Raw genomic sequence first — 54,899 nt, forward strand, 5'->3', positions numbered from 1 at the left:
GGGGGGGGTGGTGGGCCTCCTCTCCCCCCTCCCCCCTCCCCCCCCCCCCCCCCCCCCCCCCCCCCCCCCCCCCCCCCCCCCCCCCCCCCCCCCCCCCCCCCCCCCCCCCCCCCCCCCGCGTCGTTAGTCCCGGTATCCGATGACGGCCATCATCCCGGATTCGCCGTGGTACAGGTTGTGGCAGTGGACCATCCACCGACCGGGGTTGACCGCGTCGAAGTCGACTTCGAGGGTCTGATCCGGCAGGACGATCGCGGTGTCCTTGCGCAGACCGGTGTCGGCGAGCCCGAACGTGTGCCCGTGCAGGTGCATCGGGTGCCACATCCGGCCGTTGTTCACAAAGCGCAGCCGCACCCGCTCGCCCTCCTCGATGGCGTACGGGTTGTCCAGGTCGTGCGGCGTGCCGTTGATGGCCCAGTCGTAGTCGTCCATCGAACCGGTGAGTTCGAGGTCGATGGTCCGGTCGGGCTCGCGCGCTTCCATTGCGACGCTGTCTGCGGGTGCGAGCTCGTCGTAGGCGAGCACGTGGCCGGTCAGCTCCGCGGGCGCGAAGTCAGCGGCCGGAGCCTCGCCGCTGCCGGTGCGCACCAGTGCCCGTCCGCGCATCTGCTTGCCTTCGGCTTCGGCGACGAGCGCGAAGACGCCGTCTCCCAAGGTGACGACCGCGTCGTAGCGCTCGCCCATGCCGATGAGAATCGCGTCGGCCTCGACCGGCTCGCACGGGAAGCCATCGGTGTGGGTGACGGTGAGCCGGTGCCCGGCGAGGGCGACCCGGAACGCCGTGTCGCCCCCTGCGTTGATGAAGCGGATGCGAACGCGCGCACCTGGTTCGGCCTCGAACACCTCGGGGTCGGCAGGGAGGCGGCCATTGACCAGGTAGTGCGGGTAGTAGACGTCTCCGGCGTCGCCGCCGAGGAGGTCGGATTCGGCGCCCATGAGCATGTGGCCGTCGGTCATGAGGCCCATGTCCATGCCGCCGTGGTCCATCATCATGCCCGCCTGCAGTTGGTCGAGGACGTCGTCGGGGGTGCCGGTGACACCGTCCATCCAGTCGTCGAGGACCACGGTCCATTCCAGGTCCCAGTCGACGGCCTCGTCGGGGTCGTCGACGATGAGCGGTGCGTACAGGCCCCGGTCGAGCTGGGTGCCGGAGTGCGGGTGGAACCAGTAGGTGCCCGGGTCGGAGGCGGTGAACTGGTAGGTGAACGACGCGCCCGGCGCTATGGCCTCTTGGGTGACGTCGGGGACGCCGTCGGCGTCGCAACGGAGCTGGAGGCCATGCCAGTGGACGGTGGTCGCCTCGGGCAGGTCGTTGACGAGGACCGCTTTGACCTGCTCGCCCTTGGCGACGCGGATCGGAGCGCCCGGGATCTGGCCGCCGTAGGACCAGGTCGGGACGACCAGGCCGCCGAGGTCCACCTCGGAGGCGATCGCATTGAGCTGGAACTCCCGGACGGCACCGGGATTGCGGGCCGCTTCGGCTTCGGCGACCCGCTCGGAGTCGGCTTCGACGAACGACGGTTTCGGCTGCTCGTCGTTCGAGCAGGCGGCGAGGGCGGCGAAGGGCAGCGCGACGGCGCCGCCGCGCAGCATGGAACGGCGTGTGAACGCACGCATGATGATCGGCCTTTCGGATGGCTTTGCTGTGGACGGTGATTCAGGCGTTTATCCCCGTGCGGGGGCCGAATCTAGATCCGCAGCACCGCGATCCGATTGAATTGGACTCCGGTGGACCGCAATCGCGGCGGAGGCAGCCAGCGCTGCGCGGGTACGCGCCTGATCCGTTCCGGGGCCGCGATGAGCCGGTCCCACAGGCGCGACCATGCGGCCGAGCGGAAGAACTCGATGGCGAGCCGGGCGAGGATCGCACCGCAGACCATGAGGCCAAGTGCTGATAGCAACGCCGACAGGCCGGAGTCGTCCTCGACAGGGTCCGAGTCGGCCTCCATGGCGTGCCCGTGATGGGCGCTCAGATCCGTCACGACGATCTGGCCGTGGTCGCTGTGCCCTGTGTGCCCGAAGGAGTGCATCGCGATGACGCCGAGCATCAGCACGGCAATGAGCCCGATGCGGGTCAGCTTCCGTGGCACAGCTTCATCCTACGTTGTTTCGGCAGCTCATCGGTCTGGTCGTCTCCCAGTTCGACACCACGAGCGCTTACTCGCGATTGAGGTACGACCCGGCAAGGTGCTCGTCCCAGGACAGGTCCCAGGTCGTGAACCCGTCGCCTTGCGGGAGGGCCCGCCCGGTGTTGGTCACGATGACCGGATCGCCCCAGCGGACGAAGTTGAAGATCCATTCGCCCATCTCGTCGGTGACGTTGATGCAGCCGTGCGAGCCGTTCTCCTTGCCGAGCCGCGCCTCGGCCCAGGGCGCGCCGTGCAGGTACTGGCCGCTGAAGGTCAGCCGCATCGCCCACTTGACGTCGAGGTCGTAGCCGTAGAGGTCCGAGACGAATCGAGACTCCTCCTCGCGGCTCATGATGGTCATGGTCCCCTCGTAGGAGCGGGCGTCGTTGCCGTCGATCTCGTCGGCGCCTAGGGAGATCGGCATCGTCTGCACGACTTCGCCGTCGAGGAAGGCGCGCAATTCCTTGGTGGTGTTGTCGGCCTCCAGCAGCCGGGCCTCGGCGTCGGTCGTGAAGGTCGTCCCCTGGTCGAACTCGCCGTACCGGCCGTTGCCGAGCGGCAGTCCGCCCAGGCCGAGCCGCACCGTCACTGCGGTGTTCGGCTGCCAGTACTCCTTGGGCCGGTACTCGAGGGCGCGCCCGGTGACCCAGTGCCAGGACCCCTCCTGCGCCGGTACGGCAGTGACGAACAGGCGCCGTTCGACGGCGGCCCGGTTCTCCTCGGGAACCTCGAAGCCGGCTTCGAAGCGGAAGGCGAGGACCGCGGCCTGGCCGACGACGGAGTCGCCGCCGGGCAGGTAGTTCTCGATGGCGACCCGGTCGGCCGGGGAGGCGATGGTGGTGAAGGTCGTCTCGGCCGTGACCGGGTTCCCGGCCTCGTCCTCGGCGGTGACCGTCGCGGTGTAGGCCGTCTCCCACGCCAGGGGCCCGGCCGGGACCCAGGTGGTGCCGTCGGGGTGCATGGCGCCTTCGACGGGATTGCCGGCGGCGTCGCTGAGCTTCACCTCGGTCACGGAGCCGGCCTCGACGGTCCAGCCGATCTCGGTGGCCGCAGTCGCGTCGGTCGCCCCGTCGGCCGGCGTGACGGTGAGCTGTGCAGGACTGACGGCCCCTTCAGCCGGGGCCCCTTCGCTTTCGGAGGTCGTCTCGACGGTGCCGCTCTCGTTCGAGCAGGCGGCCAAACCGGCCATGGAGATTCCGGCGGCGCCGGCGGCAAGCGCGCTGCGCCTGGTCAGTAGCGAACGTCCATGCATCATGTCTACTATTCTACATAGTAGCTCTTGAATTGTGGCCGCCGCTGGCGTCGTGTCGCCGGAGGCATATGTCGGTGAAGGTAGTGCAGATGCAACAACCGGTGCGCCAAGTCGTCGAATCACCCATACCGGACGGGGTCTGGGAGATCGTCGAGCCGCTCATCCCGCCCGCTCGAAAGCGGGCGCAGGGCGGCGGCAGGGCCAAGATCGACGACCGGGCCGTGCTCGCCGCGATCGCATTCGTGCTGACGCGCGGCTGCGCCTGGCGGTGCCTGCCTCCCGGATCCGCCGTCTCCCACCAGACCGTGCACAGGCGCTTCGCCGAGTGGTCCCGGATCGACCTGTGGTCGAGGATCCACCGGGCGGCACTCGACCGGCCCGGTACCGCGGACCAGATCGAATGGGCGAGGGCGATCGCGAAGCTGGCGGCCGACCGGCATCGTCCGACCGACCCGGCAACCCTGAATCCGATGGGCAGCAATGTGACCGATCAATCCCACCGAGGAGCGCCATGACCTCCATGCCGACACCCGCTTCCCCCGCCCCCATGCGTCCGAGACCGCGAGCGCGCGGTCTCGGCCCCGGGGCGGTCTGGGCGGTGCTCGCCGCCGCCACGGCCTACGTGCTGGCGTTCAACCCCACCGACTCGACCTCTGATCCCACCGGCCCGTGCCTGTTCCACCTGGCCTTCGGGATCAACGGGCCCTTCTGCGGCGGGACCCGCATGTACTGGTACCTCGTCCACGGCGATCTCGTCGAGGCGTTCCGCCACCATCCGGTCGCGCTGATCGGTGTGCCGTTCGCGCTGTACGCCCTGATCTGGTGGACGGCCGTGGAGTGGTTCGGGCGCCGCCCTCCCGCCCTGCGCCTCCCGCGAGCCGCCTACGTCGCCTACGCGGGGGTGTTCCTCCTGTTCGGACTGGTGCTCCGCAACCTTCCCGAAGGACCGTTCACGTGGTTCAACATTCCCTATCTCGGATGATCAGCGAACGCTCAAGTGCACGTGGTTGGTGTGGTCGGAGTTCGGTTCGCCGGTGCCGAGGTTGTACGCCCTCCAGCCGGTGGCGGGCTGCCAGATCTGCTTGTACCAGATGACGTACTGGACCCCGAGCGCGTCGGCGTTCTCGACCAGCCACGCCGCCAGGTTGTCCCCGTAGGTGAAATCGTCGCCGGAGGCCACGCCGCCGAAGCCGCCCGCCTGCGCGGCGAGGTCGCAGGCGCGGCCTTTGCCGTGCTCGCCGGAGTACTCGACGCGGAAGCACTTGACGTAGCGGGTGAACCCGGCGAGCTGGATCTGTTCCAGCGCATGGAGCGTGCGCGGCGTCAGGCACCCGCTGGTCGTGGGGTCGCTCTCGGAGCAGGACTCGAAGGGCAGTGTGCCGTCCGAGTCCCGCGGCGCCGGCTCGGCAGCGGGGAAGTCTCCCGCCGAGGGGCCGACGGCGCTGTCGCCGCCGGAGGCGGCCATCTCGCGGGCGGCCTCGTCCCTGGCGGCCTCCATGTCCTCGGCGAGTTCCTCCTGCTCGGCGATGTTGTCCTCGAGCGTCGCCCTCGTGGCCTCGATCTCGGCGAGCCGGTCCGTCAGCTCCGCGAGGCGGTCGGCGCGCGACTCGCCCAGGAACTGGAGCGCGGTCATCGCGTCCAACGCGTCGTTCGGGTTGCCGGAGGCCATGAGCGCGGCGGTCGACTGCATGTCGGAGGCGGTGTAAGCGATGTAGGCGTATTCGCCCAGTTCCTCGTGCAGTACCGCGACCTCGACCTCGGAGTCTCCGAGCTCTTGCTCGAGATCCTCTTGTTGCTGCTCCAGGGCGGCGAGTTCGTCCCGTGCGTTCAGGTAGTCCTCGATGGCGCCGCTCAGTGAATCGGAGGCGCCCTCCTCCTGTGCTGAGGATTGCGCGGCGGGAGCGGCGACGAGGAACGCAGCGGCGAGAACCACGACCGGGAGGGAGGAGCGGATCCGCTTGGCGGCGTGTGCCGTAGCGGCGTTCGCGGTAGAGGTCAAGACGGGGTCCTAACGAATAGTCGGTTCGACAGGGGTCTGCGACACCAACTATCTACTATCATGAATAGTAGTTCTCATCCACCGGTGAGGGATAAGGTTCATACCGAACAGGGAGGTGCCGATGCGCAGGCTAGGCGAGCTTGAGGCCGCGATCATGGAGGTGCTGTGGTCCGCTTCCGATCCGGCCACGGTCCGCGAGGTGCTCGGCGAGCTTGACCGCGACCCCGAGCCGGCCTACACGACCGTCATGACGGTCCTGGACAACCTGCACCGCAAGGGCAATGTGACCCGCGAGCGCGCCGGGCGGGCCTGGGTGTACCGGCCCGCGCAGTCCCGCGAGGAGTTCGACGCCGAGGCCATGGTCGCCGTGCTCGGTTCCTCCTCCGACCGCAACGCCACGCTGCTGCGCTTCATCGGCAAGATCAGTCCCGACGAGATCGCCCGCCTGCGCGAGATCCTCGATGCCCCCGAGGGGCGCCGATGACAGCGGCGCTGATCCTCCTCGCGTACGCGGCGCTGCTCGCCGTCCTCGGCCCGCGGCTGCTGGATCGGGCCCGATGGGCCGTCGCCTCACCGCGGCTGGCCATCGCCACCTGGTTCGCTCTAGCCGTCTCCTTCGTGCTGGCGCTGGTGCTCGCGGGGGCGGCGATCGTGGTGCCGACCGAGGCGTTCGCGGGAGGCGCGGCTGGGGCCGTCGGGGACTGCGTCCTGGCCCTGCAGGAGCTGCACGGCGAGGTCGGAGGCGCGGTCATCGCGGTGATCGCCGCCGCCCTGACCTGGGCGGTCCCGCTGTGGGTGGCCGCCGCCGGCGCCATGGTGGCGCGGTCCACGGGTGTCGAGCGCTCCCGGCTGCGCCGCGCGCTGGCGAACACCCCCCGGAACCGCGACCTCGGTGCGGTCGTGATCGAGTCGCCGTGTCCCGCCGCGTACTGCATCCCCGGCAAGGAGGGCCTGATCGCCATCACCTCCGGCGCGCTCGCGCTGCTCGACCGGCCCCAACTGGACGCCGTCCTGGCGCACGAACGCGCCCATCTCACCGGGCACCACCACCTGCTCGTCGCACTGGCCCATACCGGGCATCGCGCCTTCGGGCTCCTGCCGCTGTTCGCCCGGCTGCCCGAGCGCATCGGCCACCTGGTCGAGCTCGCCGCCGACGACGCCGCCGCACGGAGCGCGACACGCAGCACCCTCGCGCGCAGCCTCCTGAACGTCGCCGTGGCACAGACACCGGTCGAGGCGCTGGCCGCCAGCGGCGGCGACACCGTCGCCCGCATCGAGCGGCTGCTCGACGCGCCGTCCACTCCCGGCCCGGCGGGTGTCGGCACGATCCTCGGCGGCAACGCCGCCGCCGTGGTCACTCCGGTCCTGATCCTCGCCACTCCGATCCTCACGGCCGTCAGCTTCGCCTGCTGCCAGGTCTGACACCTCGTCCGGGCCACAGACTGGCAGCGCTCGCATTTATCTACTATCCTGCTTAGTAGACAAGGGCTGGATCGAGATGAGGTGCGATGTTCGAACCGCTGCGGGCGAGCCGGATCCAGGGCGAGACCGGCCGGACCGAGATAACCCTGGTCACCGAGCCCCGCTCCGACTTCTGCGACCGGGCTAAAGAGGTCCTCCACTACCTCTCGGCCGAGTTCGAGCTCACCGTCACCGAGATTCCCCTCGCCAGCGACGAGGGTCGAGCACTCGCGATTCAACACGCCATCCTGGCCGCGCCCGGCCTGCTCGTCGACGGCGTGCTGTTCAGCTACGGCAAAGTGGACGAAGATCGGCTCCGCATGACGCTCGCGTCCATCCGGCCGATCGGCGGCTGAGATGGAGTACATGCTGTACCTCCTGCCGATGATCGCCTTCGTCGTCGCGCTGGTGTTGTTGACGCGCACGGCCGGCCGCCGCAAGACGCCTGGCGGCGACGGCCGCGCTGTCCACCCCGACCATTGGGCCGAGATCGCCGCGCTGCGAGCCGAGGTCGAGCAGCGGGAACGCGAGGCGCAGGAGCGGTGACGAGACCGGCGAGTCGACGCGCGGTACTGGCCGCTGCCGGAGCCGCAATGGTCCCGGCCGCGTGTGCCGCCCCCGATCCCCGCACCGACACGCAGCGCGCTGCGGACGCCGCCGGGGAGGGCACCCTGGAGTTCATCGAGGTGCCCGACCGCGCGGAGCCGGTCGAGATCACCGGGGAGCTCCTCGACGGCTCTGACTTCGACCTCGCCGACTGGGCGGGGAGCGTCATCGTGATCAACTTCTGGGGATCCTGGTGCGCCCCCTGCCGCGAGGAGGCCCCCGAGCTGGTCGCCGCCTACGAGTCGCGTCAAGCCGAAGGCGTCGAGTTCCTCGGGGTCGACCTGCGCGACGAGGTCGACGCGGCCGCGGCATTCCACGAGCGGTACGGCATCGAGTACCCCAGCCTCTTCGACCCGGCCGGCGAGACCATCCTCGCCTTCACCGACATCCCGCCCAACGTCGTTCCGGCCACCGTCATCCTCGACCGCGAGCTCCGGACGGCGACCGTGTTCCGAAAGACCATCACGCAGCGCGAGCTCGAGTCCTTCATCGACGAAGTCCTCGCCGAGGCGACCTAGCGTGGCCGGGACCTTCGCCGAGATCGCGCAGACCGGGCCCCTGCTCGCGGCCGTCGGCGTCGCCGCGCTCGCCGGACTGGTGAGCTTCTTCGCTCCTTGCATGCTCCCGCTCGTACCGGGATACGTCTCGTATGTGACCGGCCTGGCCGGGGCCGACCTCGACGCCGTTCACGACCGCCGCTCCGGAAACACGGCGGTCAAGATCCGCGGCAGCGTGCAGGTGCGAGTCCTGGCAGGCGCCGGGCTGTTCGTCCTCGGCTTCACAGCGGTCTTCACCACGATCGCTTACGCGGTAGGGGAACTCGGGCGAGCACTGCTGGTCAACGCCCGCCTGATCGAGGTCGTCGTCGGTGTCCTGATCATCGTCCTGGGCCTGGCGTTCCTCGGCCTGGTTCCCGGGCTCGACCGCACCGCGCGCATCCGCAAGCTGCCCGCCGTCGGTCTGGCGGGAGCGCCCGTGCTGGGGGCGACGTTCGCACTGTCGTGGACGCCGTGCCTGTCGCCGACGCTCACGGCGGTGCTCGGCCTGGCCGCCGTCGAAGGCTCGGCGAACCGCGGCGCGGTCCTCGCCGCGGCCTACTCGCTGGGGATGGGGCTGCCGTTCATCGCGTTCGCCCTGGGGCTGCGATGGATGATCGGCGCGGTCGGCTTCATCCGACGACATGGCCGCTGGATCACCTGGGCCGGAGGGATCCTGCTCATCGCTGTGGGCATCGCCCTGGCGACCGGTGTCTGGACCTTCTTCATCAACTGGCTGCGCGTGGCCGTCGGCCCCGGCCAGATCGGGATCTAGGGGGTGAGGGTCACGGTGCCGAACCGCCGCCGCATCGCGTTCTGGCTGGTCGCCCTCACTGCGCTGCTCGCCTTCAGCCATCTGTTCGGGTCGACCGGCGACCCCCATGCGGTGATCTCGCCGGACCACCACACCGAGGAAGCCGACGAGCACCCGTCGTCCCACGACGACGAGGCGCCCACCTGCGGAAAGGCGTCGCCGCCGACCCTGAACCTCCTCCCGCCCCTCGAACTCGCACCGCATACCGCACTTCTCCGCGACGCCACCGCGGTCCCGGCCGTCCACTGCCGAGCCGCCGCGGGTGACCGGCCACCGCCGGACCTCGTCGCCGTCCTCCAGGTCAACCGGGTCTAGAGACCGAAACCCGCAAGCGCCGCCCCGGACCGATCCGGGCACCCGCGCAACGGGCACCTCTCCGACCCTCTTCCCTTCCCGGGCCCTGCCTCGATGCCGGTCCGGGCGACCTGAGACGAAAGGCAGCAATCGCCATGTGCGGATTCGTAGTCCGAATCGGAGTCGACACCGACCCCGGTGAGCCGGGCCTCGCCGACCTGCTCCAACTGATCCACCACCGCGGCCCCGACGAGACCGCGGTCGACCCCGCCGAGTCGCCGGTCCGGATGGGTTTCAAGCGCCTCTCCATCATCGACGTCGCCGACTCCCATCAGCCGATGCGCTACGACGACGGCAACCTCTCCATCGTCTTCAACGGCGAGATCTACAACTACCTCGAACTGCGCGACGAACTCGTCCGCAACCACGGCGCGGTCTTCGCCACCCGCGGTGACACCGAGGTCGTCCTGGCCGGGTTCCGGCACTGGGGGCTGGACCTTCTCCAGCGGCTGCGCGGCATGTTCGCCTTCGTGGTCTACGACCGCGACGCGGACTTCGTCTTCGCAGCCAGGGACCCCTTCGGCATCAAGCCGCTGTACTGGACCGAACACCGCGGTGCGGTATGGCTGGCCAGCGAGAAGAAGGCCCTGCCCGGGATCGACAGCCCCGACCTCGTCGACACCGACGCCCTGGGCCACTACGCCACCTTCCAGTACCCGCCCGAACCCGCCACACTGCACCGAGGCGTCCACCGGTTCGAGGCCGGCCATTTCGCGCTGTTCCGGCCGGGCACCGATCCGCGTCCGCAGCGGTACTTCCAGCCGATGTTCCGCCCCGCTCGCGTCGACGACGCCGAGCGGCTGCACGCCGAGATCGCCGAGGCCCTAAGCGAGTCGGTGCGGATCCACATGCGCTCGGACGTGCCGGTCGGGGCGCTGCTGTCCAGCGGCATCGACTCCACCACCATCGTCGCGCTCGCCCGCGAACACAACCCCGACCTCCTCACCTTCACCGCCGCGTTCACCGATCCGGGCCTGTACGACGAACTGGAGGTGGCCTCGCAGACCGCGACCGCGCTCGGGGTGAAGAACATTCCCGCGCCGGTCTCGGTCGAGGACGTGATCGCGGCGTTGCCGACGATCGTCTGGCACCTCGACGACCCGGTCGCCGACCCGGCGATCGTCCCGCTGTACTTCGTCGCCAAGACCGCCGCCGAACACGTGACCGTCGCCCTCGGCGGTGAAGGCGCCGACGAGCTCTTCGGCGGCTACACCATCTACCGGGAGCCGCAATCCCTGCGTCCGGTCACCGCCCTGCCCGAAGGCGCCAGGCACCTGCTGCGCCGCGCCTCCCGGGCCCTGCCCGACGGCGTCAAGGGCAAGAGCTTCCTCGAGAGGGGCACCGCCGAACTCGAGGACCGCTTCATCGGCAACGCCAAGATCTTCACCGGCCAGGCCAAGACCGAGCTGCTGCGCCACCCCGCACCCGACTACCGCGACGTCACCTCGCGGTTCTGGCAGGAGTCGGCCCACCTGGATCCGACCACCCGCATGCAGTACCTCGACCTCCACACCTGGATGCGGGGCGACATCCTCGTCAAGGCCGACCGGATGTCCATGGCCCACAGCCTCGAACTGCGCGTGCCCTTCCTCGACAAAGGGGTCTGGGACGTCGCCTCCCGGATCCCGGTCGAACACCGACTCTCGGGAACGCAGACGAAAGTGGCGCTGCGCAGGGCCGTCGCGAAGCTCGTCCCGCCCCCCATCGTCGAGCGACCCAAGATGGGTTTCCCCACCCCGCACCGGCAATGGCTGGCCGGGCCGATGTTCGAATGGGCCGATCAGGTGTTCGCCAAATCCGGCTGCGGGCACCTGCTCGACCTCGAATACGCGCGCCGCCTCCTGCGCGAGCACCGCGAGGGCCACGACCAGGCCCGCAAGATCTGGACGGTCATGGTCTTCTGCCTCTGGTACGACCAGATCGGAAGCCGCTCCGCGCCGTAATCGCCCGCCGCGCTCAGTCACGATCAGCCGCATCTCTAGAATCGTCACTGCCGCACAGGAACGGCCTCCAGCAGCGCGTCGGCGAGCGCGGTCATCTCATCGGCCGCGCGCTGCTCGTCGACCTGCGTCTCGTCCCACGCTCCGAAGATCGCCAGGCTGTAGCGGTAGTCGGTGCCGACCATGCCGGTCGAGACCAGGAAGCGGTCGGGCTTGCAGCAGCCCCAGCCCTGCTTGACCGCCGAGGCGAGCCCGTCCGCGGCCGCCGGAATGCCGAAGGTCTGGTCGAACCCGTCCGCGCCCAGCTCCTCGATGGCGGCCAGCGAGTCGAAGATGATCTGGCGTTCGCGGTCCGGCTGATCGGCACGGAGGTACTCGTAGATGCGAACCACGTCCGATGCGGAGATCAGCGTGTCGCCCCACCGTCCCCAGTCGGGAGACGGTTCGGTGTACCGCAGGTCCATCACGAGCGCCTGCTGCTCGACCACGGCGGGTCCGTTCAGTCGCCCCCACAGTTCCGAGGCGATGGTGTCGTCGCTCTTGGCGAGCATCTCCGTCACCTCGGCGACATCGGCCTCCGCTTCGAGGGCGGCCACCGCGATCAGCAGTTTGACGACCGACTGGGAGTAATGGACCTGGTCCGCGCCGAATGTGATCAGCGGTCGGCCCTCGATGGAGTCGTAGAGCGAGAAGCTGAACTCGCCCGTCAGTCCCAGTTCCCGGATGAGCTCCTCGCCGACGGATTCGGGGCGGAGTAGTCCGGCCCGGAACTCGGATGCGGCCGGTACGTTCCCGCCGACCGCCGTCCGGGATGGTGTCGTGAGCGCATTCCCGACGATCACCGACGTGGTCAGGATCGCGAGGGTCGCCAGCGCAGCGATCAGCGGGTGGGTGACGATGAACCTGCGGACCATTGGTGTCCTTTTCGGAATGAGTGCGTTGCGGTCTCCGCTGTCGCAGGCGCGTGCGCTGGGAGTTCGCAACTCGGCCGATCGCGGGCACCGCGACGAGACCTGATCGGTCGGCGACCGGCCCCGCATCGCCTCGCGCCCCAGACGGGCGGGAAGGCTCGCACACTACTACGATGCTTAGTATAGTGGTGGCCGGGCTTGGCACACTTCAGGTCGGGTTCGGCCGGACACCGGAACTTCAGCCCCCTTCGCGTGCTCATGCCCCAGGTCCCCATCCGCCGAACACCCGCGTCGCACCCCGACCTCCCCGAAGGAGCACCCTGCTCATGAAGTCGTCGACTGCTCGTCGCAAATGGACCTCTGTCGCCGTGATCGGCGGCCTCCTCGTCTCCGCGGTGGGCTCGGCCCCCGCGTGGGCCCAGCGGGACACCGAGGAGATCAACGACGAGATCGAGGAGACCGACCAGGACCTGACCGCGGCGGTCGAGGAGTACAACCGACTGGCGCAGGAAGCGGAGGACAACCGCGACATGATCGCGCAGACTCAGGAGTCCCTGGAGGCGGCCGAGGCCGACTTGGACTCCCTGCGCGGGCAGCTCGCCGACTACATCACCGCAACGTACGTGGACCAGGGGATCGGCGACGCCGCGCTGCTGCTCGAATCGGGCTCGCCCGACGCGTTCGTCGAGCGCCTCGACCGACTCAATTCCGCGAACCTCTACAACTTCGACCTTATGGACGAGCTCAAGACCGCCTCTGAGGAGTACACCCTCCAGCTTGATCTCCTGAACGACCTCCAGACCGACCTCGACGAGCAGGAGGCCGACCTGGAGCAGCAGCAGGACGAACTCAATGCCCGGATGGGCGATCTCGAAGAGGAATGGCAGGCCGCCGCGGGCGACGCGATCACCGACTACGACCTGCCCTACATGACCGACGACGAGTACGCGGTCGTCTCATACGCGCTCGATCAGGTCGGCAAGCCGTACGTGTGGGGATCGGCCGGGCCGGACTCATACGACTGCTCGGGCCTCATCCTGCGCTCCTACGCGCAGATCGGGATCGAGCTGCCGCACAACGCCGCCGCCCAGTACAACGAGACGCCGAAGATCAGCCGCGACGAGCTGCAGCCGGGAGACCTGGTGTTCTACAACGACCTCTCCCACATGGGCATGTACATCGGCAACGGATTGATCGTGCACGCCCCGAACTCCCGCACGGTCGTCAAGGTCGTCGAACTCGACCACGGCAACGTCTGGTACGGCACGACCACCGTCCTCCACTAGCGTTCCGTGACCCCGCCGTGGACCGTGGTGCGTGTTACAGTCGCGGATGCCGTCGGCCCCGTTCGCGGCAGAGTTCCCGTCGATGATGCGAGGTGTCCACTGGACCGCAGGCGATTCGCGCTCTGGCTGGTGGCAATCGCCGCACTCCTCACGCTCGGTCACCTGCTCGGTCCGCAAAGCGACCTGCACACGATGTCCCTGCATGACCACGAAGTCGAACAGGACCACGCGGACGCGCCCTCGCACGACCACGGGGCACACACATGCGGCCTCGCAACGCTCCCCGACACCAGTGCCGACGCACCTGCCGACGGCGCAACCGACCCGCTCATCGCAGACTGCGCGAATCCGGCTGCGCCGGTTGCGGACACCGTCGACGCCAGGGACCGATCCCCCACCGATCTCGTATCCGAACTTCAGGTCAACAGGGTCTAGGAGCGGCAGCCCGCAACGGGCGGCCTTCATCACCTCCGACCCTCTGGCAGTGCTGCGCGCTGCCGAACGACCTGAAGCGAGGGACCATCCATGAACCAACCCCAAGACGCCCGCGTGCCGTTCGACCGGCAGGCGCCGCGCGGACGCGCCCACGGGCGTGAGCCGTCCCCCGAGATCGACGACCGCTACCCGCCCCGGCGACCCTCCCGGCGCTATGGCACCGAGGGCATCGAACGGCGGTCTGCATTCGACCTCCCCGAAACGCAAGCGGGGAGTGCACCGACGGCCGGGTACTACTCCGCTGTCACTCCCCAGCGGACCATTCCACGTGCAGGTCGCGCGGCGGGCCTCGCTCCCGCTGAACGGCGGGGTGGCGGTCCGGCCGAGTCGTGGGCCGATCCGTACCCGGACCAGCGGCGCGGCGGTGCCCCTGCGGCCGACCGCGTGCCGACCGGGCGCGAAGCGGACGACGACTGGGACACGCACGTCTTCTCCCTCCTCACCGACCGGGCTTCCACCACGGCCGCCGCCGACCGCCGCGACCGGGCGCCGTCCTCGTCTCGGACTTCGTTCCTCGATGGCCCGAACGACACCGAGGAACCTCACGACATCGCCGGGGGCCGTACCGAGGCCAGACTCGCACGCCAGGTCGCCGCGATCGCCAGCCTGGCAGCCGGTGTCGTCCATGTCTTCGCCACTCCGACCCACTGGGCGGAGTGGCTCCTGGCCGGGATGTTCTTCGCCGCCACCGCAGCGTTCCAACTGCTTTGGGGGCTGCTGGCCCTCCGGTTCGGGAACACCTTCATCAAGGTGGCGGGGCTGCTGGCCAACCTCGGCTTCCTCGGGCTCTGGGTGGTCAGCCGCATGTGGGGAGTGCCGTTCGGCCCGCACGCCGGCGTACCGGAGGCATTCGGTGCGGCCGACCTGATCGCCGCTGCAATGGAAGTCGCCATCGTCGTCGGGCTGCTGTGGTCACTCCTGCCGCGCGAGCGCCACGGCGTCCTCACCTCGGGAGGGTATCGAGCGGTCGTCGTGCTCTCCTTCGTCGCGCTCGGCGCGATGGCAGTTCCGGGAGCCACTGCCGCACTTGAACACAGCCACTCGCATGATGCCGAGACTGCCGACATGGAGGACGACGGCCACGACCACGAGCACGGCACCGACGAGTCGACCGACATGGAATCCCCGGCGGACACGACGAGCGCCGACCCCGAAACCGAGGAGTCCGAGCCGGCCGAGGACCATACCCACGCCCCAGGCGAAGAACACGACTGAGCCGAACGCCCACCGTCAGTGGGGCCCGAACTCGTGCATGGAGTGGCTGTGTTCCTTCGAGCAGGCGCAACGAGGGCGCCACCGGGGTCGATGCGGCGGTCTCGACGGACCCTGACCGGTCAGTCCTTGCAGGTGTCGTCGGTGCAGCAGTCGTCCGTCTTCGCGGTGCCCGCCGCGGGTGCGCAGTCGTCGCAATGCTCGCCCTTCCAGGCTTCGATGCCCTCGCGGACGGCGACGGCGGCGATGACCAAAGCGGCGACGGGGTCGGCCCAAGACCAGCCGAGCGTGGCGTTCAGCACCAGGCCGATCAGCAGGATCGCCGACAGGTAGGTGCAGAGCAGTGTTTGGACCGAGTCGGCGACGACGGTGGCGGAACCGAGCTCGCGGCCGGTGCGGCGTTTGGCCCAGACCAGCAGCGGCATGACTACCACCGAGACGGCGGCGATGCCGATGCCGACCGGGGACGGCTCGGACTCGCCCCGGCCCAGGAGGGACCGGATGGCGTCGAAGGCGACCCAGGCGGCCAGGGCGAAGAACGAGGCGGCGATGAGCTTGAGCGCCAGTCGCTCGCGCGATTCGGGCAAGCGGGAGCGGAACTGCCAGATCACGATCAACGCGCTCGAGACCTCGACGAACGAATCGAGGCCGAACCCGATGAGGGCGGTCGAGGACGCGGCGGCGCCGGCGGCGATCGCGACGACGCCCTCGACGGTGTTGTAGCCGGCGGTGGCGTAAGCGAGGCGGCGGGAGCGGGCGTTCAGGACCTGGCGGCGCTCGGGGTCAGGAGCGCTCATGCCGCGGCCCCGGCGGGGTGGAGGACGGCGGGGTGGCCGGTCGCGGTGAGCATGCTGTCAGCGGCTTCGAGCAGATCGAGCAGCTCGGTGCGGGCGAGGCTGTAGTAGACCTGGCGGCCCTCGTTGCGGCCGACGACCAGCCCGCAGTCCTTCAGGCAGCCGACGTGGGCCGAGACGGTGGACTGGGCCAGACCCAGCTCGGCGACCAGGTCGGCGACCCGCAGTTCGATGCGGGCCTCGTGGTCGGCGAGGCGGCGGACGATCGCCAACCGGGTGGGGTCGGACAGGGAGTGGAACAGTGCCGCGGCCGGGGGGAGTCCGGCCTTGATCTCGTCGGTGAGGCAGATACCCCGCCCATCTTTCATCGTCATATGACGATGATATCGCCAAGTTCCGATGTTGTCGAGATCCGAACTCTTCGAGCCCGACGCCGCTTATCGGACCCTGGATGACCTGCCAGGAGCTATCCCTCCGGCGTCCCAGCGGTGGCCTTTGTCTCCCAGGTGGTGCCGCCGTCGGTGGAGCGGTAGAGGTCGGCGTTGTAGGTGCCGGCCCAGAGGACGTCGGGATCGGCCGGGTCGACGGCCAGGTGGCCCACGGCGTCCTCGGCATCGTCCAAGACCCAACCGGTGTCCCGCCAGGTCTGCCCATCGTCGTCGCTGAGGATCAGACCGGTGCCCGCGCCGTAAGCGACGACCCGCCCACCGGAGGGCGCAACGGTCACGGCCGTCACCGGGCCGCCCGCATAGAGATGCTCCCAGGCCGCGCCGCCGTCATCGCTCTTGAACAGGCCGTTCGGCGTTGCGGCCCAGACGGTCTGGGGGTCGACCGGGTCGGCGGCCAGCGAGTAGACCCCGCCGGTTTCCATGACGGCGGCGGCATCGACGCGGTTCCAACTGGTGCCGCTGTCGAAACTGGTGTAGACGCCGGCTTCGCCGTGGCCGTTGAAGCCGAAGACGCTGCCTTCGGCCCCGACGCTCATGGCGTGGAAGTCGACCTCGCCGGACAGGGCGGTCACCTCCCAGTTGGCGCCGGAGTCGGTGGAGGTCATGAATCCCAACGGGTTGGGCAGGTCGGAGCCGGGGGCCGGGTGCCCGGAGCTGAACATGACGCCGGCCTCGGTTGGGTGGGCGGAGAAGCCCATGAAGTCATGGAGTGTCTCGCTCGCGTAGCTCCACTCGTCGCCGTCGATCGCGATCAGACCCTCGTGGGTCGACACGTAGACCGTTCCCTCATCCCAAGCCGCGATTGCCAGCCCGTGCAGGTGTTGGAAGCCCTCGACGTCGCCGCCGGGCTCGGCGGTCTCCGGTTCGGCCGTACATCCGGCGACGGCCAGGGCGACCGCACCGATCAAGACCGGGAGACTGCGTGCGAGGCGCGGGCATCGAACACTCATGGATCACTCCGTAGCGGGCTAGTTGTGCTGTCCGGGCGGGGCGGGCGGCGACCGTCACGGGTGTGCGACCCATTCCCAGTGAATACTATCGACGATAGTAGTTTGGGGTCGTGTTTGTTCTCCGAACGGGCCCCCTAGCTCGGGCTGCACTGGCCGCAGCGGCAGCACCGCTGGCCGCACTCGCCATCGCGGCACCAGCCAGCGCGCACAACCAATTCGTCGGATCCATGCCCGAAACGGGAGCGACGGTCACCGATTCGGAGCCGACGATCACCCTCGAATTCTCCGAGACCATCGACGAGCGCTTCACCAAAATCGCCGTCCTCGGACCGGACGGGCAGACGGTCGAGATCGGCGAACCCGCCGCCTTCGGCGGCACCGTATCCGCCGAAGCCCGGTTCACCGTCTCCGGCGAACACACGATCGGCTACCGGGTCATGTCCGACGACGGCCACCCGGTCGAGGACGAGATCACCTTCACCGTGGAACTCCCCGCCGAACCGGACGGGCCCACACCGGCCCTCGACGAAGCAGAACCCCCGGCCACGCAGGCCGAGACCGGCGAAGAGGACGGCGCTGCATGGGTCCCGACCGCACTGGTCATCGGCGGCATCGCCCTGGTCGGCGCCCTCGCTCTGTTCCTGCCGAGGCGGCGATGAGCCCCTCGCCGATCGCGTCGCGGCGCCGCTGGCCTCTGGCCGTCGCCGCGCTCGCCGTCGCAGCGGGGGCCGGAGCGCTCGTGCTGCAGTTGAGTGGTGCCGCTGACGTCGCCCCCGTGGCCGGCATCCCCACCCGCGACCAGACCGCGGTGTGGGCCGTCGGCCTCCTCCGCGTCGCGGTCGACGTCCTCGCCGTAGCGACCGTGGGCCTGCTGCTGGCCGCGGCCTTCCTCACCCTCGGCCGGGCCGACGACAGCGGCCGCCTCGTCTCGCCTCACGGCTACCGGTGGCTGCGCGCCGCCTCGGTCACCGCCGCACTGTGGAGCCTCGCCGCACTGATCGCCCTCCCGGTCACCCTCGCGGACGCCTTCGCCACGGACGTCGGCCAGCAGATGCGCCTGTCGGCCATCGTCAGCTTCGCCACCACCGTCGACATCGGCCGCGCCTGGCTCGCCGTCGCCGTCATCGCCGCCGTCTGCGCGGCCGTCGCCCGCTCGGCCATCACCACATCCGGCGCGGCGATCGCCCTCTCCCTGGCGTTCAGCGCGATCCTCCCGCTCCTGCTGGTCGGCCACAACTCCTCGGCCGGCAACCACCAGCAGGCGGTCAACGCACAGATCCTCCACGTGGGCGGCGCCGCCTTGTGGGCCGGTGGTCTCCTCGCGATCCTCCTGGCCCGCAAGCTATCTGCGGAAACACTGGCGATCGCCGTCTCCCGCTACAGCCGCCTCGCCCTGATCGGTTTCATGCTCGTCGCCATCTCCGGACTGTTCAACACCCTCACCCGCCTCACCTCGCCGGTCCAACTCTTCACCGACACCTACGGGCGGATCATGCTCGTCAAGGCCGCCGGACTCGCGGTCCTGGTCGGCATCGGCTGGGCCCACCGCCGAAGCACCATCCCCGCACTCGCAGCCGGGAGGCGGAGCCCATTCGTCCGCCTCGCCATCGTCGAGACCGTGCTGTTCGCCGCCGTCGTCGGCATTTCAGCCGCCCTCACCCGCACGCCGCCCGCACCAGGTGACATGCCTTCCGACTCCTTCGCCAAGTCACTGCTCGGCTTCAACATGCCCCCGCCGCTCACACTCGGCACCGCGCTCGGCCGGTGGTACATCGATCCCTGGTGGGCGGCTCTCGCACTGACCGCCGCCGGACTCTACCTCGCCGCCGTCCGCGGCCTCCGCCGCGAAGGCGAAGCCTGGCCGGTCGGGCGGACCGCCGCCATGCTGGCCGGATGCGCTCTGGTCCTCGCGGCCACCTCCTCATCCCTCGCTCTCTACGGACCGGTGCTGTTCTCCGGACACGTCGCCCAGCACCTCGCCCTCGCCGCCTTGGCGCCCCTGTGCCTCGTGATCGGCGACCCGATCCGCCTGGCCCGCAAGGTGCTTCGCCCAAGCTCGACGCCGGGGATGCGCAGTGCGCGCGAATGGCTCGACGTGTGGGCCTCAAGCGCCCCGGCCCGGGTACTGCGACAGCCGAGTGCCGCGACGGCGCTCTATGCGCTGGTGCTGTTCGGCATGTACACCCCGGCGCTCCTGGAATCGCAGTTGCGGTCCCACGGCTTCCACCTGGCCGCCACCGCTCTGTTCCTCACCGCCGGATTCGTCTTCTTCCGAACCGTGCTCGACCCGACATTGACCGCACCGGCAGTCCGATCGACCATCCTGGCCCTGCTCGCGATCGGCTACGCCGCCTTCGGTGCATGGCTCGTACTCGGCGACGCCCGACTCGCCCCAGACTGGTTCGAAGACCTCGGTCGTACCTGGGGACCCGACCTCGCCGCAGACCACCGAATCGGCGGCATCCTGGTCTGGTCCCTCGGCGGACTCAGCGTCCTCGGCGCAGCGGCGACCCTGTGGTCCAAGCGAAATGGTCGCGCGCGTGACAACACCAAACTGCTATGACAATTCACAGAGGCGGCTGCTATAGCTGGCGCTGCCAGCAGACGTCCGCCAATCGCAGATGAGTTGTCGGTGAGCCTGCGGGGCACTGGTGTCGTGACCGTAAGCGTCGCAGTCCCGCTTTCCTCCTGAGGGTCGCGCTCTGAGTGTCTCACCAGTTCATGGATAGATTGATCCCGACATTCCTTATATAGGCAGGGTGCGTGCTGTTTTCCGCGCCGAGTGAGCGAGGGTGCGCGCACCCGACAACCGGGAGAAAGCCGCAGCTGGAGTTCTGAGAAGCTGGAACCGGAGTGAGGTCGAGAAACCGAGAACGAACCTGCAGTTTTGAACGACATCGGTCAAGCTCTGGTAGATCTTCGCGCCGGAACGCTTGACGAGCGGCTCGTTTCGTATCTCGCAGTCGACGGGCGCGAATAAATCCGCGCAGCTGCCGCAGTGCTTCTTAGTCGTTCTAGCCTCTTGGACGCAGTCAATATCAACCGCTTGTCCAAGGACGACTCCGCTCTAGTGCGGCGCAGCCTCGCATTTGCCCTGGCGTCAGCCGACGACGCCGATATGGAGAACATCAGCGATGCGCTTGCCGAACTCCAGGCGGATTCCCGCAGAAGCATGCGCCGTGCACTGAACCCGTTGTAGATCAATTTTCAGGAAGTCGGATTGAAGTCCGGTCAGGCATGTCTTGGAACCATTCTGCGATGCTTTCTCTTACGCGTCGACGCCAGCGAGTCACCTGGTCTGGGCTGAGTCCGTGGGCTTCGGCGTAGTCGTTGACGCTCTGGCCGTCGAGGAAGGTGTCTTGGATCATTCTCTCGTCGTTCTTGTCGATGGCGCCGTCGCGGACGGCCCGGGCGAGGACGAAGTCGACGTGGCCGTCGGGCTTGCGGGGCGGACGGGATTCGTAGACGACTGAGGTCATCCCTTTCTGATAGCGGCCCAGCTCCTTGGCGTATCGACGGGCCTCGGTGTGGGCGCTGTTGCACAGACGCCTGACGATGCGCGGTGCGACGAGGTCGACGTCGGGCAGCGCGGTGGTGAACCCTTCGATGGCTGCTGACTCGATGTCGGCGCGCTCGGCGTAGCTGGGTGCGAACCAGGCCGCCTTCCGGACTGCGTTCCGCAGGCCCGGCAGGGCCAGGGCCGCGCAGATGAACGTCCACGGCGCGGGTTCGTTCCGGGCTCGCCTGACCAACTCGGCCCACAGGACATCTTTGGCCTCGAGCGTGGTGTCGCGGTCGCTCAGGAAGGCCGCGATCTCGAGTAGGTCCATCTTGCGATCGGGGAAGACCTGCAGGTTCGAGGTGCTGACGTTGTCCTGGTCGTTGGCGAGTGCGGCGAACGCGTCGGCGACGACTTCAAGCGGTGTCATGTCTGTGCGCATGATTTGCTCCTGGTTGCTTGTTCGAGGCTGGTTGCCTCGGTGTTCTCCCAGGTAGCGCGCGCACCCGAGGGTGCGTCCAGTGCCTCGCGCACCCGACGCCTGGAGTGCGCGCACCTCCCGCTGCGCACCCTGACCCGGGCCTGTGCACCCTCTCCGCGAACCCCGCGCCCGCCGCGCTGACCCGTCATTCCACCGTCCTGGGGGTGCGCGCACCCTCCGGCTGGTGCTTTCCGACTGGTCGCGCTGTTTCGCCTGGTCGGGTGCGTGGCAGGTGCGCGCACCTCCGCGGAAATGCCCGCGCACCCTGCCGTACCTAGGTGAGTCGGTCGGACAGATGGCTGGCTCGGGTCCCGCCAGGCGGGTGCGGTCCAGGCTTCCTGTTCGCACCTGACCTGAGGAGGTGGTGTCTCACCGAGCACCGACCCCCGCCGGCGGGCCCGGTCGGCCCGGCCAATCCCCGGGCCGACCTCACGACTCGATCGCGCCTGGGGGGTGCGGGACGTGGGAACGGCTCACCGAACATCGAGGGCTCGTCTGGCCCGATGGCTGCCGCCGTTGGCGGCGGTCGGTGTGGGCGCCGGAGTGCTTGTCCTGTCGACGCCGGGCGCGGTTTTGGCGGACACCGAGGACATCGTCCGGGTGCTCGACAATCTCAGGCTGTGGATTGTCGGCATTGCCGGGACGGTGGTCGCGGTCATGCTCACGCTCGCAGGTCTGCGATACCTGCTCGCCAATGACCCGGGTGAAACCGAGAAAGCGAAAACGCTCCTGAGAGGCGCGGCGATCGGCTTCGCGATCGTCATTCTCGCCATCCCGCTGGTGGAAATCCTCAAGGGCATTCTGGGGGCGGAGTAATGGACTTCCTCTCCGACATGTTCACCGAACTGTGCGAGCTGATCTATCGATCGGTGGCCGACATCCTGTCGTGGATTCTCGCGCTGCTCGGAGAGTGGGATTGGGTCGCCCTGTCCGACGAGATCTATTACGCCGCGATCCCGTTCGTCCCGCAATTCCAGGTCGTCGTCGCCGCTTCCTATGGCTTGGTGATCGTCGTCGGCGGCTTCATCATCATGTCGCAGGAATCGCTGCAAACTCGTTATTCGATCCGGGAGATCGCGCCACGGCTCATCGTCGGTTTCCTGCTCTCCGGTCTCGCCGTGACGATCTGCTACGAGGCATTCAAGCTCAATTGGGGCATCGTCAGCGCGTTCCTCGATACCCCGGCCGGTTGGGTGCCCGAGGCGAACGCCGAGACCCAGGCTTTCGAGGACGAATTCGGCATGCTCGGATGGTCGGAAGTGGAGATGACGGCTGCCGATTATCTGCTGGCGACGGTGTACAAACTCGTGTGCATTGTTGCGGTCGCGATCCTCCTGGTCACCACGATCCTGCGGAACATCGCCTGGTTCTTTGTCGTCGCCCTCGCACCTGCCGCTTTGGCCTGCCATGGCCTGCCGGTGACGGAGCGGTTCGCCGTCTATTGGTGGCGGATGCTCGGCGCCTGCCTGGCGTCGTCGATCGGCCAGTCGATCCTGATCTGGATCTACCTGCAGATGACCGGATCGCTCTATTTCGGGATGATCAACGACATTGTCCCGATGGACGGGGTCTACGCGATCGTCCTGGTTTGGATGATGTGGCGGCTGCATATCGAGTGCTTCAAGATCGCGCGAGGCCGACCCATTTCGATCCCGGGTTCGCGCATGCTCGCCGCCTTCGTCATGTCGAAAGCCGCCACTGCCGGGCACGGCCGCAAACGCGATATCTCGGTCCCCGACACCGTGTGGGGCCGCAAAATGCAGGCGCCGTGGCACAAGCGCGGGCAGGACGGCAACACGGCGCCGGACCGATTCCCTGATCTGCCTCCTGAGCCCGAGGGCTTCAACGAGTGGGCCGGTTTCCGTGCCGGGGCCAATGCCCGGCACGCGGCGGAGGCCGGCGCCGCAGACAGGTCGCCGTCACCGCTGCAGGACGCCGCACCCGTTCACGCCGAGGGAGGCCAGCCTGTCCGCGTCCGGCCGGTGACCTACCCCGAAGGCGGGCATGGGCCGGTCCCGGTAGACCCGCGCAAGGGCCCGGAGGCGACCTCGCCGCTGGCCGATGCCGCGCCTGCGGAGGTGCCGATCGAGTCGATTCCCGACGGGACGTTGCTGCGGATCCGTCCGCCCGAGGAGCCCTCGACGGTCCGGGTGCGCGAGGACCAGGTGGTGCCTTTGGCGCAGCGGCGTACCGAGGCCACCGACGCCAACCGCGAACGCGAGGCCGACGCCATAGCCGCAGCGAACAAGCAGCAGGCCCAAGCGCGCCAGGAGCAAGCCGAACGGCGCCAGCAGGCGGCCAAGGACCAGGCCGAACTGCGCCGGAAGGCGACGGCGGCGATGGCTGCAATGGCCGCCCGTAACGGCAAGGGCGCAACCGTCCATGAGGTGCCTCCGGCGCGCGAGGTCCACACGTTCCCGCCGCCGCAGCCCGCACCGAAACCCGAAGGAGGCAAGTGATGGACCGCGGAGTCTACGTTCCGGCCGATCTCGATCTGCCCGACCGGATCTTGTTCAACTTGACCGCCCGCCAGGTCGCGGTCGTCGCCCCGGCAGCGGTGGCGCTGTGGATGCTGTGGCAGTCCCTGGCCGGCCAGGTCCACCCGATCTGGCTGCTGCTGGCCTCGGCGCCGATCGCCGCCGCTGCCCTCGCGCTCGCCCTCGCCCGCCGCGACGGCACCACCCTCGACCGCCTCGTGTGGGCCGCCGTGCGCGCCCCGCGGGCCCCGCTCGCGGCCGCATCGCCCGACGAGACCGCCCTCCGGGCCGCCGGCAAGGCCACCGGCCGAGGGCGCCTGAGCCGGGTGCGACCGGTACCGCCACCGGTCGAAGGCGTCGCACCCGACGGCGTCCTCGACCTCGGCCCCGCCGGGTGCGCTGTCGCGCTGGCGTGCGGGACGGTGACGTTCGACCTGCGCTCGAGTGCCGAGCAGGCCACGTTGTGCGAGGCGTTCGGCCGGCTGCTGCACGCCATCGAGGGTCACCTCCAGGTGTGCGTCGCCCAGCGCCCGGTCGACCTCACCGGCTACCTCACCGGCCTCGACGCGCGTGCGCAGGACCTGGGTGAGGGCCCGCTCCGCGCCGCCGCCGCGGCACACCGGGCCTGGCTCGCGAGTCTGACCGCCGGCCGCGAACTGCTCGCCCGCGAGATCACCGTGGTCGTCTCCGGGCCCGACGCCGAAGCCGCCTCCCGGGCGGCAGGCCAGGTCGAGGCGTTCTGCGCCCAGATCGGCGCGACCTGCCAGCGACTGGACCGCGCCACGTTGGCCGAGCGGATCCGGTTCGGCCTCGACCCCTTCGGCACCGCGAACGCGGCATTCGGGAGCTGGTCACGATGAGCGCCTTCCGCAACCGCCTCGGCCGCGGGACCCGTCCCAGTCTGGAAGCCGACCTGTGGCCCGACACTGCGGTTTTCGAGATGCGCCGGTTCCGTTCGGGGGATTCGTGGGGTGCGGTCCTGCTGGTGTGCGGCTACCCGGCGACCCTGTCGTGGGGGTGGGCCGCGCAGCTGACCGTGCCCGGCGCACGCGTGAACGTCGCCGTCCATCTCGACGGGGTCCCGGCCCCGGTCGCGGCCATGCAACTGCAGCGGCGCCGAGCGCGGCTGGAGTCGCAGCGGCGCTACCAGTCCGTGCGCGGGCGACTGGACGACCCGGCGGTGGAGGCTGCGGCCGCCGACGCCGCCGACCTGGCCGCGCAAGTGGCGCGCGGGCATGCGCAACTGCACCGCCAAGCGGTCTACCTCACCGCCTTCGCCGAGTCGCCGGCCGAGCTCGACCTGGTGTGCGCGAGGATCCGCTCCCGCGCTGCCGCGGCCATGATCGACGTCCGCCCGGCCACGGCCCGGCAGCTGCCCGGAGCGGTCGCGGGCGTGCCGTTCGGGACCGACCCGGTCGGCGCCCGCCGGACCGTCGACACCGCGGCCGCAGCCGCGAGCTTCCCGTTCGCCTCACCGGACCTGGACGGCCCTGTCGCCGACACGGCTGTCCTGTATGGAGTGAACCTGTTTTCGGGGACGCCGGTGCTGTGGGACCGGTGGGCGTCGATGGACAACCACAACAGCGTGCTCATCGCCCGAAGCGGGGCGGGCAAGAGCTACCTGACGAAGGTCTCGATCCTGCGGGAGCTCTACCAGGGCGTCCGGGTGGTCGTGGTTGACCCCGAATCCGAATACCTGGACCTTGCCGCGCACGTCGGCGGCACCGTCCATCGGCCCGGCAGCTCTGGTGCGCGCCTGGACCCCCTGGCGATGCCGGCCGATGGTGAGGCCGACGAGTTCGCCCGCCGCCGCCTGTTCGTCGGCACCGTGGTGGAGACGCTGCTGGGCGAGAAGCTCAGCGGCGCCGAAGCCGCAGTGCTCCAGCGCTCGGTCGCGGCCTGTTACGAGGCGGCAGGGATCGGCGAGGACCGGGCCACGTGGGCCCGACAAGCCCCGTCAATGGCCGATGTCGCTGCCGTCCTCGCCACCGACCCGGCCGGGGCCGATCTCGCCGCCCGTCTCGACCCGTGGGTCGGACCCGGCACGGTCTTCGACACCAGCGACATCGCTGTCGCACCGGCAGGAGTGCGTTCGCCGCTGGAGGTGTGGGATCTGGCAGCGGTGCCAGCGGAGCTCGCCCCGGTGGTCAATCTGCTGGCGCTCGATGACATCTGGCGCGGTCTGCGCCCGGGCGGTCCCCGGACGCTGGTCGTCGTCGATGAAGGGTGGCTGACCCTCAAGAGCGAGCAGGGCGCGGCCTGGCTCTCGCGCTTGGCGAAGAGCGCACGAAAGCGCAACGCGGGCTTGGCGTTGATCACACAGGACGCCGAGGACATGACCGGGTCCGAACTGGGCCGCACGGTCATCCACAATGCCGCCACGCAGATCATCATGCGCCAAGCAGCGCAAGCGATTGATGCCATCGCCGACGCCTTCAAACTCACCGCTGCGGAGACCGCGCTCATCGGCTCGGCTCGGCTCGGCGAAGGCCTGCTCCTCGGCGGCGGCGCGCACGTCGCGTTCCGGGTGATCGCCAGCCCCGAAGAACATCGCCTCGCCCTGACGGGCCTGTCAGCGGGGAGCCGGTCATGAAGCGGCTGTTGCTCATCGGCGTCCTCCTCGCGGCCGTCGCCGCCGGGTGCGGGCTCCTCGTTCTCGGCACAGCACAGCACGACCGTCACCTCGCGATCGGCGCAGGCGGCGGCTTCTGCGCCGCGAGCGAAGCGGACCTCGAGGCCGTCGCCGGCGCGCTCGGGGACGGCTACGGGACGACTCAGGCGGAGCATGCGGTCACGATCGTGCAGACCGCCGCCGCACGCGACCTGCCCGAACAGGCCGCCGTCGTCGCGCTCGCCACCGCGATGCAGGAGTCGGGAATCAGAGTCCTCGCCAACCCCGCTGTCCCGGCAAGCTACGACTTCCCGCACGACGGCGAAGGCTTCGACCACGACTCCGTAGGCATCTATCAACAGCGGCCCCATTGGGGCCCTGTCGAAGTGCTCATGGACCCTGCCGGTTCGGCCGGGTTGTTCTTCGACGCGCTGGAGCGCATCGACGGCTGGGAAGACCTGCCGGTCACCGTTGCCGCCCAAGAAGTCCAGGTTTCCGCGTTCCCGGATGCGTACGCCGACGACGAAGCCGGCGCACGAGCCGCCGTCGAGGCGGCCAGCGCCTGCGAGTGGATCCACCCCGTCGCCGGGTACGGGGTCGTTTCAGCATGGCGCAGCGCCGAGCGCCCGACCCACAACGGTGTCGACCTCGGCGCCCCGCGCGGTGAGCCGATTCTCGCCGCCAGCGCCGGCGAGGTCGTCACCGTGGTGTGCAACGCCCGCACGCCGGCCGGGCGGCAGTACTCATGCGATGTCGACGGCAGCCCGGACATGATGGGCTGCGGCTGGTATGTCGAGATCGCCCACGCCGAATCGATCCTGACCCGCTACTGCCACATGGGGCAGCGTCCCGAGGTGAGCGTCGGCGACACAGTCGAGCCCGGCGACCTCCTCGGCTACGTCGGCTCCTCCGGACGCTCCAGCGGCCCCCACCTGCACCTCGAGGTGCACCGGTCCCACAGCCCGAACTTCGATACGGCCCTCTCGCCGACCGTCTTCTTCGAGGCGAAGGGCGTGACGCTATGACCGAGCGACTGACCGATGCCTTTGCCGGGCTGGGGATCTCGTCGGCACTGCTGCTCTCGATCGCGGTCATGGCTGCAGCAGTGGCGCTGTCGGCGGGGATCCTGCGCGCCGGTGCGCGCCGCAATACTGCCGCGGCGTGGCGGGAAGGCGCCCGGTACGTGGTCATCGAGGCCCCGCCCGAAGTCGAACCGAAGTCGGCGGTGCTGGCGTGGAACCACCTGACCGCCATCGAGCACGGTCGGTGGCGGCGCTGGTGGTCGGGCCAGCCGCACCTGATCTTCGAGTACTGGTTCACCGGGGCCCGGCTGACGGTGCGGATCTGGGTGCCCGGCACCGTGGCGACGAGCCAGGTGGTGCACGCGGTCGACGCGGCCTGGCCCGGCGCGGTCTGCACCGTCGTCGATGCTGAGCCGCCCCTGCCGACCGGGGACCGAGTCCACATCGAGGGCGGCACCTTCCGGCCGGCGAAGCAGAGCGTGGGCGCTCTGCCGCTCGTAGCAGGGATCGAGGCCGGTGAGGTGCTGCGCGGCCTGGTCGCCGCCGGCACCTCCAATCGGGCCGATGACGTCCGCATCGTGCAGGTCGTCGCCCGCCCGGCCGACAGGGCCCAGGTGCGACGGGCGGCCAAGACCGCCGCCGGACCGAAAGCCGGAGGCTCCCTCCTGGGGGAGGTCCTCGACCTGATGACCCCCGGCACCGGACACCACCCCAAGACCGGGAAGGCACTGAGCGAACCGGGATGGGTCACCCAGCGCCGCAAGCAGGTCGCCGACCGCCTCGCCTCAGGCGCGCTGTGGACGATGCAGGTTCGCTACGCCGCCGCCACCACTGCCGGAAAGCCAGCCGCGGTCGCCGCGGCCCGGGATCTCGCCGCCGGGACGGCCGCCGTGCTCGGCGGCGCATGGCGGCGCAAGAAGCACCGCCACATCGCCGCGGCGGTGAACGGGTGGTCCGGTGGGTCCGGCGTGCTGGTCTCGGCCGCCGAGATCGCCGCCGTCGCGCACATGCCGGCCGATGCCGTCATGCCCGCGCTCGCCCGCGCCGGGGCCCGACCGATCGCACCCGCGCCCGAAGTGACCTCGGGGGGCCGGGGCACGAAAACCCTGGGGATCGCGGCGGTCTCCGGCCGCAAGGTCGGCCTCGCCGCTGCGGACGGGCGCTACCACGCGCACCTGATCGGCGCGACCGGCTCGGGCAAGAGCACCTTGATGGTGAACATGATCTTGCAGGACATCCGCGACAAGCGCGCCGTGGTGGTCCTGGATCCGCACGGCGACCTCGTGCGCGACGTCCTCGACCGCCTCGACCCGCAGACTGTGGCCGGGAGGGTGGTCCTCATCGACCCGGCCTCCGATGCCCCGCCGCCGGGTCTGCCGCCGGTCGTGCGCGCCCCCGACGCCGAGATCGCCATCGACTACCTCGTCGGCATCTGGCGCATGCTCTGGCCCGACCACTGGGGCCCCCGCGCCGACGACATCGCCAAGCAGGCCCTGCGCACCCAGGCCCAACTCCAGCAGCGCGACCTCGCCGGGCTCTCGGCGCTGCCGATCATCCTCGGCGACAAGGAAGAACGCGCACCCCTGGTGACGAACATCAGGGACGACGAGGTCCTGCGCGGGTTCTGGAAGTGGTTCGACGCCTTGCCCATCGGCGTCCAGACCCAGGCGTCGGGGCCGGTGCTCTCGCGCCTGCGCACGCTCCTGTCGCGGCGGTTCATCCGCGACACCATCGGGGACCCGCTCGAGCAGTACTGCATCGACCTGCCCCGGGCTCTGGACAATGGCGGGATCATCCTGGCCCGGCTTCCCAAGGGCGAATTGGGCAACGACGCCGCGAAGTTCCTCGGCTCCAACATCGCCGCGCAAGTCTGGCAGGCCGTCCTGCCCCGCCAGTCGCAATCGATGGAGGCCCGCAAAGACTGCGTCCTATACGCGGACGAGGGCCACAACTGGCTCCAGTTCCCCCAGATCCTCTCTGACATGTTCGCCGAAGCCAGGAAACTGAAGCTGTCGTTCGTGTTCGCCCACCAGCACCTCGGGCAGCTCCCGCGCGAGCTTGCCGAGACCCTGGATGCGAACGCCCGCACCAAGATCATCTTCTCGACCTCGCCCAAAGACGCGAAACTCCTTGCCGCGCACACCCTCCCGCACCTGGACGACCACGACCTGGTCCATCTCGGTGCCTACACCGCCGCCTGCCGCACCATTGCCGCCGGCGCGCCCCTGCCGGCCTTCACGCTCCAGACCCTGCCGCCGTCCGCACCGATCGGGCAGGCCGACACGATCCGCGCCGGTGCCGCCCGGCACCGCGCCTTTACCTGGGAGAGCGCATGAACACCAGCCGCCGCCGCAGCCGCACCGACGCCGAAGCCTTGACCGGACTCGCCGCCCGACTTACCCCCAGGGACTACGCGCTCCTCGACTTCCTGGCCCGCCACCGCATCGCCACCGCCGCCACCATCGCGGCGATCTTCTTCACCAACCGCCGTCGCGCCGCCCTGCGCATACAGACCCTCACCGATCTGGGCCTGCTCACCCGCTCAAAAGTCCCCGGTTCCGGCGCCTACCGCTACACACTCGCCTGGGCCGGCGCCGCGATCCATGCCCTGCGCACCGGAACGGTGCCGCCCAGCCGCGCCGAGGCCGCCTGGGCCGCCCAGCGCCTTTTCCACTCCGCGCACCGCCCGCACAAGGAAGCCGTCAACGGCTTCATCGCCCACCTCCACCTCGACGCCCGCGCCCTCGGCGGCGTCCGGGTGACCGAATGGCTCAACGAGGCCGAGGCCAGCGCCGAAATCATCGGCGCCCGCCCCGACGCGGCAGGAACCATCGCCTGGGACGACGGCCGCGCCCTGCGATTCTGGCTCGAGCTCGACCGCGATACCGAACCGGTCAGCGCCCTCGTCGCCAAGATCGCCCGCTACCAGACCGGCCGCCTGGCGGGCGCTCTCGGCGACCGCGTCCTCCTCTTCGGACTGCCCCACGCGGCCCGCCTAGCGGCGCTTGAACGAGCGCGCCCCGCCTCCAGCGACTTGACGGTCGCCGCCACCGTCACCCGAGGCATCCCCCAGACCGGTGACCTCTCCGGCGGCGACAACGGGCTCCTGGCCGACGACCTATGGCGCGTGCTGGGCGGTGCGTCGACGAGCCTGGCGTCGCTGGCACGTTGAACCAGGCCACCAAGACCTGGTCCAGATGCAGGGGTCCACATCAAGGGCGCCAACAGCACAGCCAAGGACCCGTCCACCCACTTGCCCCCGCGCACCCTGCGTTCGCGCACGTCACGCCCGCAATTCCGGCCGATCCATCAGGGTGAATATATAGTCATATACCCGCAGGGCCCCGTCCCCGAATTCGGATTCGCAGTCCCGTAATCCGATACCCCAGCCCTGCTCGGTTTGCTCTCCCACTCCCTTTCCCTCGCTTCGGTACCCGGGGCGTGTCGGTGGCGCCGTCCGCTACCGATGCCAGAGCGCGAAGCCCACCCCAGCCACCGCAGGCAGCAGCAGCAGCCAGCCTGTGCCGTTCGTGAACCACGAAACCAGCAGGAACACCGCACCGAGGACCAGAAAGGCGCCACCAGCCCCGAACCCGAGCGCTCGACGCAGATAAATACGAGCGAACATCGCCCGTGCAGCGAGATGCTCGGCAGGGCCAGGCGCTGGTTCCCGCCGCGACGACATCGTGCGATTCACAGCCTCATCCGGGCACGGAGATGCTCGGCCCGCCGTCGCAGATGGATGGCTGAGCGTTAGTGCGTACTCGTGCTGGCCGTAGCGGCGGAGGCGCCCGCTGTGGCTTCACATCGCCGGATCTTGTCTGCCAGCACGAGTGCCTCGGCGACTGCCAACGGCCGGACGCTCTGCTCGCGGCCATCCGCTGGGGCGAACGTCGCAAAGGACGGTTCCTCACCGAGGACGTAATAGCGGCGCACAGCGAACCCGTCATCCCACATCCCGAAGTGCCCGCACTGATAGGCGATGTACAGCTTTTCGGTGCTGTCGAAGCGTTCCAGGATCGTCATGGGCGCGAACGCCCTTGGGTCGCGAACCGTTTCGGTCATTGCCTTGAGCTGGTTGCCGGTCTCCGGATCGGTGACCCAACCGCTCTTCAACGCCCCCGTGTACTCCTCTGTCATGATGGTCTGCCCTAGCGCGCCGCGGCCGCGCCGCCACACCCACCAGTGGTAGACGATTTGGTCAATCGACAGCAAAGGCATCCGAGCCACAGTGCGAACCATGCCGACGAGCCGGTCGTTTCAGCCTCGGCCGATCCAAGCGGCACTACGACCAGGGCGAGCATCAGCGTTGCCGCCATCAGGACGGCGATGGAGAGCATGTCGACGCGGCCAGTGAGGCCGCCGGCCGCGGTCAGCATCAGGTACCCGAGGGCGGCGGCTGCGATGACGAACCCGCCGGCGATTACCCAAGCTGCCCGTGTCCCTGCATTCCAGCTCTGCGCCAATCCGAGCAGGCCGATGACGATGGCCGCCCATGCAGCGAATCGTGCGCCGCGGGCCAGACGGATGACGGGCGCCGGTTCCAGGACGTAGGAGAGGACCGGCCAGTAGCCGCGGGAATACGGTGCGGTGTCCATCCCCGCAGTCTAGGCTCGTCCGCTCTCCTGAACAGGAGATTCACTCCGTCGTGTGAAGACCTCGGGTGCGCGCACCCTCGCGCACCCAGCGCGGAAAACGCCGCGCACCCTGCCTATATAGAGCATTACTTCTTCACAACCGCACACTCCTGAGCCGCAGGTAGCGCCTGCCTCCCCGGAATCGCCGCCGGACCTCCCACCAGTCACCTGGTCGGAACCGACGGTCCCCGAGGACCACCGCCACCGGACTCAACCCACAACCGCAGCGCCGCACCGGCACTGCCCACACAGCACGTTCCCGAACCCGCACGCCACACGGCGCGCGGGCCTTCGTCGTGCCTTCGCGCACGACTCGACGAACAAGGAGTTCGACATGCCCTACCGCGATTGGAAGGAAGGCGACCGGTGCAAAGTGCGCCCCGTGTTCACCCTCCCGGCCGGGGTGCGCTCGCACTGGAAGATCCGCTCCCCCTACCGCATCACCGCCACCATCAAGAGCCTCAGCATCGCGCGCCTCGGCGTCGTCGCGATCGTCGTCCTCGATCAGCACAAGCAGCTGACGATCGACCCCTGTGACCGAGAGCAGGCGTTCACCCTGTTCGCTCTCCACGCTCTCGAATGCCAGTGCCGCGGCTGCCGGCTCCGCCCGCACGACCGGCGCTCCTGGCCGCAGCCGCTGCGCGCCTGGCGGTGGCTGAAGCGGACCTTCACCGGCAACGGCCGCAGGCCCCGGCACTCGCCGAAGCAGTCGCCGACGCTCGAGCCGGCCTCCGGCAAGTAGCACCCGGCTGCGGACCCTATGCCCGCTGCCGTCATCACCAGCGCGGGGCGGTGCCAAACGGCACCGCCCCTTTTCCGTGCCCCGCAGTGGGGCCAGAAGTACAGGCAGGAACGAAAGGAAACGACCATGGGATACGAAGCCACCTATCGGGGCCGGATCGAGCTCGACCCGCCCATGAACACGGCTACCTGGCTGGGCTTGCAGGGTCGCGAAGACTTCGGAGACGTTGCACCGAACCCTCATAGGATCCTTGCCCCGGTCATCGTCCCGGTGCTCTCAGGTGACCGCCGCCTGGTCGTCGCAGTCGAGCCCGGCGAATTCGGGTGCAAGCCCTCGGTGATGTACGGGGTCTTGCGGGACTTCGCGTGGTTCGCCTCGCTGTTCACCGACGAGGACAACCGCCGCTTCCGCCGCTTCTCCGGCAGCTTCGAGGGGCAGGGCGAGGACGGCGAACGGTACCGCTTGACCGTCGGCGATACCGACCCGGTCAACGAGGAGGTCTTCGACCAGCCCGAGTACCCCGCCGACTGACTAAGCCCACGAGGGGCGCAGCCAATGGCTGCGCCCCTTTTCTCATGCCCGCAGCACGAGCCTAGAAAAGAGGAATCCGACATGATCACCGACAACCTGTGCGCAACACTGCGTATCTGGGCCGGACCGGCGCAGGACCGTTTGGCTGCTGACGACACCAGGACCCCTGTTCCCTGGATCATCGCCTGCTGGGAAGACGGAGCCGGCCAAATCGCTACCTCCCTCCTCCCTGCGGCCACCGCCGCCCTCCAAGACCACCTCGGCCAAGCCGGTACCGACCCCGAGCAGCAGGCCCTGCCCACCGACTGGCACAAGGCCGCCAGCGACTTCTGCGCGCGCATGAGCGACATCGTCATGGGCGAACCCAGGTACCTGGCCGGAATCGGACTGGTCACCCGATCGAGGGCAGTCACCGGGCACCACGCGATGCGCATCCAGATCGCGGCGGCCCATGGCACCGCCTTCACCTACGAGCGCCAAGACGGCGGCTGCGAAACGCGGCTCCGCTTCAACATCGGCGACCCGCTGTGGTGGGACCAGCAGGCCGTTCTCGAGCCCCTGGAGCGCTACCGCGCCGCAGCCACCGGTTGGCCGCCCATGCTCCCCGATGCCAATACGGCCTGCCCGGAACCGGGCCCACGCCGGGCCCGGCGCGCGCTGAATCCCGATTCAGCTCAACGACTTTCAACGGCGCACCAGGAGGTGCGCCGTTTGCCGCATCCGCTTCATCGAAAGGAAAGCGACTATGAACACCAAAACAGACAACAGCACCGATCGGCGAGCGTGGCAGCACGCGGGAATGCTGGCGGTGAACTTCTGCGGGACCGACTGGACCCCGCTCCTGGACCGCCTCGCGGCCCTCGATGACGACCGCATCGGCCAGCTCACCGAGGCCGCTGCGCGTCTGCGCGAGGCCGACCTTGCTGCGGCCAAATCGATCGGCGTCTGCCGTGCCAGCGTGGAGCGCTTCGGCGCCGTCAACGACGAGTACCAGATCCACCTCGAAGACGCCGAGGCCATGCTCGCCGTCCACGGCTACCTCCATCCCTTTCACGGCCGGTTCCTCGGCACCGACGCGCACCAGGCGCTGGCGGACCGCCACCGCGCCCGGAACGTCCTCATCGACCTCCTGCTCGAAGCGCGCCTCGTCTTCGACGGCGTCGGCTGAGAGCAATCCATGCAGGGGCCGCGCTTCGGCGCGTCCCCTGCATTTCGTTCCACCGACTCGAAAGCAGGCCAACGCATGCCTCTTGACCCATCGATATTCGGGCTCCTACTGGGGGCCCTGCTCGGGACCGTCGCCGGGTTCGCTGCTCGCGGACTTCTCGTGGAGGCCGACAGGCGCCGCGCGCAACGACACCCGTGGCCGATCACCGCACCAGTCGCGCGAGACCTCGACGGCGCACGCCGCGTCATCAACAGCCTCGCAAGACAGCTCAACGATGCTCGTCGCGCTCAACACGGTAACGAACCGCCCGAGCATCTCGCCCAGACCTACCAGGTCGTTCTGCTCGGAGCCGCCGTGGACGAAGGCGACCTGGTGGCGATCTCGACCACCTTGCTCGAACTCATCGGCACGGCCGCAACCGAATTCGAACCGGACCGGCGAACCGATGAGCAGCGCTGACCGAAAGCAATTCCCCATTCCGCGCAATTGAAAGGAGTCACCCTTGAACCGCCGCAACCAGACTCGAACCCGACACCAAGACCTGCTCGAAGCCGCCGACCGCGTCCTCGCGCTGCCCGAAGCCGGCGCCCTTGCCACCGAAATGGCGCTGCGCGACGCGAGCATCGCCCGATGGACACTGCGCAGCCAATGCGTCCTGCAACTCCAAGAGCAGCAGCTCCAGAACCGACTCCCCGGGTTCGCTATCACCGAACTCGGCACCAGGGAGGGATGGGCCCGCCTGGGCCGCGTCCCGGTCAAGAACGCCAGTCGGGTCTACATCTTCAGCGAGCCCCGCCGCGAACGCGGATCCTTCCCGGTCTTCGACCGCAGCCAGACCCGCCCGACCGTGCCCGACAGGGACCGGCGGCAAGCCAAGCGGCCCGATCCCGCGCGGACATGGATGCGCACGCTCCAACGAGGGCTGCAGTCCTGCGGTTTCTCCCTCCAGTGCGAGACCAGGGAGTGCCTCGAGATCGGTGCCGAGGACCAGCAGCTGATTCTCACCGCCCCAGACCACCATTCGCCTGCGGCCCTAGCCGTCCTCGCTCAGCACTGCGCCGGCCTCTTCCTCGCCTCCAGCACAGGCGCCGCGCCGCGAGCGACCTGACCCGCAGGAGCCGCCAGCTCCGGCACACCGAGGAAGCGCCGATGCCGCCGCTTCCGACCAATCCACGTTCACAACCGAACGGAGAGAACATGAACGACAACGACCAACCGCCAGAACGCGCCTGCGCCAACACCGAGTGCACCAGCGGCGAGGCACCCCTTCCCGGCTACGACGACTGCGAAACCTGCGCGTGGGAGGGCCACCTCGAGCGCGAGACCGCGGCGCTGCGATCACGCATTGCAGACCTCGAATCCCAGCTCGAAGCCAGCCAGGATCTCCGCGCCCACCGCACCGCGCTGCGCGACTTCGACCGCGCGAGCGCCGACGAGTCCCGCACCTTCGGCGAACGCAACGCCGCACGGGCCGGGCTTGCCGCCCGGCTCCTGTCGCTCAGCGCCGACAAACAACCGGCCGCGCCTCGCGACGCCGAACGCGACCGCATCGTCCGAGCGCTGACCGACCTCCTCCACTGCAGTGAAGGCGCTGGCGCGTACGTCGACGAGATCATCAGCGACGCGGTGCGACTGCATGGCCGCGAGATCGAAGTCGAGGAGCGGGAGACCTGGAACCGCCGCGAGGAGATCGAGGTCGCCTGTCCCTACTGCGGCCAACGACGGCAGCAACCCAAGCACTGGCACGAGCCGTGCAGCGCCTGTCGGCTCCGGCTCGGCGGGCGCGAGGGCCGCATCAGCGACGACCCCGCCGAAGCCAACGAGCAGCGGGCGCTCCTGGTCGAGGACACCCTCGACGCGTTCGCCGCACGCACCGGCCAGAGCGGACCGCTCGCGCATGCCGACACCGAGACCTGCGCCGAAGTCCTGCGTGACTTCTACTGCAACCTCGGCCACTGGACCGATGCCCGACAGCTCGACTTCGACCAGATCGCCGCCGACGGCCGCGCCGTCTACCGCGAAGAACGCGCCGAAGCCGACGACAGCGCCACCGCCTGAACGCCCGGTTCAAACGGCCTCAGCGCTACCCAACCACCAGAAAGGGAAATACCCATGTCCACCATCTGTCACTTCGGCGACGGCGTCCTGCGCTGGCCCGAAGCCGACGGCCACGCCGGCTCGCCCGGCATGGTCGCCCTGCACGACGCACAGACCGAGCGCCGGCTCATTCTGCCGCGCATCCCGGTCGGCCGCACCGGCGTGCTCGTCGCCGCCATCGCCATCGGAGACCTGCCCGAGCACCTCGGCGAGGTCGATATCCACGCGAAGGACGCCGGATTCCTGAGCATCGTGCTCGCCTCGGGCACCGTCCGGGCCAATCAGCCCGCGCCCGGGATCGGTCCGGCCGACCTCATCGGTTGCGCCCCGAACGGCGCGACCTGGTGCTGGCTCGATCCTGACGCGATCGGCCTTGCCACTGACCGTCATGTCCGCCTCGAGTTCCACAACGGCTGCACCTGCACACCCGAAGCGGCGCACTCGACACCGCCGAAGAGCGTCGCTTCGATGGCGACGAACCCGACCGGCACCGAATAACTGCATACGTCGAAGACGGTGCGGGCCAAGCGAATTGGACCTCCCTTGGCCCGCACCTCCACCACGGAAATCCCAGCGAAAGGAAACGCAGTGTTCCTGCAATCGTACGTACACGCCGGATGCGGCGACATCGAACTGCTCGACCCCGCAGTGGTCGCCGCCATGACCCCCCTCTGGGTCGGCCGCACCCCCAGCGAGGAACTGGTCGGCATCGGCACCACCGGCACCGCGACCGGTGCCATCATCACCTGGCCCCTGGACGACCTGCGAGACGATGCGGCCGCCGACCGCTTCTTCCACACCTTCACCCAAACCCGGTGCCGCAGCGTATGGCTGATGGCCTTCACCCAGGATCCGATAGCACTCGCCGGACCGCTCGCGCACTTGGCCACCGCAGCCGACCACGCCTGGTACGGCTACGGAAGCCCCACTGTCGCGGTCACCGACTACGGGCGCCGCTGGGCGGCGGTCGACCGGAACCAGGCACCGGCGCTCACCGAACTCGCCTTCCAGCCGGTCCCCGAACTCGACCCGGTGGCCGCACGGATGTGGCTGCTGGCCTGTCGGGCCGGACGCGAGCAGAGCCGCACGCTCCAGACCTTGCGACGCCAACCCGACCCAGAGATGTTCGCCGCCACCGAACGCGCCCGCGATTCAATCCAGCAGGCGCGCAACGGCATCGACGCTGCCGTGCAAGCCGCTGACAACGCCGCCGCCCTCCAGCGGGCCCTGACCGAACCGGACCTCCCGGACCTGCGGCACACCGTCGCACTCGGTATGGCGCTCGAAGAGGATTCAGCCCTGCTCGCGGCCGCGATCGACGCGATCTGGACTGCTGACACCACCACCGCGGCCCGAGCCGACCTCTGGCAGCACCTGGCAGCAGCGGCCACCGGCGACGCCTACGGCACCACGACCGCGCTGGTCGCCCTCGCCGCCTGGCGCACCGGCGACCTCGCCTACGCCACCGCCGTTCTCGAGCACGCCGTCGACATCGGTGGCAGCCCGCTGATCGGCTGGCTGTGCGACCTCCTCGCCCACGGCGTCCCCGCGGCCGACCTGCACGCGGGAGCCCCGCTGATCCCGGCGCACCTGCCCGGGGCCACAGCCGGTCGCGCCGAGCAGGAAGAGAGGGCCTGACGTGAACACGACCGCCAACCTCGACGACCTCCAGCACTCCACGGTCAACCGCCTGCTCCGGGACGCGCTCGCCGAGTGCATGCCCTTGCCGCACAGCGGCATCATCGGCCTCCGACACCGGGAGGACCTGTCCTTGCACTGGCTCGCCGGTCCCACCGCGTGCCTCGCCGGCCGCCTGGGTGCCGGGTACAACTTCGCCGCGTCGATCAAGGTGATCGCCACCGAGTACACCGCCGTACGCCCGACCAGCGTGCCCGGCCTCATCGGCACCGGGCTGTTGTCCACGGTGCCGGGACCGGACGCAAACCTGATCGCCTTCGCGACCCTGGTCGTCGACACCAAGGTGCACACCGTCCGCTGGACCGCCGGCGCCGCAGCCCCGACCTGGCGCATCCAAGCCCAGGCCGATGCCGGAACCGGGACGACGACTGGGCTCGCCGCCCTCTTGTCGGCTCTCGCCCCGAAGGCGGTGTCCTAGATGAAAGGCGATCTGCACCAGCAATTGCTCACGGCGCTCCTGGACCACGCCGGCACCGCTCGGTTCCACTATCGACTCGGCGTGCTGACGCTCCGGCAACGCCCTGATGGCTTCCAGATCGGCACCGTGTCGAAACTGGCCGACCGGATCTGGAGCGAGCACCGCTTGTGCTCGCTGCCGACGGCCATCGAACGCGTCGCGGACACGATGCCCGGCCACTGCTACGGAGCCTGGTCCGAAGACCTGCTCGGACTCGCGGTCGTCCAGCAACGCGGCGTGCCGTGGACCTGGAGCGGCGCCGGATCCTGGAGCCACCGCGCCGTGGCGGCCCTAGATGCCGACGTCCAGTACCGGCTCGGGTGGCGCATGGACGTTCCCAGCCCGCTCGCGGCCGTCGTCGAACCCGCCGCAGCCGGGAGGTGGTGGCCGAACCAGTGGTGGTGGGCTCGCACCGGAGCTGCAACCGCCCGGCTCCTGGCATCGGTGAGCACGGGAGGTGTGCGATGACCATCGTGATCATCGACGGCGACGGCGAGAACTCGTTCGATGCCACGCTCGCGGCCGTCCTCAATGACCTGATCCAAGCCCCCGGCGACACCATGATGGGGCTGTACCACTACGGCGATGCGCTTGAAGCCACACCAGTCGATGCGCTCGGGGCAGCCGTGGAGCAGGAGTACCGCACCGCAGCCCAGCACCACACCGGTCGGGCCGCATTCGGGCAGGCACTCCGCCGAGCCGGGCAACGCATGCGATCGGGTGAGGACCTGCTGGAGACCGACTTCCTCTGGGGGGTCGCAATCTCGATGCGTTTCAGCGACGGAGGCGAACGGTGTGTCCGCCTGGTCGCCGTCGGGGTCGACGGCACCGTCCACTGGTGCACCGCCAAGGGCCAGCTCCCGCTGGCCTGCATTCGAATCCCTGACGGCACCGCGCTGTTGAGCAGCGACCCTGTCGTTGCCGGCCTCGACGCGGTGCTCGACCCCGCAGTCCGTGAGCGGGACCGGGTCAGCCGCGCCGCAGTCGCCGCCATGATCGGGTCCATCCGGGGCGGCGACGGCGCCGGAGACGGCCACGCCGCCTTCGGTATCTGGCAGCACGGGGGCGACTTCTCCGCCACGACCCTGCAACAGGCCACTGATGTCCTCGACCGCCACTTGGCGGCGACGGGTGATATCGACTCGGCCATGGAACGCACGGCCGCTGAACTCGCAACGGCACCAGAGCGGCAGAGCGCGAACGGCTTCGTGGGCAGCGGACTGGTCAACATCGACCGGACCGGGCCCACGCCCATGATCGTCGCCAACGCGGTCGTCGGCACGCGGCTGCACCTGGTCGCTTGGCCGCTCGATGAGACCGAGCCGGCCGAAGAGACCTGCCCCTGGCACGAACTGGCACCAGCCAATCGGCCGTTCGTAAACGCGCTCCGCGCGCTCACCAGAGCGCTGACGAGCCCGTCGGCCTGAACCCTCGAGCCATCGCCAACGCCACCAACGAGACTCCAACTTGGATCCCATCTTCAGGGTCTTCTCACCGATGGCCCGAGGCGACGCCGCCTCGGGCCCCATTCGCGTTCCCGCACGCCAAAGCGAGATCGCTCTCTCCCTATTCCCATGCCACGCAACGAAAGGAAGCGGCATGTCTCCAATCAGACCGTCAGGAAAACTGCCCCAGGACATCCTGGACGTCCTCACCCAGAACGCTCAACCCATGACGGCCAAAGCCGTCCACGAGCAGGTCACTGCCATCAGCAAGACTTCCGAAGGCGCCGTGCGGCACGTCCTGCGGGACCTGTGTGACGAGGGCAAGGTGCAAATGCTGCCCACTTCACCGCAGGAGTTCGCACTCGCCGGAACCACCTCTGCGGCGGTTCAGGCCACACCGGCACCCTCAACCGCCCCGACTCCGACCCCGGCCATGACGCGGGTCGCACCGGTCCAGCGGCCGAGCGGGAGCCTCTACCACCCTCGGGAGCTCAACGGCGAGCCCGATGTCGAGGTCCTGCGCAAACTCCGGGAGGTCGGCGCCCCAGTGCTGCTGCAGGGCCCACCCGGAACTGGCAAGACCGCGCTGGCCGAGGCCGCGCACCCGGACCTGGTCACCATCGCCGGCGACGGCGACACCTGCGTGTCGGACTTCGTCGGCGAGTACACCCAGGAGCCGGGCGGGAACTTCGTGTTCGTGTACGGGCCCTTGGTGGTCGCGATGCGCGAGGGCCGGGCGCTGTTCATCGACGACGCCACGCTCATCCCACCGCCGGTGCTCGCCACGCTGTATCCGGCTATGGACGGCCGCGGCGAGATCACCATCAAGGCCCACAAAGCCGAGGTCGTCAAGGCCGCCCCCGGCTTCTATGTGCTGGCAGGGCACAACCCCGGCGTCCACGGCGCAGTCCTGACCGAAGCGCTCGCTAGCAGGTTCAGCGTCCACGTCGAGGTCGAAACCGACTACGACCTGGCGAAGCAGCTCGGGGTGCCGACGGCGGCCGTCCGCATTGCGAAGGCGCTGAACAAGAAGCGGGGCGAAGGGAAGCTCTCGCGGGCTCCCCAGATGCGGGAGCTCATCGCCTTCCGCGACACCGAGGCAGCCATGGGGCGCGACTTCGCGCTCATGAACCTGCTGTCCACCGCACCCGAGGACGACCGGGCGCTGGTCGCCCAGGTCATCAACAAGGAAGCCGGCGGCGGCCAGCGCACGCCGCTGCGCCTGGGCGCGCAGATCAAGACCGTACGGGCCCCGCAGCCGAGCCCAGCCGCACCGAGCGCCGCGCAGACCGCTCCCGCGCAGCCGAATCCGCAAACCCAACCGCAAGGAGGACCGACCACATGAAACCGTCACCGCACAACCGCACCAAGACCGCGCCGACGCCGTGCCACCCTGACTGGCAGGACGTCTCGCATGACCTGACCGACCTGCTGGCGACCATGACCGGCGGCGCCCGGATCACCGTGACCGCCTCTCCGGGAGCCGCCCACGGCGCTCCCGGATGCTTCCTGAGGGATCTGGGCATCGTCGAACTCGACGCCGACCGGTGCTTCCCGGGCATGGACCCGGCCGACATCGACGTCACCGACACGTTCGATCACTTCTGGTACCCGACCGCGATCGGGGTCCTCGCCCACGAAGCAGCCCACGTCCGCAACACCCGGTGGACGGTGGACGAATCCTGGCCGGCCTTGGTCGGTCGGGCCGCGATGCTCCTCGAGGAGGTCCGCATCGAAGCCGCCCACCTCAAGTACCGGCCCGGCGACCGGCAGTGGCTGCGTTCGGCGTCAGCCGACCTCGACCTCGGAACCGGATCGGGTGGTGTCAGCGCAGCGCTGTACCCGCTCCTGGGCCTGTGGTACGCCGCCGACGCCGCGTGCCGGTGCCTCGGACGGGTCGACGCGGGCGTCCTGGACGCGAACGATGCCGGCATCGGCGCAGCCCGCACGGCGATCACCGCAGTCTGCGGCGCGGACCTGCTCGGCAAGCTCGAAGCGATCTGGCGAGACGCCATCGCCACCGGCAATCACGACGGGGACCGGATGCGGGACCTGGCCGTGGCCTGGTGCCGGCTGTTGATCTCCCAGCAGGCCAAAGAAGCCGCCACCGCGGCGGCCGCGGCCGGGACGCTCGGCCAGGCAGCCGATGCGGCCGCTGAGGCCCTGGCCGACGCTGCCGCCGACACGCCCACGGCCGCCGACCCGGACGCCTCGGCGGGATGGGACATCAGCGGCAGCGGCGGCGTTCCCGGTGGTTCCTCAACGGCCGAGGCCGGCCGCAAACTCTGGGACAAGTTCACCTCCCCGAGGGCCTCGCGGGACGCCACCGACGACGAGCGGGCCGCTGCCCGGCAGCTGGCCGCGACGATCCGCAAGGCCGCGCAGCGGCCGCGTACCCACACCAAGACGGCCTCGCAGGTTCCGCCGGGCCGTTTGCGCATGCGCGGGGCCCTCAATGCCAAGGCCCAGCAGGCATCCGGGGCCTTGGTCACCGCCCAGCCCTGGCAGCAGCGGACGAAGCAGACCCCGCCCGACCCGCAGGCGCGCGTCGGCATCGCTCTGGATGTCTCTGGCTCCATGGGCAGCTGGTTTGACCCAGCCGGGGCTTGCGCCTGGATCTTCGCCCACGCTACCGACGCCTCGGGCGGATCGGCAGCCGCCACCACCTTTGGGGAGCGAGCCCGGGCGATGCTCGCCGTCGGAGAGGTTCCGCAGCAGGTTCCGCTGCCGGTCGGCGAATGGGCTACCGACCACGCCGATGTCGCCATCGCCGCGCTGATCGGCTCGCTCGATCTCGATAGCGACGACGGGAACGCCCGCTTCCTGGTCCTCATCACCGACGGCGACCTCGCTCAGGACCAGGTGGAGCTCGTCGCGGCCCAGTGCAAGACGCTCGCCGAATCCGGTTGCGCGGTCCTGCAACTCGGGCCTGACCGCAGCACCCACCTCGCCGACGCCGAGTTCGTCGGTATCGACCAGCCCGCCGAGGCCATCGACGTCATCGCCGACGCCGTGACCGACGCGCTCCGCGCTGCCGCACAGACGCCCTGACCGACTGGGCTGCAACGCATTCCATGAACCGAAGGCGCGGCCGGAACCGAATTCCACTTCACACCGGCCGCGCCGCCACCAGGCCAACCCAAGAAAGGAAGGATCCAGGTGAACACCGAATCCTACCGGCCCCACAGGGCCATCACGCCCGCTCGCGGCGGCATGAACGCCGCCCCGAGAGGGGGCAGCGGTGACGCACTTCCCCGTCCTCGTCTGCCTTCCCGCAGACACCGACCTGGCCGATCTCGAATTCCAGCTCAGCGAAGTCCTCGAGCAGTGGAACGAGAACCGCGCGGTCCCCGAATACCGCGCCTACCTCGACGGCGGCCCCGAATCGTTCTGGTGGGTCCAGCACGTCCGAGCCGCCGCAGAACACCATCGCCAAGGCAGGGCCGAGCGCATCCGCACACAGCATCCGCTCGGCGCGCTCGCGATCACCGCACGCGACCCGAAGACGGATCCAGCGCAGGACGACACCGCCAGGGACGCCGCCTGGGCCGCCGAACTCGGTTCCCGCCCGAGCTGGGAGCAGGTCGTCCGGGTCTATAACGACCGGTTCCATCCCTACGACGGGACCTCCGAACTCGACCTCGCCGGGGAAGGAGCCCTCTTCTACGACGCCGAGACCGGCACGGCCTTCCAGTACTCGACCGCGAATCCCGAGGGCCGGTGGGACTGGTGGGTGATCGGCGCCCGCTGGTCCGGGTACTTCATCGCCCGAGGCCCCGCAGTTGGCTTGGTCTGGGGGCGGTCCGACAACGACGAAGTGGACAACGCCATCGGCGACGGGCTGCTTCGCTGCGACGGGGGACCGATCGGCGCGCTCGACCTCGCCGTGATGCGCGACCGAGGCGAGGAAGCCGCCCGGAACCGCTACCAGCGGTGGGCAGCGATCCAGGCCGCCTGCCCGCCGGCCAAGGGATGGCCTCACTTCGCCGGGCTGGTTCACGTCGGTGTCGCCACCATCGACGAAGCCCGCACCGAGTACCACAGCCAACCAGTGATCGCTGCGGCGCGCGAATCCGGCCTGACCGGCTGGTTCGACCCGTGCCCGATCGAGGAGTTCCTCGCAGGCGAGGACGAGTACGCCGCCGCGGCCCGCAACGCCGCCGTCCCCGGCTACGCGCTGGTCACCCTCGAGAAGGAATGGCTCGCTCCTGGAGAGATGGGCTGGTTCGGCCACTCATCCGACGGTCCCGGTGAGCGAGACGCCTACCACGTCCAAGCCAGCCAGTACCTCGACCAGCTCGACCCGGCCGTCCTGGTCGTCGCCATCGACTGCCACGTCTGACCGCCGCAACCGGTGCCGGGCCAACTGGCCCGGCACCGGCTCGCTTTCCGCTCCGACGCGAAGCCGGACAGGCGAATTGCGGCAGGTTTCCAGCAGTTCTATCGCCTTTATTCCCATAATGGCTGCTTCCTACCTGCAGCAGCCCGACATCAAGGAGTTCCGATGATGCGCTACCAGCATCAGCCTCAACCGCCTTTCCACGAATCACTGGCTTCGACGTGGACGGAGCTCGCAGCGCTCGTCCGCGAGGCTGACCATGACCAGGTCCGCGGGCTCTACCTGCACCGCAAACCGGGAGCAGACGAGGGCCACCTCGAAGTCCGCTTCCTCGGCGAAGTACTTGAGGCCCTTGCCGAATCCGAGAGCGGCGACATCGAAACGGACTTTGCGCAGCTCATCGACCGGATCCGTACCGGGACGGTCACGGTGGACGTCGCCGATCTCGTCGGACTGGCGATCACAGTGCGGGACCAGGAGCGCCGAATCATGGTCGACGCCGTCTTCACCGACGGCACGACCCACGCCACCACCGCCTATCCAGAAGGCCCCATCGAGTCGAGCATCCACGTTGAGAACTCGGGCAACGAGGAGAACGCGGTCGCCGCGGCCATGGTGGGCCTCCTCGACGCCGTCATCGGTGACCGGCACGAGCAGGTCACTAGCGCACTGCATGACGCGCTGACGTTGTGTATGCGCAACGGATTTCAGGCGGCCATCGGCATCTGGGAACAGGAGCCGGGGCGTTTCCAGGCCCGCCCCTACCCCGAGCTCGGGCAATCGGTCATCGCCGCCTCGCAAGCCGGAGTCAGCCTCGAAGTTGCACTCGAACGCGCGGCCAAAGACCTCCGCTCTCGGCAGCAGCGCAAACCCAAACGACCGCCGGCTGGCTTCGGCTGGATCCGCTACGACCGCACGGTCTACGGGACGGCGAGTATCACCAGCATCGCCGTACTGGACGGATGGGTCTACTTCGGCTCCTTGACGGCGGGCCAGACGGAACCTGAGTGGACGATCTTCCCGGGCGCCGCAACCGGCGGCGGTGAGCGAGAGCTCGTGGATGCGCTCCAGCAGGTCTTGACGGCACTGCGCGGCCGAAGGCACTCGTAGGTTCTGCCCCGGCGCCCCGTCCAGTGGACCGCAGGCACGGCCACTGAGGTGGGGACCTGTATAGGTGCCGGGCCGAATTACCCCAGCGCCAGCTTCAGAGTCCGCCGACACGGAACCTCAGCACCACCCGAATTCAAAGGCCGCGGCATGGGCCGCGGCCTTTGCCGTACCCGTCTTTCCACCTTCTGGCAAGGAGGCTCTCATGCTCACCACGAACACCGCCGGCGTCCTACACGACCCGGGCGCGGCATCGACGACCCTGCCGCAGCGACGCGCCCTCCTCGAGCGGCAACGCGTCGGACCGACCCGACCCGACACTGACCTTCGCGGCCTGCCCCAGCTCGAAGTCGACCTCGAAACAGCCGAGCACTACCGCAATCTCAGTCGCGGACTGCTGTGCGGCCCAGCGGATTCGAAGGTTCTCCGTATCCAATCAACTCATTGCGAACAGAAGCTGTGGGCGCAGCTTCTGTGGCAGGTCCCCGACCAGCTGCTCTGGGATCTCGCCTGCGGCCGGACCGTCATCGTTCACGACCAGTCCGAACGTGACCGCGAAACCCGCGCCATGTGGCAGGGACTGCAACTGGTCCGGATCGTGACTGAGACTTCCTGGTTCGGCGAACCCACCGGCCAGTACCACTTTGGACGCGGTGGGGCTTCCGCGTACCAGCACCTCCGGGTTGTCGCTGCGGCACTGCCCAGGCCGGTGCGCAAACGCTTCGACTACTACCGCCCGTACCGCGCACCCCATGTGGCCGAGGCCCACCTCTTCTCCTGCTATCGGCTCGGCCTGCACCGTGATGCACGCATGCGTTCGTAGCGCGAGTGGCTGCGGGCGCACTCCTGGAACGCCGAGTCGGATCGCTACCTCCATTCGTACGCAGTCGCGCGAGAGTCCCGCACAACGGAGTGGCGACTGATCGCAGGCACATATGGCCTGCTTCTTGCGCCACTCGACACCTCCGGGGAGTCGCGGTTGCATGGCCATGCCCGATCAGGGCAGACGGGCCGCCCTGCCGCACAAGGCGACACGGGGCCCGCATGGATCAGACACGAAAGGAATCAAGTCGTGACCGACATCGACACCGAAACCCACGCGGCCGGAGAGGACATCGACTGGGAGGCGTTCGCCGCCGCTGAAACCCAGCAGTTCCGCGACGACATCCAAGCCTTCCGAGAGGCAGCGAACACGCTCGTCCGCGAGCGTGCCGCCGAGTGCAACTTCGAGTACGACGACCTCTTGGAGGCGATGGTCTACGGACTCGCCCTCATCACCGAGGAGTTCCGTTCCTACAGCTACTTCGTGACCGACATGTGGCCGACCGCCGTCGGTCGCGAAGCCGAGGACGCCGCCGAGCACCTGGCCGAATCGGCCCGTCGACTGGCCGCCGTCTACGGCCAGATTCACGCGCTCCCGCAAGTGCCCGACAACGGCACGACCCGATTCGTGCGGTAGCACCAGATAAGCGACGGCAGGGGCGACCACGGGGCGCCCCTGCCGTTTTCATGCCCTACAACCGAAAGAAGGCAGCTTTGCTGACACCTGTGGATTTCGTTCGCCAACGAGCGGCGATGATCGACCAATGGGGACGGGGCGACCCGCACCTGCTCGAAGACAACATCAAGTTCTTCGCAGATCTCGCCGGCTGCGACAGCGCCGCACTCGCCAGCGAAGGCCAAAGCCTGTGCGATGAACAACGCAACATGCTCATCGGCTCCGACATGTACCTGTTCACCCCCGAACTAGCCGAGTGCGCCTGGCAGGCACTGGCCCAACTCGACCCCGGCGAACACCTCGACCTCGACCCACTCCCAGTCGGCGGCGTTTTCGCCTTCACCGAACCCGTCCGCGCCCCCGGAACCCCCGGCGACGATGGAATTTCAGTCCTCCTGCCAATGCCCGAGCTGTTCCTGGTCAACAGGACCAACCATGAAGAGCGACTGCCGGTGACGCTGCTCTCCTACACGCTTCGGTCCACGCTGCTCGAGTACACCCTCGCGCAGATCGAGGCCGGAAACGATGCGGCCGAGCATCGCAGGGCCGAGGAGCTGCTACGCCAACGAAGCGCACCTTGGCACTTGACCGGCATCGAGGTGGACCTACGCGGCGACCGTCTGGACACTTGGGAGCTACTGCTGCGCGCGGCGGTCACCTTCGCCCGCTCTCCGGGCATCGCCCAGGCCACCCGCGCCCCGATCCCCCGGAACGTCGCCCGCGCCGCCGCCCGGTTCAAAGCCGAACTCCCCGACTCCGGCGTGCAGGTCATCGACTTGCGCCGCCGCGCTGTCTCCCGCTACAGCGACGACGACGCCCCGAGTTCCGGCAGGGCACTCACACAGCGGGTGATCGTGCGCGGCCACTGGCGGCGACAGGCATGCGGCCCGAACCACTCCGAGCGGCGGCTGACCTGGATTGACCAACATCTACGCGGCCCCGAAGACGCCGAAGTCAAAGGCGTTCACCGTGTCTACTTCGGCCGCAGGCCGCAATTACCGCTGCCGATCCACTACCCAAGCGAGAGAGAGGCACTCACAGGAATCAAACCCGCCACCTGGACGAGGGAACGCACTCGCCAGAGCACTCGCCGATGGCTCGACGCCCGCTGGGAGTCGAGCCATCGTCGTGGAAACCCGAACGCCACATCCTGAGCTGCCGTTCCTGAGATTGACGGCATTCAACGGCTTCAGCAGCAAGAACGACGAGCACGACCATCCCGGGCGGCCTCGCTGACGCGGGGCCGTCCCAACCCGAAAGGAAAACAAGCCCATGGCTGTGAACACACCCGACCCGGCGACACGCGCTGTCGCCACATACCTGAGCGAGCACCCCGGCCCCCAGGACCTCGACACGATCTCCACGGCGGCAGGCGTCAGCAAGCCGCTCGCGGGGAAGATCCTCAAGCAGTTGGTCGACACCACGCCGGCCGTGGTTCGCCTCGACCAGTCCGATCCCAAGCACAAGACCTGGGCTTGGGCCCTTCCCGCCACGGCCGAATCCGAGGAGCCCGCTGCGAGCCAGCCCGCCGGCACCGGGCACGAACCCGACCCGCACAAAGAGAAGGCCGCAGAGCCGGTGGAGGACTCCACGAAAGGCGCCGAAACGCCTACCGCCGACTCCAGCGATGGAACCGGGAGCACGGAGCTCGAAGATTCGAACTCCGCGCCCGACCGGGACGCGGACCAGGTGATCATGCACGCCGCGCGCACCCTCGCCGCTGCAACCGAGCCAATCACCACCGCCGAGATCGCCGCCGCCGGTTACCTCTCGGCGCGATCGCTCCATCTGCTCACAGGACTGCGCGCGCTGGCGTTCCACGGCCTGATCGACTGCTCCAAGCCGTTCGAACCCGATGCGTCCGACTGCACCTGGACCTGGAACGGGGGCGACACTGCCGCCTTCCTCGCAAAAGCAGCAGCAGTGGACGTGGCCGACGCACCCGATGCGCAGGTCTGCCCGACCTGCGGCAACTCCAAATCGATCCCAGGGATCGCCAAGGACCGCAAACGCGGGGGCAACGTCCGACTCGACGGCAAGACGAAGTTCGCGAACAACGAGCTGGCGGACATGGTGAAGGCATGGATCGAGAAGCCCGAGAACGCCGGGAAGCTCGTCAAGGTCAACGACGTGATCGTCGGACTCCGCAAGGTCCACGGCGACCGCATCTCCAAGCAGTCGTACGGATCGGTCAGCAAGACGATGGTCAAACTCACCGCACTCGACCCGGCGCACAAGAACCGCCCTGCGCTGCTGACACACGAGTCCGACAAGCCAGTCACGTACCGCATCCGTTCCCTCGTGTGAGCGAGAGCGCCTAACCAACCGAACGCCGCCGCGCCCCGACCATCCGGGCGCGGCGGCGACCAACCGCCGCTCATCCGTCTAAATGGAGTCCAATATGGATGTATCTGTAACGGTGATCGAGCTCGGCGAGGGGTTCCTCGCCCTGCCCGAAACCGAACGCGACACTCGCAGGTGGGGTACGGTCTGCCTGACCGACGCTGACGGCAACCCAATCCCGCTGCGGAGCTTGCCCCCCGGCCCCGGCATCGCGCTCACCGCCGCGCCGCTGCCCGACACCGACGGCATAAGCCTGTCTCTCAAGCGAGAACTCCTCGGTGCGGGCACCGCCTTCACTGAAGCGACGACCGTCAAAGGTCACACCGTCGCTGCCCTTGGGGTCGCCCCTCCGGACGATCGAACCAGCCAGTGGCTATTCCCGGCCGCGGTCGGACGACTGCTCGGTAGACGGGTCCTGCTCGAAGCGCACCTGGTCTGCCCGATCGGACGGCATAGCCACGTCGCTCTGCTCGAACCGCCTGGGGCCGAACATGACTGAACTCAGGTCCACCATCGTGCTCGGCGAAGGAATCCTTAATTGGCCGCCGGAAGAGCGCACGCTCGGGCGCTTCGGCTCAGTGCAGCTCGCACTTGGCGCCGACCAATACGTCTCCTTCAGGGACGCGCCGGTCAGTTCCCTCGCGTGCATGACCGCCACCGTCCTGAAGGTGCGGCACGCGACCCTTCCAGTTGACTTCGTCCGGAAGCTCGCACCCACGCTTCCGCAATGGGGCGAGGTGATCGAACTCGGGATCGGGTGGGTCTTCCAACCTGACCTCGCTGGGCGCGGTGTGACTGCAATCGGGCTTGCGCCACCTGCTGAGTACTGGCGCGGCAACGAATGGCTTTCGCCGACAGCACTCTACCGAGCGCACAACCACCACGTCCGCCTCGAACTGCACCCATACCGTGCGTTCACTACCGAGGCGGCACCAGCGGTGAAAGTCGCCTAAGCGGCAACCTCCGAGTCCGCAGAACACGGTGCGGCCGAATCGAAGTCGACGTCGTTCGGCCGCACCCGCAACTACCAGCCCAAACACAGAAAGTAGGAAAGCAGATGCAATCGGAATTCTATCCGCGTCCGCGCGACCTCGCCGAAGCCGATCCGAGCATCGTCGCCGCGCTCGTGCCCCACCTCCTGAACGAAGTCCCCCACGAGACACTGGTGGCGATCCCCATCGGACTCGAGGGACCGCTCCAGGTGGTCTACCAGTCTCTGTACCGCCTCGACTACGCACATGACGAGGACCTCACCGAGTTCAGCGCGGCGCTCTCCGATATCGGCGCCATCCACGGGTGGATCATCGGCTACGCCGAGGATCCCGCCGATGTCGCCCGGGCCCTCGCGCGCGTCAGCGAATGCAACAACGCGATCGAGTTCGTCGACCGCAGCACCGTCCTGGCCGTGACCGAGGGTGGGACCCGCTGGGGTCGCCTGGCCGACTACACCGACCCCGACACCGCGATCGACTTCGCACCGGTGCCGAGCACTGACCCGGCATGGGCGCACCTGACGGCCATCGCGATCCGCGCCCACACCGTGCGCGCGGCCGCCATGCGCCGCCTCGGCCTGCCCGATACCTTCAGCGACATCGACCAGCTCTCTGCCGCAAACGACCAGGTCGCCCGGCTGCGCGCCCTCGCTGCTCGGGCCGATGCTGCCGTGCTGGCCGCAGGCGACAAAGACCTGCTCGAAGATCTCCTGAGCCGCATGCGGCCGATCTCCGCCCCCGAGGCAATCAACCTGGGCGCTGCACTCACCGCCGATCCCGTGCTCTACGCCCGTGCCGTCGACCACATCCTCGACCGCACGCCCCCGTCTACTTCGCGATGCGAGTTGTGGAGCGAGCTCACCCGGCACGCACTCGGGCCCGCCCGGAGAGTGTGCGCCTCCTTGGCGGCCCTCGCCGCATGGCACGACGGCGACCCCATCCAGGGTGCGGCAGCGGCGGTCTTGACCGCTCGCTGGGCCGAGCAGACGCCCCCCGCCGTGGCCGCGGTCGCCGCGATCCTAGACGCCGGCGCAACCGCGAAGGACCTCCGGCTCTACCTCCATGGATCTCGGCTGCAAGTCGCCAGTGGCGAAGCCACCCAGGGCAACAGCGTAGAGGAGGAACAATGAGCCGTCTCGACGCCGAGGCGCAGCAGCAGATCAACGCAGCGCTCAGGCAGATGCTTGCGGACAGCATGTTCGAAGGCGCAGGCGGCTTCATTGGCGTCTGGGACCTGCCCGACCGGTACCAGGTCGCCCACATAGGAGACCTGGCTGTCACCTATGCCGAACACCGGTCCGCTGGGCTCGGCGTCATGGCTGCGCTCAATACCGTGGCCGCCGAGATCCGCGCCGACGAACGCTCCCAGCCCGATTCGCACCTAGTCGGCTTGGGGCTGATCGGACACGCCTACATGGGGCCGAACGGGGTCGTTGCCTCTCTACTCGCTCTCGTCGAAGGCTGGTCGCACGAGATCCTCTGGTTGCACGCTCAAGCGCAGCCGACATGGGAGATCCGGCCCGTGGCTGACGTGGACGACGAGGACTGCGCCACCTACCTCAACGCCCTAAGCAACCTCATTGGCGCCCTCACCGGGCCGGCCTGCGGAGGTGCGAAATGAGCAGGGACTTCCACGAGGAGTGCAACACGGCGCTGCGTACGGCAATGGCCGACGCCATTCGCGGCAGCAACCGCTGACCGATCTGATCGACCCGGGGCAGGCATCGCGCTTGCCCCGGGCGCTCCCGCCACATGTGGACCGCTGCCCTGATCGGCGGGATGGCGCGGTAGTACCGGCTGAAGCGCCACCGCACGCATGCGAGGCCTTTTTCTATATCCGTAATGTCCATTATGGCTAGTCGGTCGCCGGTCGAGTGCTGGAAGCACACTGCCAGGGCGACATACCCGACGAAAACCTAAAATTTGAGCGAATTATTCTAGTAATGCTTCATTTGCGGAACAATAGACAGATGGCCGAGCTGCCTGAAGTAGGCGAGTACTGGGAGCGGCCGGTGCGCACCTACTCGCCCCGGTCGGTGCCACAGTTGTGGGCGGGACTCGTGGACGGGATCGAGTCGCCGACTCCGCTCAGGTTGACGGCGGCTGCGATCGAGGCCGGGAGCCAGATGTTTTTCGGCTCAGGAAACCTCCGGCAGGCAGCCAGCGCGGTCATCGACTGGCACCGGCAAGTGCTTCGGCGCTGTCGGCTTTACCATTTCTCGGCACAGCTGTGGGCGCACGCGCTTGATTGCGAGACCGACTTCCCCGAATGGATTCCTACCAGGCACGATTTTCCGACGCCCTACGGAATGGTGGTCTTCGAACGCCCGGTCAAGGTCAACGACCTTCCCATATCGGCGTTCACCTACGGACCCGGAGCCAACTGGTCGGGCGAGATGCAGCTGTGCCTGCCTGCCAGCTACTCCAACAATGGTCGCCCGATCCGTTCACGCAACTTCGGGCCGTTGAAGGCGTCATGGCTGGTGTCGGTGTGGACGACGACGCTGGAGTCCGAGCGGATCAACGGCATGGGGCCACTGGTCAACGAGACCGACTTCTACCTCGATCTGGGGGTACCGGGCCTGATGGACCCTTGGCCGGTGCCGCATACGGAGGATGGCAGCACCGCGCTGGCGCGGGCGTTCAAGATTGCGTTCGACCTCGCCACGCAGACGGACATCGCGACCCGACGAAGTGAGCCGGTCCCCAGGTCGCTGCGGAAAAGGGCCGAGCGCGCCATGCCCGAGGCCGAGATCCCCACCGAGGTTGTCGTCCACGACCTGCGCCCGCGCTTGGCCGCCGCAATCGGCGCCCGGGGCGGCCCAGGCGGCCCGATAGAGCGTACTGACGCCCACTTCCGCATCAAGTGCTGGCCGGTCCGACCGGTCCTCGACTCCGCTACCGGTGATCTCCTCCGCCGCGGCTACATCGCTTACCGGGACCCGTCCCTGCTTGAAAGCGATTTGTCCGAACCGGCCGAAGTATGGCGCGGCACTGACCTTGACGAGACACACGGAGAGGCGAGCTGAGGAAAGACTGCCCGTCCTCTTGCGTCTCGGATCGTATGCGAGGCTCATCGAGCGGTTCGGCCGTTAACCGGTCATCGCAAGCAGGGCGGTCAGCCACCAGCCGCCCAGGAGTGCGGGACCGGCCGGAATCAAGTCGCCGCGCGTGCGACGGCGGAGCTTGTGGATGGCGGCGATCGCGGCGGCGATGAGCAGGGCGGACAGAATGCCGAGCCAGGCGTGGGCCCATCCGTGCCAGCCCAGGTAGAAGGCGATGACGGCGATGAGGGCGACGTCGCCGAGCCCGATCCGTCCATTGGCGGCATACCACCAGGCCAGTGCGAGGATCCCGATCGCGCATGCCGCGCCGAGCGCCGACCAGAACTGCGACCAGGTGCCGTGGACGAGGGCATCGGTGCCGAACGCGCAGGCCGCCGCCGCGGCGAGCAGCCCGGAGAGGACCAGCGGGAGACGCATGGCGCGGACGTCGATGAACGCCAGAGCAGGGGCGGTGGCAGCGGCAAGAATCAGGGCAGCCGACGCTGGCCTGGCAGGGGCCAGGAGGGCCGCTGTCGCCCCGGCTGCGGCCCCGAAGACCGCGATCGCCACGGTCGTATAGCGGCGCTGGGGCCCGGTGAGGTCGGGTGCGAAGCGCCCGGCGTGGGCGGGTTCAAGCTGAAATGCGTACTGCCCGAGCACTGCGGCGAGGGTGCCGCTGAGCACGGCGGCGACGATCACGTCGTGTCCGCTTCGGGTGCAAGGGCGCCGGCGCGGGAGCGGTAGTGCTCGGCACGTGCCGCGTCGCCGTTCGCAGCCCAGTAGTCGGCGAGTTTCCGCAGTGCACGAGCAGCCGCGGCGCGGTACTGGCCGCGGAGCTCTTCCGCTTGCGGAGTGTGGAGGTCGGGGGCGAGGTCGCCGGTGTAGAGGCGGGCCGCTTCCTCGAGGTGTGCGGCGGCCTCGGTCGGGTCGGTGGCGAGCGCGGCGGATTGTTCGGCGGCGTCGAAGGCGTCGCGGTCGGTCGTGAAGGCGCCGGGCTCGAGTTCGTACCGGTCGGTGGCCTTGTCCCAGTGGTAGACGGTCGTCTTGGTGCCGGTTGCGTCTTGGAGGTTCGCTCGGAGCGAGGAACCGATGGTGTTGAGGTTGGTGCGGGCCTTGACGGGATCGTCGTAGCCGGGCAGGACCGCGTTCATCAGCTCGGCGCGGCTCAGGGGCCCGTCGGCGAGCGCGAGGGAGGTCAAGAACGCCTTGGCGCGCTTGCCCTTCTTGAACACGACCGGCTGCTCCCCGACGTAGACCTCGGGCGTGCCGAACAGGCACAGGTGCGGAGCCGACGAGGCGGTATCGGCGGTGGCCGGCGGCGTGGACCCCGGTGCGGGCTCGTCGGCGCTGTCGTCAGCGACCTCCATTAGCGGCTCGGGCTCCTGCGTTGCGTCGTCGGCGGAGGGCTCGGTGTTCGGCGCTTCGGCCTCGTCGGGCCCCGGGATATTGGACTGGTTGTCCTCCTTTAGTCCTTTCAGGAGCGCGGCAGTGGTGTCATGGTCGGCGATGTGGAGCATGCCGAG

General features: G+C 68.9%; 62 protein-coding genes (1 of these 62 running past the window's edge). 48 read left to right on the top strand and 14 right to left on the bottom strand.

The window, feature by feature from the left end:
- Window positions 1-123: 123 nt before the first annotated feature.
- From ACZ60M_RS09640 to ACZ60M_RS09650, 3 genes are all read right to left on the bottom strand, one after another.
- On the bottom strand, window positions 124-1,617 hold the full coding sequence (locus ACZ60M_RS09640) for a multicopper oxidase family protein (protein WP_465416474.1): 1,494 nt from the start codon (window positions 1,615-1,617) through the stop codon (window positions 124-126).
- A 71-nt stretch (window positions 1,618-1,688) separates the two neighbouring features.
- A complete protein-coding gene (locus ACZ60M_RS09645; protein WP_465416475.1) occupies window positions 1,689-2,090 on the bottom strand; it encodes a hypothetical protein in 402 nt (133 codons plus the stop codon).
- Window positions 2,091-2,157: 67 nt separating this feature from the next.
- On the bottom strand, window positions 2,158-3,384 hold the full coding sequence (locus tag ACZ60M_RS09650; RefSeq protein WP_465416477.1) for a L,D-transpeptidase: 1,227 nt from the start codon (window positions 3,382-3,384) through the stop codon (window positions 2,158-2,160).
- 86 nt (window positions 3,385-3,470) lie between these two features.
- Between ACZ60M_RS09650 and ACZ60M_RS09655 the strand changes: the two genes are divergently transcribed.
- Window positions 3,471-3,896, top strand: coding sequence for a transposase (locus tag ACZ60M_RS09655; RefSeq protein WP_465416479.1), 426 nt, complete (start codon window positions 3,471-3,473; stop codon window positions 3,894-3,896).
- A gap of 32 nt (window positions 3,897-3,928) precedes the next feature.
- Window positions 3,929-4,363 carry a DUF2752 domain-containing protein gene (locus ACZ60M_RS09660; RefSeq protein WP_465416481.1) on the top strand — a complete coding sequence of 145 codons (435 nt, stop codon included), beginning with the start codon at window positions 3,929-3,931 and terminating at the stop codon, window positions 4,361-4,363.
- Here ACZ60M_RS09660 and ACZ60M_RS09665 read toward each other — a convergent pair whose 3' ends face one another.
- Window positions 4,364-5,380, bottom strand: a complete 1,017-nt coding sequence (locus ACZ60M_RS09665; protein WP_465416483.1) for a VldE C-terminal domain-containing protein — start codon at window positions 5,378-5,380, stop codon at window positions 4,364-4,366. It abuts the gene before it with no gap.
- A 121-nt stretch (window positions 5,381-5,501) separates the two neighbouring features.
- Here ACZ60M_RS09665 and ACZ60M_RS09670 point away from each other — a divergent pair, with 121 nt between their 5' ends.
- From ACZ60M_RS09670 to asnB, 8 genes are all read left to right on the top strand, one after another.
- The gene (locus ACZ60M_RS09670; RefSeq protein ID WP_465416485.1) at window positions 5,502-5,864 is read left to right on the top strand and encodes a BlaI/MecI/CopY family transcriptional regulator; all 363 of its coding nucleotides are present in this window, start codon (window positions 5,502-5,504) and stop codon (window positions 5,862-5,864) included.
- A complete protein-coding gene (locus ACZ60M_RS09675) occupies window positions 5,861-6,802 on the top strand; it encodes a M56 family metallopeptidase (protein ID WP_465416487.1) in 942 nt (313 codons plus the stop codon). Before ACZ60M_RS09670 ends, ACZ60M_RS09675 begins: the two co-directional genes overlap by 4 nt.
- Window positions 6,803-6,888: 86 nt before the next feature.
- On the top strand, window positions 6,889-7,197 hold the full coding sequence (locus ACZ60M_RS09680) for a thioredoxin domain-containing protein (RefSeq protein ID WP_465416489.1): 309 nt from the start codon (window positions 6,889-6,891) through the stop codon (window positions 7,195-7,197).
- Window position 7,198: 1 nt separating this feature from the next.
- Window positions 7,199-7,387 (top strand): hypothetical protein, encoded by a 189-nt coding sequence (locus tag ACZ60M_RS09685; RefSeq protein WP_465416491.1) that lies wholly within the window; start codon window positions 7,199-7,201, stop codon window positions 7,385-7,387.
- Window positions 7,384-7,965 carry a TlpA family protein disulfide reductase gene (locus ACZ60M_RS09690; protein ID WP_465416493.1) on the top strand — a complete coding sequence of 194 codons (582 nt, stop codon included), beginning with the start codon at window positions 7,384-7,386 and terminating at the stop codon, window positions 7,963-7,965. The genes ACZ60M_RS09685 and ACZ60M_RS09690 overlap by 4 nt, the downstream gene beginning before the upstream one ends.
- A 1-nt stretch (window position 7,966) precedes the next feature.
- Window positions 7,967-8,758 (top strand): cytochrome c biogenesis CcdA family protein, encoded by a 792-nt coding sequence (locus ACZ60M_RS09695; protein ID WP_465416495.1) that lies wholly within the window; start codon window positions 7,967-7,969, stop codon window positions 8,756-8,758.
- A 15-nt stretch (window positions 8,759-8,773) separates the two neighbouring features.
- Window positions 8,774-9,112, top strand: a complete 339-nt coding sequence (locus ACZ60M_RS09700; RefSeq protein ID WP_465416497.1) for a hypothetical protein — start codon at window positions 8,774-8,776, stop codon at window positions 9,110-9,112.
- A 134-nt stretch (window positions 9,113-9,246) separates the two neighbouring features.
- On the top strand, window positions 9,247-11,094 hold the full coding sequence (gene asnB / locus ACZ60M_RS09705; protein ID WP_465416499.1) for an asparagine synthase (glutamine-hydrolyzing): 1,848 nt from the start codon (window positions 9,247-9,249) through the stop codon (window positions 11,092-11,094).
- 44 nt (window positions 11,095-11,138) lie between these two features.
- On the opposite strand, the gene ACZ60M_RS09710 is transcribed toward asnB, so the two are convergent.
- Window positions 11,139-12,005, bottom strand: a complete 867-nt coding sequence (locus tag ACZ60M_RS09710) for a serine hydrolase (protein ID WP_465416500.1) — start codon at window positions 12,003-12,005, stop codon at window positions 11,139-11,141.
- A gap of 323 nt (window positions 12,006-12,328) precedes the next feature.
- Here ACZ60M_RS09710 and ACZ60M_RS09715 point away from each other — a divergent pair, with 323 nt between their 5' ends.
- The 3 genes from ACZ60M_RS09715 (at window position 12,329) to ACZ60M_RS09725 (ending at window position 14,998) form a co-directional block, all read left to right on the top strand.
- Window positions 12,329-13,288 (top strand): C40 family peptidase, encoded by a 960-nt coding sequence (locus ACZ60M_RS09715; protein WP_465416502.1) that lies wholly within the window; start codon window positions 12,329-12,331, stop codon window positions 13,286-13,288.
- Between the two features lie 129 nt (window positions 13,289-13,417).
- Entirely contained in the window at window positions 13,418-13,723 is a 306-nt protein-coding gene (locus ACZ60M_RS09720; RefSeq protein ID WP_465416504.1) for a hypothetical protein, read from the top strand.
- A gap of 90 nt (window positions 13,724-13,813) precedes the next feature.
- Window positions 13,814-14,998 carry a hypothetical protein gene (locus ACZ60M_RS09725; protein ID WP_465416506.1) on the top strand — a complete coding sequence of 395 codons (1,185 nt, stop codon included), beginning with the start codon at window positions 13,814-13,816 and terminating at the stop codon, window positions 14,996-14,998.
- Window positions 14,999-15,117: 119 nt separating this feature from the next.
- Here the strand turns inward: ACZ60M_RS09725 and ACZ60M_RS09730 are convergent, their stop codons facing one another.
- The 3 genes from ACZ60M_RS09730 to ACZ60M_RS09740 form a co-directional block, all read right to left on the bottom strand.
- Window positions 15,118-15,792, bottom strand: coding sequence for a cation efflux transmembrane domain-containing protein (locus tag ACZ60M_RS09730; protein ID WP_465416508.1), 675 nt, complete (start codon window positions 15,790-15,792; stop codon window positions 15,118-15,120).
- Window positions 15,789-16,163 (bottom strand): ArsR/SmtB family transcription factor, encoded by a 375-nt coding sequence (locus ACZ60M_RS09735; RefSeq protein WP_465416509.1) that lies wholly within the window; start codon window positions 16,161-16,163, stop codon window positions 15,789-15,791. The genes ACZ60M_RS09730 and ACZ60M_RS09735 overlap by 4 nt, the downstream gene beginning before the upstream one ends.
- 92 nt (window positions 16,164-16,255) lie before the next feature.
- A complete protein-coding gene (locus ACZ60M_RS09740; RefSeq protein ID WP_465416511.1) occupies window positions 16,256-17,188 on the bottom strand; it encodes a F510_1955 family glycosylhydrolase in 933 nt (310 codons plus the stop codon).
- A 110-nt stretch (window positions 17,189-17,298) separates the two neighbouring features.
- On the opposite strand from ACZ60M_RS09740, the gene ACZ60M_RS09745 reads away from it, so the two are divergent.
- The 3 genes from ACZ60M_RS09745 to ACZ60M_RS09755 all read left to right on the top strand — a co-directional run bounded on the left by ACZ60M_RS09745 (window position 17,299) and on the right by ACZ60M_RS09755 (window position 20,387).
- Entirely contained in the window at window positions 17,299-17,847 is a 549-nt protein-coding gene (locus ACZ60M_RS09745; RefSeq protein ID WP_465416513.1) for a copper resistance CopC family protein, read from the top strand.
- Window positions 17,844-19,751, top strand: a complete 1,908-nt coding sequence (locus ACZ60M_RS09750; RefSeq protein ID WP_465416515.1) for a bifunctional copper resistance protein CopD/cytochrome c oxidase assembly protein — start codon at window positions 17,844-17,846, stop codon at window positions 19,749-19,751. Before ACZ60M_RS09745 ends, ACZ60M_RS09750 begins: the two co-directional genes overlap by 4 nt.
- A gap of 483 nt (window positions 19,752-20,234) precedes the next feature.
- Window positions 20,235-20,387: a hypothetical protein gene (locus tag ACZ60M_RS09755; RefSeq protein ID WP_465416517.1), complete on the top strand. Its 153-nt coding sequence runs from the start codon at window positions 20,235-20,237 to the stop codon at window positions 20,385-20,387.
- A gap of 1 nt (window position 20,388) precedes the next feature.
- On the opposite strand, the gene ACZ60M_RS09760 is transcribed toward ACZ60M_RS09755, so the two are convergent.
- Entirely contained in the window at window positions 20,389-21,129 is a 741-nt protein-coding gene (locus ACZ60M_RS09760; RefSeq protein ID WP_465416519.1) for a transposase, read from the bottom strand.
- A gap of 555 nt (window positions 21,130-21,684) precedes the next feature.
- On the opposite strand from ACZ60M_RS09760, the gene ACZ60M_RS09765 reads away from it, so the two are divergent.
- Genes ACZ60M_RS09765 through ACZ60M_RS09795 form a run of 7 tightly spaced genes read left to right on the top strand, consistent with a single transcriptional unit; the run spans window position 21,685 to window position 30,450 of the window.
- The gene (locus tag ACZ60M_RS09765) at window positions 21,685-21,984 is read left to right on the top strand and encodes a pilin (protein WP_465416521.1); all 300 of its coding nucleotides are present in this window, start codon (window positions 21,685-21,687) and stop codon (window positions 21,982-21,984) included.
- A complete protein-coding gene (locus tag ACZ60M_RS09770; protein WP_465416522.1) occupies window positions 21,984-23,627 on the top strand; it encodes a hypothetical protein in 1,644 nt (547 codons plus the stop codon). Before ACZ60M_RS09765 ends, ACZ60M_RS09770 begins: the two co-directional genes overlap by 1 nt.
- Window positions 23,627-24,505 carry a PrgI family mobile element protein gene (locus ACZ60M_RS09775; protein WP_465416524.1) on the top strand — a complete coding sequence of 293 codons (879 nt, stop codon included), beginning with the start codon at window positions 23,627-23,629 and terminating at the stop codon, window positions 24,503-24,505. Before ACZ60M_RS09770 ends, ACZ60M_RS09775 begins: the two co-directional genes overlap by 1 nt.
- Window positions 24,502-26,238 (top strand): VirB4 family type IV secretion system protein, encoded by a 1,737-nt coding sequence (locus ACZ60M_RS09780; protein ID WP_465416526.1) that lies wholly within the window; start codon window positions 24,502-24,504, stop codon window positions 26,236-26,238. The genes ACZ60M_RS09775 and ACZ60M_RS09780 overlap by 4 nt, the downstream gene beginning before the upstream one ends.
- On the top strand, window positions 26,235-27,281 hold the full coding sequence (locus ACZ60M_RS09785; RefSeq protein WP_465416528.1) for a M23 family metallopeptidase: 1,047 nt from the start codon (window positions 26,235-26,237) through the stop codon (window positions 27,279-27,281). The genes ACZ60M_RS09780 and ACZ60M_RS09785 overlap by 4 nt, the downstream gene beginning before the upstream one ends.
- A complete protein-coding gene (locus ACZ60M_RS09790) occupies window positions 27,278-29,614 on the top strand; it encodes a type IV secretory system conjugative DNA transfer family protein (protein ID WP_465416530.1) in 2,337 nt (778 codons plus the stop codon). Before ACZ60M_RS09785 ends, ACZ60M_RS09790 begins: the two co-directional genes overlap by 4 nt.
- Complete coding sequence (locus tag ACZ60M_RS09795) at window positions 29,611-30,450, top strand: replication-relaxation family protein (protein ID WP_465416532.1); 840 nt, start codon at window positions 29,611-29,613, stop codon at window positions 30,448-30,450. The genes ACZ60M_RS09790 and ACZ60M_RS09795 overlap by 4 nt, the downstream gene beginning before the upstream one ends.
- 288 nt (window positions 30,451-30,738) lie before the next feature.
- On the opposite strand, the gene ACZ60M_RS09800 is transcribed toward ACZ60M_RS09795, so the two are convergent.
- The 3 genes from ACZ60M_RS09800 to ACZ60M_RS09810 are packed head-to-tail and all read right to left on the bottom strand — an operon-like array spanning window position 30,739 to window position 31,876.
- Window positions 30,739-30,975 carry a hypothetical protein gene (locus tag ACZ60M_RS09800; RefSeq protein WP_465416533.1) on the bottom strand — a complete coding sequence of 79 codons (237 nt, stop codon included), beginning with the start codon at window positions 30,973-30,975 and terminating at the stop codon, window positions 30,739-30,741.
- Window positions 30,976-31,031: 56 nt separating this feature from the next.
- Window positions 31,032-31,418, bottom strand: a complete 387-nt coding sequence (locus tag ACZ60M_RS09805) for a hypothetical protein (protein ID WP_465416535.1) — start codon at window positions 31,416-31,418, stop codon at window positions 31,032-31,034.
- Between the two features lie 11 nt (window positions 31,419-31,429).
- Entirely contained in the window at window positions 31,430-31,876 is a 447-nt protein-coding gene (locus tag ACZ60M_RS09810) for a hypothetical protein (protein ID WP_465416537.1), read from the bottom strand.
- Between the two features lie 373 nt (window positions 31,877-32,249).
- Here ACZ60M_RS09810 and ACZ60M_RS09815 point away from each other — a divergent pair, with 373 nt between their 5' ends.
- The 25 genes from ACZ60M_RS09815 (at window position 32,250) to ACZ60M_RS09935 (ending at window position 53,361) form a co-directional block, all read left to right on the top strand.
- Window positions 32,250-32,657 (top strand): hypothetical protein, encoded by a 408-nt coding sequence (locus ACZ60M_RS09815; protein WP_465416539.1) that lies wholly within the window; start codon window positions 32,250-32,252, stop codon window positions 32,655-32,657.
- 126 nt (window positions 32,658-32,783) lie between these two features.
- Window positions 32,784-33,188, top strand: a complete 405-nt coding sequence (locus ACZ60M_RS09820) for a hypothetical protein (protein ID WP_465416541.1) — start codon at window positions 32,784-32,786, stop codon at window positions 33,186-33,188.
- An 81-nt stretch (window positions 33,189-33,269) separates the two neighbouring features.
- Entirely contained in the window at window positions 33,270-34,055 is a 786-nt protein-coding gene (locus ACZ60M_RS09825; RefSeq protein ID WP_465416543.1) for a hypothetical protein, read from the top strand.
- Window positions 33,988-34,356 (top strand): hypothetical protein, encoded by a 369-nt coding sequence (locus ACZ60M_RS09830; RefSeq protein WP_465416544.1) that lies wholly within the window; start codon window positions 33,988-33,990, stop codon window positions 34,354-34,356. Before ACZ60M_RS09825 ends, ACZ60M_RS09830 begins: the two co-directional genes overlap by 68 nt.
- Window positions 34,357-34,515: 159 nt before the next feature.
- Window positions 34,516-34,815 (top strand): hypothetical protein, encoded by a 300-nt coding sequence (locus ACZ60M_RS09835; protein ID WP_465416546.1) that lies wholly within the window; start codon window positions 34,516-34,518, stop codon window positions 34,813-34,815.
- Window positions 34,816-34,858: 43 nt separating this feature from the next.
- Window positions 34,859-35,464, top strand: a complete 606-nt coding sequence (locus ACZ60M_RS09840) for a hypothetical protein (protein WP_465416547.1) — start codon at window positions 34,859-34,861, stop codon at window positions 35,462-35,464.
- A gap of 89 nt (window positions 35,465-35,553) precedes the next feature.
- A complete protein-coding gene (locus ACZ60M_RS09845; RefSeq protein ID WP_465416549.1) occupies window positions 35,554-36,414 on the top strand; it encodes a hypothetical protein in 861 nt (286 codons plus the stop codon).
- Between the two features lie 54 nt (window positions 36,415-36,468).
- Window positions 36,469-36,951 (top strand): hypothetical protein, encoded by a 483-nt coding sequence (locus tag ACZ60M_RS09850; RefSeq protein ID WP_465416551.1) that lies wholly within the window; start codon window positions 36,469-36,471, stop codon window positions 36,949-36,951.
- Window positions 36,952-37,041: 90 nt separating this feature from the next.
- Complete coding sequence (locus tag ACZ60M_RS09855) at window positions 37,042-38,091, top strand: hypothetical protein (protein ID WP_465416553.1); 1,050 nt, start codon at window positions 37,042-37,044, stop codon at window positions 38,089-38,091.
- A 1-nt stretch (window position 38,092) separates the two neighbouring features.
- Window positions 38,093-38,569 (top strand): hypothetical protein, encoded by a 477-nt coding sequence (locus ACZ60M_RS09860; RefSeq protein WP_465416554.1) that lies wholly within the window; start codon window positions 38,093-38,095, stop codon window positions 38,567-38,569.
- Window positions 38,570-39,076, top strand: coding sequence for a hypothetical protein (locus ACZ60M_RS09865; RefSeq protein ID WP_465416556.1), 507 nt, complete (start codon window positions 38,570-38,572; stop codon window positions 39,074-39,076). It begins immediately after the preceding gene.
- On the top strand, window positions 39,073-40,035 hold the full coding sequence (locus tag ACZ60M_RS09870; RefSeq protein WP_465416558.1) for a hypothetical protein: 963 nt from the start codon (window positions 39,073-39,075) through the stop codon (window positions 40,033-40,035). Before ACZ60M_RS09865 ends, ACZ60M_RS09870 begins: the two co-directional genes overlap by 4 nt.
- A 172-nt stretch (window positions 40,036-40,207) precedes the next feature.
- On the top strand, window positions 40,208-41,398 hold the full coding sequence (locus tag ACZ60M_RS09875; protein ID WP_465416560.1) for an AAA family ATPase: 1,191 nt from the start codon (window positions 40,208-40,210) through the stop codon (window positions 41,396-41,398).
- Window positions 41,395-43,104: a hypothetical protein gene (locus tag ACZ60M_RS09880; RefSeq protein ID WP_465416562.1), complete on the top strand. Its 1,710-nt coding sequence runs from the start codon at window positions 41,395-41,397 to the stop codon at window positions 43,102-43,104. Before ACZ60M_RS09875 ends, ACZ60M_RS09880 begins: the two co-directional genes overlap by 4 nt.
- A gap of 190 nt (window positions 43,105-43,294) precedes the next feature.
- Entirely contained in the window at window positions 43,295-44,395 is a 1,101-nt protein-coding gene (locus ACZ60M_RS09885) for a hypothetical protein (protein ID WP_465416564.1), read from the top strand.
- A gap of 162 nt (window positions 44,396-44,557) precedes the next feature.
- Window positions 44,558-45,502: a hypothetical protein gene (locus ACZ60M_RS09890; protein WP_465416565.1), complete on the top strand. Its 945-nt coding sequence runs from the start codon at window positions 44,558-44,560 to the stop codon at window positions 45,500-45,502.
- A gap of 202 nt (window positions 45,503-45,704) precedes the next feature.
- Window positions 45,705-46,322 carry a hypothetical protein gene (locus ACZ60M_RS09895; RefSeq protein WP_465416566.1) on the top strand — a complete coding sequence of 206 codons (618 nt, stop codon included), beginning with the start codon at window positions 45,705-45,707 and terminating at the stop codon, window positions 46,320-46,322.
- Window positions 46,323-46,571: 249 nt separating this feature from the next.
- Window positions 46,572-46,958: a hypothetical protein gene (locus ACZ60M_RS09900; protein ID WP_465416569.1), complete on the top strand. Its 387-nt coding sequence runs from the start codon at window positions 46,572-46,574 to the stop codon at window positions 46,956-46,958.
- Between the two features lie 116 nt (window positions 46,959-47,074).
- The gene (locus ACZ60M_RS09905) at window positions 47,075-48,151 is read left to right on the top strand and encodes an AcrVA2 family anti-CRISPR protein (RefSeq protein WP_465416571.1); all 1,077 of its coding nucleotides are present in this window, start codon (window positions 47,075-47,077) and stop codon (window positions 48,149-48,151) included.
- Window positions 48,152-48,269: 118 nt separating this feature from the next.
- On the top strand, window positions 48,270-49,304 hold the full coding sequence (locus ACZ60M_RS09910; RefSeq protein WP_465416573.1) for a hypothetical protein: 1,035 nt from the start codon (window positions 48,270-48,272) through the stop codon (window positions 49,302-49,304).
- A 94-nt stretch (window positions 49,305-49,398) separates the two neighbouring features.
- On the top strand, window positions 49,399-49,839 hold the full coding sequence (locus tag ACZ60M_RS09915; protein ID WP_465416574.1) for a hypothetical protein: 441 nt from the start codon (window positions 49,399-49,401) through the stop codon (window positions 49,837-49,839).
- A complete protein-coding gene (locus tag ACZ60M_RS09920; RefSeq protein WP_465416576.1) occupies window positions 49,832-50,293 on the top strand; it encodes a hypothetical protein in 462 nt (153 codons plus the stop codon). Before ACZ60M_RS09915 ends, ACZ60M_RS09920 begins: the two co-directional genes overlap by 8 nt.
- Before the next feature lie 104 nt (window positions 50,294-50,397).
- The gene (locus ACZ60M_RS09925) at window positions 50,398-51,462 is read left to right on the top strand and encodes a DUF4192 family protein (RefSeq protein ID WP_465416578.1); all 1,065 of its coding nucleotides are present in this window, start codon (window positions 50,398-50,400) and stop codon (window positions 51,460-51,462) included.
- The gene (locus ACZ60M_RS09930) at window positions 51,459-51,953 is read left to right on the top strand and encodes a hypothetical protein (protein WP_465416580.1); all 495 of its coding nucleotides are present in this window, start codon (window positions 51,459-51,461) and stop codon (window positions 51,951-51,953) included. The genes ACZ60M_RS09925 and ACZ60M_RS09930 overlap by 4 nt, the downstream gene beginning before the upstream one ends.
- Window positions 51,954-52,302: 349 nt before the next feature.
- Window positions 52,303-53,361 carry a hypothetical protein gene (locus ACZ60M_RS09935; RefSeq protein ID WP_465416582.1) on the top strand — a complete coding sequence of 353 codons (1,059 nt, stop codon included), beginning with the start codon at window positions 52,303-52,305 and terminating at the stop codon, window positions 53,359-53,361.
- A gap of 63 nt (window positions 53,362-53,424) precedes the next feature.
- Here ACZ60M_RS09935 and ACZ60M_RS09940 read toward each other — a convergent pair whose 3' ends face one another.
- Both ACZ60M_RS09940 and ACZ60M_RS09945 read right to left on the bottom strand, forming a co-directional pair.
- Window positions 53,425-54,075, bottom strand: a complete 651-nt coding sequence (locus tag ACZ60M_RS09940) for a prepilin peptidase (RefSeq protein WP_465416584.1) — start codon at window positions 54,073-54,075, stop codon at window positions 53,425-53,427.
- A protein-coding gene (locus ACZ60M_RS09945; RefSeq protein ID WP_465416586.1) for a LysM peptidoglycan-binding domain-containing protein crosses the window boundary here: on the bottom strand, window positions 54,072-54,899 show its 3' end. Its footprint extends 1,869 nt past the window's final position; 828 of the gene's 2,697 nt are visible here — the last part of the coding sequence; the start codon falls outside the window, past its right edge; its stop codon occupies window positions 54,072-54,074. Before ACZ60M_RS09945 ends, ACZ60M_RS09940 begins: the two co-directional genes overlap by 4 nt.

The organism is Glycomyces sp. NPDC050141, assembly GCF_055586545.1.

What these genes read in the sequence shown, in the direction of transcription:
- ACZ60M_RS09670 (WP_465416485.1), top strand. Translation starts at nt 5,502, where the DNA reads ATGCGCAGGCTAGGCGAGCTTGAGGCCGCGATCATGGAGGTGCTGTGG.
- ACZ60M_RS09805 (WP_465416535.1), bottom strand. Translation starts at nt 31,418, where the DNA reads ATGACAGAGGAGTACACGGGGGCGTTGAAGAGCGGTTGGGTCACCGAT.
- ACZ60M_RS09785 (WP_465416528.1), top strand. Translation starts at nt 26,235, where the DNA reads ATGAAGCGGCTGTTGCTCATCGGCGTCCTCCTCGCGGCCGTCGCCGCC.
- ACZ60M_RS09750 (WP_465416515.1), top strand. Translation starts at nt 17,844, where the DNA reads ATGAGCCCCTCGCCGATCGCGTCGCGGCGCCGCTGGCCTCTGGCCGTC.
- ACZ60M_RS09715 (WP_465416502.1), top strand. Translation starts at nt 12,329, where the DNA reads ATGAAGTCGTCGACTGCTCGTCGCAAATGGACCTCTGTCGCCGTGATC.
- ACZ60M_RS09740 (WP_465416511.1), bottom strand. Translation starts at nt 17,188, where the DNA reads ATGAGTGTTCGATGCCCGCGCCTCGCACGCAGTCTCCCGGTCTTGATC.
- ACZ60M_RS09845 (WP_465416549.1), top strand. Translation starts at nt 35,554, where the DNA reads ATGAACGACAACGACCAACCGCCAGAACGCGCCTGCGCCAACACCGAG.
- ACZ60M_RS09830 (WP_465416544.1), top strand. Translation starts at nt 33,988, where the DNA reads ATGCTGGCGGTGAACTTCTGCGGGACCGACTGGACCCCGCTCCTGGAC.
- ACZ60M_RS09770 (WP_465416522.1), top strand. Translation starts at nt 21,984, where the DNA reads ATGGACTTCCTCTCCGACATGTTCACCGAACTGTGCGAGCTGATCTAT.
- ACZ60M_RS09905 (WP_465416571.1), top strand. Translation starts at nt 47,075, where the DNA reads ATGATCGACCAATGGGGACGGGGCGACCCGCACCTGCTCGAAGACAAC.
- ACZ60M_RS09810 (WP_465416537.1), bottom strand. Translation starts at nt 31,876, where the DNA reads ATGGACACCGCACCGTATTCCCGCGGCTACTGGCCGGTCCTCTCCTAC.
- ACZ60M_RS09790 (WP_465416530.1), top strand. Translation starts at nt 27,278, where the DNA reads ATGACCGAGCGACTGACCGATGCCTTTGCCGGGCTGGGGATCTCGTCG.
- ACZ60M_RS09655 (WP_465416479.1), top strand. Translation starts at nt 3,471, where the DNA reads ATGCAACAACCGGTGCGCCAAGTCGTCGAATCACCCATACCGGACGGG.
- ACZ60M_RS09870 (WP_465416558.1), top strand. Translation starts at nt 39,073, where the DNA reads ATGACCATCGTGATCATCGACGGCGACGGCGAGAACTCGTTCGATGCC.
- ACZ60M_RS09865 (WP_465416556.1), top strand. Translation starts at nt 38,570, where the DNA reads ATGAAAGGCGATCTGCACCAGCAATTGCTCACGGCGCTCCTGGACCAC.
- ACZ60M_RS09760 (WP_465416519.1), bottom strand. Translation starts at nt 21,129, where the DNA reads ATGCGCACAGACATGACACCGCTTGAAGTCGTCGCCGACGCGTTCGCC.
- ACZ60M_RS09780 (WP_465416526.1), top strand. Translation starts at nt 24,502, where the DNA reads ATGAGCGCCTTCCGCAACCGCCTCGGCCGCGGGACCCGTCCCAGTCTG.
- ACZ60M_RS09875 (WP_465416560.1), top strand. Translation starts at nt 40,208, where the DNA reads ATGTCTCCAATCAGACCGTCAGGAAAACTGCCCCAGGACATCCTGGAC.
- ACZ60M_RS09675 (WP_465416487.1), top strand. Translation starts at nt 5,861, where the DNA reads ATGACAGCGGCGCTGATCCTCCTCGCGTACGCGGCGCTGCTCGCCGTC.
- ACZ60M_RS09915 (WP_465416574.1), top strand. Translation starts at nt 49,399, where the DNA reads ATGGATGTATCTGTAACGGTGATCGAGCTCGGCGAGGGGTTCCTCGCC.
- ACZ60M_RS09680 (WP_465416489.1), top strand. Translation starts at nt 6,889, where the DNA reads ATGTTCGAACCGCTGCGGGCGAGCCGGATCCAGGGCGAGACCGGCCGG.
- ACZ60M_RS09880 (WP_465416562.1), top strand. Translation starts at nt 41,395, where the DNA reads ATGAAACCGTCACCGCACAACCGCACCAAGACCGCGCCGACGCCGTGC.
- ACZ60M_RS09850 (WP_465416551.1), top strand. Translation starts at nt 36,469, where the DNA reads ATGTCCACCATCTGTCACTTCGGCGACGGCGTCCTGCGCTGGCCCGAA.
- ACZ60M_RS09920 (WP_465416576.1), top strand. Translation starts at nt 49,832, where the DNA reads ATGACTGAACTCAGGTCCACCATCGTGCTCGGCGAAGGAATCCTTAAT.
- ACZ60M_RS09815 (WP_465416539.1), top strand. Translation starts at nt 32,250, where the DNA reads ATGCCCTACCGCGATTGGAAGGAAGGCGACCGGTGCAAAGTGCGCCCC.
- ACZ60M_RS09890 (WP_465416565.1), top strand. Translation starts at nt 44,558, where the DNA reads ATGATGCGCTACCAGCATCAGCCTCAACCGCCTTTCCACGAATCACTG.
- ACZ60M_RS09925 (WP_465416578.1), top strand. Translation starts at nt 50,398, where the DNA reads ATGCAATCGGAATTCTATCCGCGTCCGCGCGACCTCGCCGAAGCCGAT.
- ACZ60M_RS09795 (WP_465416532.1), top strand. Translation starts at nt 29,611, where the DNA reads ATGAACACCAGCCGCCGCCGCAGCCGCACCGACGCCGAAGCCTTGACC.
- ACZ60M_RS09910 (WP_465416573.1), top strand. Translation starts at nt 48,270, where the DNA reads ATGGCTGTGAACACACCCGACCCGGCGACACGCGCTGTCGCCACATAC.
- asnB (WP_465416499.1), top strand. Translation starts at nt 9,247, where the DNA reads ATGTGCGGATTCGTAGTCCGAATCGGAGTCGACACCGACCCCGGTGAG.
- ACZ60M_RS09730 (WP_465416508.1), bottom strand. Translation starts at nt 15,792, where the DNA reads ATGAGCGCTCCTGACCCCGAGCGCCGCCAGGTCCTGAACGCCCGCTCC.
- ACZ60M_RS09710 (WP_465416500.1), bottom strand. Translation starts at nt 12,005, where the DNA reads ATGGTCCGCAGGTTCATCGTCACCCACCCGCTGATCGCTGCGCTGGCG.
- ACZ60M_RS09685 (WP_465416491.1), top strand. Translation starts at nt 7,199, where the DNA reads ATGGAGTACATGCTGTACCTCCTGCCGATGATCGCCTTCGTCGTCGCG.
- ACZ60M_RS09650 (WP_465416477.1), bottom strand. Translation starts at nt 3,384, where the DNA reads ATGATGCATGGACGTTCGCTACTGACCAGGCGCAGCGCGCTTGCCGCC.
- ACZ60M_RS09735 (WP_465416509.1), bottom strand. Translation starts at nt 16,163, where the DNA reads ATGACGATGAAAGATGGGCGGGGTATCTGCCTCACCGACGAGATCAAG.
- ACZ60M_RS09725 (WP_465416506.1), top strand. Translation starts at nt 13,814, where the DNA reads ATGAACCAACCCCAAGACGCCCGCGTGCCGTTCGACCGGCAGGCGCCG.
- ACZ60M_RS09930 (WP_465416580.1), top strand. Translation starts at nt 51,459, where the DNA reads ATGAGCCGTCTCGACGCCGAGGCGCAGCAGCAGATCAACGCAGCGCTC.
- ACZ60M_RS09825 (WP_465416543.1), top strand. Translation starts at nt 33,270, where the DNA reads ATGATCACCGACAACCTGTGCGCAACACTGCGTATCTGGGCCGGACCG.
- ACZ60M_RS09935 (WP_465416582.1), top strand. Translation starts at nt 52,303, where the DNA reads ATGGCCGAGCTGCCTGAAGTAGGCGAGTACTGGGAGCGGCCGGTGCGC.
- ACZ60M_RS09820 (WP_465416541.1), top strand. Translation starts at nt 32,784, where the DNA reads ATGGGATACGAAGCCACCTATCGGGGCCGGATCGAGCTCGACCCGCCC.
- ACZ60M_RS09640 (WP_465416474.1), bottom strand. Translation starts at nt 1,617, where the DNA reads ATGCGTGCGTTCACACGCCGTTCCATGCTGCGCGGCGGCGCCGTCGCG.
- ACZ60M_RS09895 (WP_465416566.1), top strand. Translation starts at nt 45,705, where the DNA reads ATGCTCACCACGAACACCGCCGGCGTCCTACACGACCCGGGCGCGGCA.
- ACZ60M_RS09775 (WP_465416524.1), top strand. Translation starts at nt 23,627, where the DNA reads ATGGACCGCGGAGTCTACGTTCCGGCCGATCTCGATCTGCCCGACCGG.
- ACZ60M_RS09660 (WP_465416481.1), top strand. Translation starts at nt 3,929, where the DNA reads ATGCGTCCGAGACCGCGAGCGCGCGGTCTCGGCCCCGGGGCGGTCTGG.